Below are 57,671 nucleotides of genomic sequence, written 5' to 3' on the forward strand. Positions count from 1 at the left end.
GACTGCCGGATCCGATCGCACTACTCGTCCTGCACACCGAACTCGCGGTCTGCCACGGCGAACTCGGCGACAAGGAGGCCGCCGCGAGCGCCGCCGAGGCGGCGCTGTCGCTCGCCGGATCACCCGATCCCGACCATGTCACCGCACTGCACCTGACCGTAGCTCGCACACTGCTGGACGACGGCCAACTCACCGCCGCCGCCATCGCCGCCGAACAGGCCCGACAGGCGATCCGCCAGGCACTGCTCCGGGTCGAGCTGGCCTTCTGTCACCGGGCCCGGGGCCGGGGTCGATGGACAGCCGGCGACCCGGTGGGCGGGGTCGCCGACCTCACCATCGCACACGACATCCTGACTTCGGCCGCCGCCACCGAACTGGCACTGGACACCGGCGTGGAGCTGGCCGAGGCGTACCGGGCGGTGGGCCGGCCGGACCAGGCGACGCCGCTGCTCAACGCGGCACTCACGGCGGGCGGTGACGGCCCACGGGTAGCCCGCGCCGCCCGGGTACTCGGAATGCTCGCCGCCGACGCCGGCGACGCCGACAGCGCGCACCGTCACCTACGGGCCGCGGTGGCCCGCTACCACCGGACCGGGCCACGACACGAACTCGCCGCCACCACCCTGCTTCTAGCCAACCTGCTCGAGAAACGCGGTCGGGCGGACGAGACCCTCGACATACTTCGCACCGCGCTGGCCAGGGTCGAGCAACTCGCCGTGGAGACCGGCACGGGCACCACCACCTCGGCGAGGTAACCGCCCGGGACCGGACATCTCCTGACTTGGCATCCTGCCGAGGAGGCGCAAGCCGCTGTGGCTCGACAGAGCAGGTACCCCGAGGAGTTCCGCCGCCAGGTCGCGGCGTTGGTGCTCGATTCCGGCCCCACGATCCGTGACGTCGGCCGGGAGTTCGGCGTCAACCAGGAGACCCTACGTAACTGGGTTGCTCGGCTACGGCAGGAACGTGACGGCGGCCGGATGTCCCCTGGGCGGCGCGGGCGTCAGCGGGTTGTCCACTGGTGACAGAATTGTCGTCTCTCTCCACGGAAGGTGATCATGGTGACTGGTGTTGAGGTGATCATCGCTGCCCTCGTGGCAGGTGCCACGGCAGGTTCCACGGACGTTGCCAGGACGGTGATCGCTGACACGTACGGCGGGTTGAAGAACCTGTTGCGGGGTCGCCTCGCCGGGCGTCCGCAGGCGCAGGAGGCTCTGGAGGCGCGGGAGGTCGAGCCGGGCCGCTGGCGGGCGGTCCTGGGTGACGATCTGGCCGACAGCGGCGCGGACACCGACGAGCGGATCCTCGCCGCGGCGCGACGCCTGCTGGAACTGGCGGACCCGAACGGGGCGGGGACCGGTAGGTACGAGGTCGATGCGAGTCAGGCCAGAGGTGTCCAGGTCGGTGACCACAACACCCAGACCAACACCTTCAACTGACCCCTGAGACGTGCTGGTGAACACCGAGGGTGACAGCCGCGCCGGTGACCGGGTCGACGCCTCGCACGTCCGAGGGTTGCAGGTGGGTGGGGGCAACACCCAGCACAACCACTTCTACAGCCGCCGCCAGGTGTCCTGGCCGTACCGGGTCGGCGTGGTACCGGCGCTCGCGGACCGCCGCCAGCGCCGCCCGGCCGACGAGGCGCTCGCGACGGCAGGCGCCGGTGGGACGGTGGTGGTGTGCCAGGTCCTGGCCGGGCTCGGCGGGGTCGGCAAGACCCAACTCGCGGCGAACCTCGCCGAACAACTGTGGCGCGATCGGCAGGTCGACCTGCTGGTGTGGGTCACCGCAACCTCCCGGTCCAGCATCCTGACCGGCTACGCCCAGACGGCCGCCGACGTCACCGGTGTCGAGGACAGCGACCCCGACCAGGGCGCCGCCCGACTGTTGGCCTGGCTGGCCGGCACCGACCGGCGGTGGCTGATCGTCCTGGACGACCTCGCCGACCCCGCCGACCTGCGCGGCCTGTGGCCACCGACCACGACCACCGGCCGCACGATCGTCACCCTCCGCCGCCGAGACGCCGCACTCCTACAGGGACGCACCCTGATCGACGTGGACCTGTTCACCCCCGGCGAGGCCGCCGCCTACCTGGCCGGGAAGCTCGACGGCGCCGCGGACCGGCTGGACGAGGCCGACCAACTGGCCGCAGATCTCGGGTATCTGCCGCTGGCGCTGGCGCAGGCCGCCACCTACATCCTGGACCAGGACCTGACCTGCGCCGCATACCGGAAACGGCTGGCCCGCCGCCGGCTCGCCACCCTGTCCCCGTACCTGCTCCCCGACGACCAGGCGACACCGGTGGCCGACACGTGGGCGCTGTCGGTCGACCTGGCCGACGCCGCCACCGGCGGCATCGCCCGGATCCTGCTGCAAATCGCCGCCCTGCTCGACCCCAACGGCATCCCGCCCGACCTGTTCGCCACCCGAGCCGTCACCGACTACTGCCAGAAGCGTCTCGGCCAGCCGGTCGACGCCGACGACACCCACGACGCGATCCGTGCCCTGCACCGGCTCAGCCTGGCCGACATCGCCGCCATCCCTGGCACCGCACTGCGCGTCCACGCCCTGGTCCAGCGCGCCACCCGGGAAGCCACCCCCGACGAACACCGACGCCCGCTCGCCGTCACCGCCGCCGACGCCTTGACCGAGTTGTGGCCAGAGACCGAACGCGACGCCACCCACGCCCAACACCTACGCGCCAACACCACCCACCTACACGGCATCACCGGCGCCCTGCTGTGGAACCACGACGACGGCGGCCACCCCGTGCTGTTCAAAGCCGGAAACAGCCTCGGCAACACCGGCCTCGTCACCGCCGCCGCGAACTACTTCGACAACCTGCACACCACCGCCAACCAGCACCTCGGCCCCGACCATCCCGTCACCCTGGCCACCCGCCACAACCTCGCCCGCTGGCGGGGAAAGACCGGGGACACGGCCGGAGCCGCCATCGCCTTCGAACAACTGCTCACCGATTCTCTGCGGGTCCTCGGGCCGGACCATCTCCACACCCTGAGCACCCGCAACAACCTCGCCCACTGGCGTGGGGAGGCGGGGGATGCGGCCGGCGCCGCCACCGCGTACGAACAACTCCTCACCGACCGCCTGCGAGTCCTCGGCCCCGACCACCCCCACACCCTGGGCACCCGCGGCAACCTCGCCTACTGGCGCGATCGCTCTGCCAAGGATGGCAACCATCCGTAACCGTCAAGGGCTTGGCTCTGTAGGTAAGGTCGGGTCCGACTTGTCAGGGTCTACCAAGTCCACCTCTCTCCGGCTTGACTGAGGGGAATCTGATTGTCGGGTTGAGGACTGGCACATAGCGTGCCCGGGGTGACCACAGAGGTGCCGTTCCGCCCGCTCGTCGTTGACCAGACGGACGTTCGCTACGCCCATGGGCCTGACTCTTCTCGCCAGGCGGGGGTGCCGGTGGGTCAGACGGCAGAGTTCAGCTGGGACGGCAGCGCTGTCTACCCGGGTACGTCGCGCAAGTTCTGGGTTCACGTGCCGGCTCAGTACGACCGTTCGCAGCCCGCGTCGCTGATCGTCTTCCTGGACGGACAGTGGTATCTCGATCCGGAGGGCGAGGTCCGCGGCGCGGTCGTGCTGGACAATCTGATCCACAGCGGCGACATCCCGGTCACCGTCGGCCTGTTCGTCGACCCCGGTGTCCTCGCGGACACGCAGAATCCGAAGAACCGCAACATCGAGTACGACGCCTTCGACGACCGCCTGGTCACCTTCCTGCTGACCGAGATCATCCCGCAGGTCACGCAGCGCTATTCGATTACTGACGACCCCGACCGATGGGGGATCTGTGGTGGCAGCAGCGGCGGGAACGGCGCCTTCACCGCCGCGTGGCAACGCCCGGACAAGTTCCGGCGAGCCATCTGCTTCTTGTCCAGCTTCGTGCAGATGCCCGCTGGCACCCCCTACCCGGACTTGATCCCCAGCATCCCCCGCAAGCCGCTGCGAATCTTCATGCAGGCTGGCCACCGAGACCTGCATTGGAACGAGCCCGAACGGAACTGGCTCGCCAGCAACCTGCGCGTCGCCGCTGCTCTGGCCGAAGCCGGCTACGACTTCCGGCTTGTCCTCGGCGACGGAGGCCACAGCCCCAACCATGCTGGCGTCCTTCTCCCGGACGCACTGCGCTGGCTGTTTGCGCCGCCCAAGAGGTGAGCGACGACGTCGGTATTCACCTTCATCGTGCGCTGCGCGATGCGGTCGCTGCCGTGAGCTGAGCCGGCATCAGAGTCACGCTGACTGCTTCTTCTCGTTCGCCGAGGGCTAGTCAGAGATCTCGGGCGAACAGGCGCACCAACACTGGCAGGCAGCACCGGCCGTCGGGCCGGCGCTGCACGAGTTCGGCGTCGCGGAGCAACCCGAGCAGACGCGCCGCCTGGGCAACCGGCACCCCGGCCAACTCCGCGACATCGGGCAGATCGAACGCCGCCGGTCCTACCACGCCCAGTAGCCGAAACAGCCGGGCGGCTGCCTGGCCGCCCGGCTGTTTCCGCAGCTGTTCGTAGCTCGCCCGCAGACGGCTACGTAGGTCGAGGTCGTCCTGATGGAGGACGTCCAGCCGGTGCCGTTCGTCGGCAAGCTGCTCGGCCAGGTCGTCAAGCGACTCGTCCGGCCGTGCGGCCAAGCGGGCGGCGGCCGCCCGGATGGCAAGCGGCAGGTAGCCGCAGCAGGCGACGATCCGCCCGGCGGTGCTCGGCGCGCCTACGGCACGCTCCTTGCCGACGAGCCGGATCAGCAGCTCAATGGCCTCGCCCTCGTCGAGCCGGTCGAGCCGCATCCGTACGGTGTCCAGGGTGCACATCGATTGGCGGCTGGTGATCACAACGGCTGTAGGCGAACGGGCCGGGATGAGTGGGCGGACCTGGTCGACGTCGTTCGCGTTGTCCAGCACCACCAGCAGCCGGCGTCCGGCCACGAGCGACCGGAAGTAGGCGGCGGCCTCGTACCGGTCGGCGAACATTCTCGATGGGCGCGGATCGAGCGCGCCGATCCACCGGTTGAGCACATCGAGCGGTCGCTGTGGCGCGTGATTCGCCTCCGTACCGCGCAGGTCGACGTAGAGCTGACCGTCGGGGAAGAGGGTGGCGAGTTCGTGCGCCACGTGCACGGCGAGCGTCGATTTGCCCGTGCCGGCTGGTCCGTGGAGGGCCGTTAGCCCGACGTGTTGCGCGTGGGTCCGACCCAATTCGGCGGCGAGCAGCCGGGCCTGCTCGGCCCGCCCGGTGAAGGCTGCGCTGTCCATTGGCAGCTCTGCCGGTATCGGCAGGCGGCGCAACCGGGCCACCGCCCGGTTGCGGTCGCCACGTCGCGGGCCGTCCGGTGGTTCGCCGGTCAAGATCCGACCGTGCAGCTGCTGGAGATTTGCGCTGGGCTCGATACCGAGGTCCGCCGCGACCCGCTGGCGGAAGTCCTGATACGCCGCCTGCGCCTCGACGATGCGACCGGCCGCGTGAAGGGCATGCATGAGCTGGCCCCGCAACCGCTCACGCCAGGGGTGTTCGGACACCAGGAGCCGCAGCTCACTGATGGCCGCGGCGTATCTGCCGATGTCGAGCCGGACCTGGATGCGCTCCTCGATAGCCGAGAGCCGCTGTTCCTCCAGCGCAGGCACGATCTCCCGCAGGCCGGGCGCCTGTACGTCCGCCAGCGGCGCGCCACGCCACAGCGCGATCGCTTGATCGAACAGGTCGAGAGCCTGTTCGGGCTCCTCGGATGCGCGGCTACGCGCAGTGGCTAGTAGCGTCTCGAAGCGGCTGAGGTCGAGCGCCTCGGGCTCGGTCTGCAGCACGTACCCCGGCGTCTGTGTGACGATCGGCTGCGCCTGTACGGCGGGTAGCTGCGACCGTGTCTCGGCAGGACAGTCGCGCAACACCCGGCGGAGTCGGCGCACATGATTGTGCAATGTGACCCGAGCCGAAGCCGGTGGGGCATTTCCCCAAAGCTGATCGATCAGCCGCTCGACTGACACCACCTGATTCGCCTGCAACAAAAGGGCCGCCAAAAGTGCCCGTTGCCGCGGGGCGGTAATTGGTATGGCGTGGCCATTTGCGCGAACCAGCAACGGCCCCAGAATCGCGAAGTCCAATATGCGGCCATCACCCCTCTCGTGTGGCATGGACTGGGTGGTTCATCATGCGGCCACCATCGCCAGACTAAGCGCCACCAACGAAATCAGCGAGATCTTTCTATGATCGGGCAGATCTGTGTCAAACCTGCGCCCGACAGTTGACTAATCGAGCAATGACAGAAATAGGCGTTGAGCTGGGACGATTGAGATTCGGTCACCCAGTGGTCATATCACAAGTATTACTATGCCACGTCTCCACATAGATTGGTAGCTATCAGATCGAGTTCACCGACGCCGCCTGCGGCCGTTGACCCCGGCCAGGCGTCAGACGGCGAGAGGAGAAAAATCAGCAAGTCGACAAGATCGGATAAATACTGCATTAGGGATTAGGTCAAATAAAAGACCATAACAGCTCTGACGGTCTCCTTATAGCCGAGGCAGGCGGGCGGCTCTGCTCATCGCTCCGCTAGCCGGCTACCTCATAGTCCCCCTCTTGCCCTGCCAATCGGCGCCGAACCACCGACACGGCGGCAGATGTCGGCTTTCACCTGCGTGGCTAGCGTTCCGCTATCCAGTTGCTAGCGGACGCCTGGATCATCCCGGGCAGGCCCGCCTCGGCCAGTCGGCGGCGGTGGCCGGCGAGTCCGTATGGCACCCGGAACCTTCCGGACAGGGGAGCACAATGTCGATGAACGACTTCGTCCACATCAGCAACAACCACGAAGACGTCCATTGGGACACCATTTTCGATTTTGTGTTGCCGGAATTGTTCGAACGACAAGTCGCCACCCGACCACACGCACCCGCCATCACCTACAACAACCAAACCCTCACCTACACCCAACTCAACACCCGCGCCAACGCCATCGCCGAAACCCTCCACGAACACGGCATCCAACCAGAGGAACCAATCGGCGTCTGCCTCCCCCGCGGCATCGAACTCATCACCACCCTGCTCGCCATCACCAAAACCGGCGCCGCCTACCTCCCACTCGACCCCACACACCCACCCGCCCGCATAAACCAACTCACCCAACACGCCAACGTCAAAACCATCATCACCACCAGACACAACACCACCCCACTACCCCCACACACCACCACCATCCACACCGAAGACCTCCCCACCACACCCACCAAACCACCCCAACCCTGCCCCGCCACCCCACAAAACCTCGCCTACATCCTCTACACCTCCGGCTCCACCGGCCAACCCAAAGCCGTCGCCGTACCCCACCGCGCCATCACCCGACTCGTCACCCACCAAACCCACATCACCATGGGACCCCACCAGAACTACCTACTCCACTCACCCACCACCTTCGACGCCTCCACCTTCGAAATCTGGGCCCCCCTACTCAACGGCGGCCAACTCACCATCGCACCACCCGGACAACTCACCACCCCCGAACTCCACCACCTCATCACCACCCACCACATCAACACCCTCTGGCTCACCGCCGGCCTGTTCCACCTCATCATCGACGACGACCCCACCATCCTCACCCCCATCCAACAACTCCTCACCGGCGGCGAACCCGTATCACCAACCCACGCCGAAAAAGCCCGCCAACACCTACCCAACACCCAAATAATCGACGGCTACGGACCCACCGAAACCACCACCTTCGCCACCTGCCACCCCCTCCCACCACACCAACCCATCACCGGCCCCATCCCCATCGGCACCCCACTCAACGGCACCGAAACCCACATCCTCGACCACCACTGGCAACCCACCCCACCCGGCACCACCGGCGAACTCTTCATCGGCGGCCCCGCCCTCGCCCGCGGATACCACAACCAACCCCACCTCACCGCCGAAAAATTCATCCCCCACCCCACCAAACCCGGCCAACGCCTCTACCACACCGGCGACCTCGTCCGCCAAACACCCGACGGCACCATCCACTACATCGGCCGCACCGACCACCAAATCAAAATCCGCGGCCACCGCATCGAACCCGCCGAAACCCAAACCACCCTCCAAACCCACCCCGACATCACCACCACCCACATCACCACCCACCACCACCCCCACCGCGGCCCCCAACTAACCGCATACGTGATTCCCCGCGATCTCAAACGCATCCCCGGTGCGAACGAACTACGCGACTTCCTGCGCCAGACGCTGCCCGACTACCTCGTGCCGACCCAGTACGTCGTACTCGATGCGCTGCCGCTCACGCCCAACGGAAAAGTCGACCGCGACGCCCTGCCCGCGCCGGACGCGCTACGTACACGGCGCCCGTACGCCCCGCCGGCCACCGAGACCCAGGACGGGATCGCCCGGATCTATGCGGAGATCCTGCAGCTGGAGCGGGTCGGGGTGAACGAGAACTTCTCCGAACTGGGCGGCCATTCGTTGTTCGCGATGCAGGTCGCCAGCCGGGTGCGGAAGGTCTTCGGGGTGGCGCTGACCCCGGCCCAGGTCTTCGGCAACCCGTCGGTGTCGGCCCTGGCCGACCAGGTGGAGCAGGAACGCGCGAAGCAGTCCGTCCCGGCGATGCCGGTGCTGACCACGCGCTCACGCCGACCCCACGAACCCCTTTCCTGGCAGCAGGAGCAGGTGTGGTTCCTCGCCAGCCTGGCGCAGGAGCATGGCGCGTACCGGGCACAGGCGTCGGTGCGAATCCACGGCACGCTCGATGCCGACCTGCTGGACCGGGCGCTCACCGCGGTGGCGGTCCGGCACGAGATCGTCCGCACGGTGTTCGCGGAGACCGACGGTCAGCCGTATCAGATCGTTCAGGACCCGGGACCGGTGCGGGCCACCCGGTACGACCTCACCGACATACCGCCGCAGGACCGACCGGCGCGGGCACACGAGGTGATCGCCCACGAACTGAAACGGCCGTTCGTCCTGTCCCGGCTACCGCTTATGCACTGGACGCTGATCCGCCACGACGAGCAGGAGTACGAGCTGGTGCTGGTCGAGCACCACCTCGTCCACGACGGTTGGTCATTCACCATCCTGATGCGCGACCTGGAGTCGGCGTACCTGGCGTTCCGACTCGGCAAGCCCACGCCGCTGCCCGCGTCAGCCATCCAGTACGCCGACTACTGCCGGTGGCAGCGGGAGACGATCGACGCGCCCGCCATGCGCGCACAGCTGGACTTCTGGCGCACACGCCTCGCCGACCCGCCGGCACCGGCCACTCTGCCGCCGGATCGGCCCCGCGCGAACACGCAGTCCTTCCGTGGCGATCTGCTCCGGGCAGAGTTGCCCGCCGCGCTCGCCTCGAAGGTGCGCAAGTTCGCCCGCGACAACGGCGCGACGTTGTTCATGACGCTGCTCGCCGGCTTCGTGACGCTGCTGCACCGGCACACCGGGGAACGGGACATCTGCCTGGGTTCGGGATTCGCCAACCGTCGCCTACGGGAAACCGAAGACCTGGTCGGCATGTTCGTCAACACGGTCGTGCTCCGGGTCGGGGTCGCTGGCGACCCGTCGTTCCAGGAACTGCTGCAGCGGGTGCGCGACGTCGCGCTGGAAGCCTCGGCGAACCAGGAGTACCCGTTCGTGCGGCTGGTCCAGCTACTGAATCCGAGCCGTGACAGGACCGGCAACCCGTACATCCGGACGTTGTTCAGCTTCAACGACTCGCCACTGACCGAGATCAACCTCGCCGGGACCCCGGGCACGGTCTTCGAGCGACACAACGGGTCGGCCAAGATGGACCTGAACGTGATCGTGGTGCCCCGCGCTGAACGGCAGCTGGGCGAGACCGGCCACGTGGACAACCGGATCACGCTGCTGTGGGAGTACAACGCCGACATCTTCGACAAGACCACGATGCGTCAGGCCGTCCGGAGCTACCTGCGGTTGCTGGAGTCTGCCGTCGCCGCCGCAGCCACGCCGGTTTCGCGGCTGGACTGGCTCGACGACGAGCAGCGGCTGCTGCTGGCCAGTTGGTCGTCGCGGTCGCCGGTGCCGGACGACGCCTTTGATTTTGTGTTGCCGGAATTGTTCGAACGACAAGTCGCCACCCGACCACACGCACCCGCCATCACCTACAACAACCAAACCCTCACCTACACCCAACTCAACACCCGCGCCAACGCCATCGCCGAAACCCTCCACGAACACGGCATCCAACCAGAGGAACCAATCGGCGTCTGCCTCCCCCGCGGCATCGAACTCATCACCACCCTGCTCGCCATCACCAAAACCGGCGCCGCCTACCTCCCACTCGACCCCACACACCCACCCGCCCGCATAAACCAACTCACCCAACACGCCAACGTCAAAACCATCATCACCACCAGACACAACACCACCCCACTACCCCCACACACCACCACCATCCACACCGAAGACCTCCCCACCACACCCACCAAACCACCCCAACCCTGCCCCGCCACCCCACAAAACCTCGCCTACATCCTCTACACCTCCGGCTCCACCGGCCAACCCAAAGCCGTCGCCGTACCCCACCGCGCCATCACCCGACTCGTCACCCACCAAACCCACATCACCATGGGACCCCACCAGAACTACCTACTCCACTCACCCACCACCTTCGACGCCTCCACCTTCGAAATCTGGGCCCCCCTACTCAACGGCGGCCAACTCACCATCGCACCACCCGGACAACTCACCACCCCCGAACTCCACCACCTCATCACCACCCACCACATCAACACCCTCTGGCTCACCGCCGGCCTGTTCCACCTCATCATCGACGACGACCCCACCATCCTCACCCCCATCCAACAACTCCTCACCGGCGGCGAACCCGTATCACCAACCCACGCCGAAAAAGCCCGCCAACACCACCCCAACACCCAAATAATCGACGGCTACGGACCCACCGAAACCACCACCTTAGCCACCTGCCACCCCCTCCCACCACACCAACCCATCACCGGCCCCATCCCCATCGGCACCCCACTCAACGGCACCGAAACCCACATCCTCGACCACCACTGGCAACCCACCCCACCCGGCACCACCGGCGAACTCTTCATCGGCGGCCCCGCCCTCGCCCGCGGATACCACAACCAACCCCACCTCACCGCCGAAAAATTCATCCCCCACCCCACCAAACCCGGCCAACGCCTCTACCACACCGGCGACCTCGTCCGCCAAACACCCGACGGCACCATCCACTACATCGGCCGCACCGACCACCAAATCAAAATCCGCGGCCACCGCATCGAACCCGCCGAAACCCAAACCACCCTCCAAACCCACCCCGACATCACCACCACCCACATCACCACCCACCACCACCCCCACCGCGGCCCCCAACTAACCGCATACGTGACCAGTCCCGAGCCGGACCGGGCCGGACTCGTGGCGGAACTGCGCCAGTACGTGGCCCAACTGCTGCCGGAGCACCTGCGTCCCACCGACTACGTCGTGCTCGACGAACTACCGCTCACGCCCAACGGGAAAGTCGACAAGGCCCGGCTGCCAGACCCGGCGCCGCCGGTCACCCCCGAGGCCGCCGTACCACCCACCACGTCCATGGAACACCTGGTCAGTGAGGTGTGGGCGGACGTGCTCGGCTTTCCCGACTTCGGCGTCACCGACAACTTCTTCGACATCGGCGGGCACTCCCTGCTCATCGGCCGCGTGCGCAGCCGGCTCAGCGCCCGGCTGGAGCGCAGCGTCCCGATCGTCGCGCTGTACGAACACCCGACCGTCCACGCCATCGCCCGGTACCTGTCATCCGGCGACACGTCACGCGGCGCGGATCACGACAGCCACCAGGAACGGGACAGCCAACGGGATCGGGCCGTCCGGCGCCAGCAGCACCTCGCGGAACTCCGCGGCCGCCGCATCACCGGCTGAGCATCGCACCCCACAACCCGGACCGGAGGAGATCCGCCGTGTACGACGACGAGGACGACGACCGCACGTTCGTGGTGGTCCGCAACGACGAGGAGCAGTACTCGATCTGGCCGCAGGGACGGGATCTGCCGCCGGGCTGGGTGGACGTCGGGGTCGCCGGCCCCAAGACGGTCTGTCTGGGGCACATCCGCGAGGTCTGGACAGACCTGCGCCCGAAGAGCGTACGCCGGTTGGCTGCACCGGCCGGGAGGGAACCGCATGTCGAGTGACGCCGATTCCACCGGGCTGGATGTGGCGGTCGTCGGCATGGCGATCCGCGCACCGGGCGCCGGCAACATCGCCAAATTCTGGGACAATGTACGTCAGGGCGTGGTGACGATCTCCCGCTTCACGCCCGCCGAGTTGGCCGAGGCCGGAGTGCCGGCTCATGTGTACGAGCGGCCGGACTACGTGCCCGCGGCAGGTGTGCTGGCCGGTGCGGACCTCTTCGACGCCGCGTACTTCGGCTATTCTCCACGCGACGCGCGCCTGCTCGACCCGCAGCAGCGCGTGTTCCTGGAGTGCGCCGGTGCGGCATTGGAGGACGCCGGGTACGGCGCCCGTCAGCACCGGGGCCCAATCGGCGTGTACGCCGGCTCGAGTGCCAGCACGTACCTGCTGCGTTACCTGGTGCCCCGCGCGGATCTGCTGGAGCAGGTCGGGCTGTACGACATGCTGCTCGGCAACGACAAGGACTACCTGGCCAGCCGTACCGCGTACCACCTAAACCTGGACGGGCCGAGCGTGACCGTGCAGACGTCCTGTTCGACGTCGCTGGTCGCGGTGCATCTGGCGATCCAGGCCCTGCTCGGGCACGAGTGCGACCTGGCGCTGGCGGGCGGAGTCAGCGTGTCGTTCCCGCAGCGGCGGGGCTACCTGCACCGGGCTGGCGACATCTTCTCCGTCGACGGCCGCTGCCGGCCGTTCGACGCCGAGGCGAGTGGAACCGTCCGGGCCGACGGCGTCGGCCTGGTCGTACTCAAACGGCTGACCGAGGCGATTGCGGACGGTGACACCGTGCACGCGGTCCTCAAGGGATCGGCGGTGACCAACGACGGCTCGGCCCGGGCCGGCTTCACCGCGCCCGGTGTCGCCGGCCAGGTCGCCGCCATCCGGGCGGCACAGCAGGTCGCGGGCGTAGCGCCGGAAACCATCGGGTACGTCGAGGCGCACGGCACGGCCACCGCGACCGGCGACCCCATCGAGTTGACCGCGTTGACCCGCGCTTTTGCCACCGCTACGCAGCCCGGTACCTGCGCGCTCGGCTCGCTGAAGGCACTGGTGGGGCATATGGACGCGGCCGCCGGCGTCGGCGGTCTGATCAAGGCGGTGCTGGCAGTGCGGCACGGCGTGTTACCACCGAGCCCGTATTTCATCCGCCCCAACCCGGCCGCGGAGCTGACCGGCAGCCCGTTCTACGTCAACCCCGAACCGCTGCCCTGGCCGGGTGCGGGGCATCCGCGGCGGGCCGGGGTGAGCTCGTTCGGCCTCGGCGGCACCAACGCCCACGTCGTGGTGGAGCAGGCGCCTGAGCCGGCACCCAGCGGGCCGAGCCGGCCCGAGCAGGTGCTGGTGTTGTCGGCGCGGACCGCCGAGGCGCTCGCCGCCGCCCGGGCCGAGTTGGCGACGCATCTGCGTGCCCACACCGAGACCGCCCTACCGGACGCCGCGCACACGCTTCAGGTGGGGCGCCGCGCCCTGCCGCACCGGCTGGCGCTTGTCTGCCGTGACACCACCGAGGCGGTCGACCTGCTCACCGACGGCGGCGCCGGTTTGGTTGGGTGTGCGGAGGCGACCGAGCGGTCCGTGGTGCTGATGTTTCCTGGACAAGGGGCCCAGTACCCCGGGATGGGCGGCGAGCTGTACCGTGCCGAGCCGGCTTTCCGGTCTGCCGTGGATGAGTGCGCGGACCTGCTGGCGGTCCGGCACGATCTGGACATCCGGCGGGTGCTGTACCCCGGCGGGCAGGACGATCCGGAGCTGCTCGACCGCACCGTGTATACCCAGCCGGGCCTGTTCGTGGTCGAGTACGCCCTGGCCCGACTCTGGTTGTCCTGGGGTGTTCGGCCGTACGCGTTGGTCGGCCACAGCATCGGCGAGTACGTGGCCGCCTGCCTGGCCGGTGTGCTGAGCCTGGCGGACGCGCTGGACCTGGTCGTCGCCCGTGGGCGATTGCTGGAGGCGACGCCGCCGGGACGGATGCTCGCGATCAACCTGGCCGCGCGCGACGTCGAGGCGCGCCTCGAGCCGGATCTGGGGATCGCGGCGAGCAACGCGCCCCGCTGGTGCACGGTCTCCGGGCCGGCGGAGGCGGTGGCACGGCTACGGGACCGGCTGGGCGCCGAGGGCGTGACGTGCCGGCAGCTGCGCACCGCCCGGGCGTTCCACTCACCGATGGTGGAGCCGGCCCTCGCCGGATTCGCCGAGGCGCTCCGACGGGTCACGCTGCGACCGCCCCAGGTGCCGGTGATCTCGAACGTGACCGGCGGCTGGCTCGGCGCCGCCGAGGCGACCAGCGTGGACTACTGGGTGCGTCAACTGCGCCAGCGAGTCCATTTCACCGAGGGTATCGGGCTGCTGCTGCAACAGGACCGGCAGTTGCTGCTCGAGGTCGGTCCCGGCGACACGCTGCGGACCCTCTGCGCGGGTCACGATCTCGCCGCTGGCGGCCACCTGGCGCTCACCTCGTTGCCGCACCGCCGCGACCGAACACCGGAGACCACCTTCACGCACACCACGCTGGGCCGGCTCTGGCTGGCCGGCGCGGCGCTGAACTGGTCGGGCTACCGGGAAGGCGAACGGCGGGGCCGGATTCCACTGCCTACCTACCCGTACGCGCGGGAGCGCCACTTCATCACCGGGATGGAGCAACCGGCTGCTACCCGGGACGGGCAAGCCGGGCAGTTGGTTGCCGCCGTTCCGGCGGCGCACCCGGCCGCCCTCGCAGCGGACCGCGGCGCCGGTACGGCGGGCCAGCCGGCACTGGACGCGGACGTGCGGCAGGTGATCCGGGCGGTCTGGCAGGAGGCGCTGGGAATACCGGAGATCGGCTTGCACGACGACTTCTTCGCGCTCGGTGGCCATTCGCTGCTGGCCACCCGGGTGGTCGCCCAGATCCGCGACTTGTTCCGCGTCGACCTGGGCCCGGACGCGGTGTTCGATGCGCCGACGGTGGCCCGGCTGTCGATCGTGGTGGAGAAGCTGACCGACCGGGTCGAGCCGCTCGTTCCCGAACTGGCTGCCGAACTGGATGGGCTGACGGCCGAGCAGATCCGGGCCGAGTTGGCCAGTGAGTGGGTGAAGGAGTGATGAGGTTGACGATCCGACCGACCGGGATGGCCGCGTTCAGTACGTTGTGGACCGGGCAGCTGCTCTCCGGCATGGGCACCCGGATGACCCAGTTCGCGCTGTCGATCTGGGTCTGGAAGCAGACCGGCAGTACGACCGCGCTCGCCGTGATGACGTTCCTCGCGTACGGCGCGACGGTAGCGGCGAGCCCGTTCGCCGGTGCGCTGATCGACCGCTGGCGGCGCCGGGTGAGCCTGGCCGCCAGCGACGCGGCCTCGCTCGTGGTCACGGTCGGAGTCCTGCTGCTGTTCTGGAGCGGCTCCGTCGAGGTCTGGCATCTGTTCCTGGCGAACGCGGTGACCGGCGCGTTCCTGGCGTTCCAGGGGCCCGCGTACACCTCGACGATCACTTTGCTGGTGCCGAAGCAGGGCTTCCCCAGGGCGAACGCGATGATGGCCCTGTCGCGTTCGGTGCCGGGTGTCTTCGCCCCCGTGGTGGCGGCCGCACTGATGGCCCTGGTCGACATCGAGACGGTACTGCTGATCGACGTCGTCTCGTACGGGTTTGCACTGGTGGCTGTGATGCTGGTGATGTTGCCGGCGCCAGCGGCCGCCGGGGACGGCAAGAAACGGCGCAGCATCTGGCGCGATGCCGGGTACGGCTTCGGCTTCATCCGCCGGCACCCGGGGCTGCTCGCGTTGCAGGGGGCCGGGCTGTCGATCGGCGTACTCGCCGCGATGGGGTGGATCGTGCTCACTCCCCTGATCATGATCAGTTCCGGCGACGACGAGGTGCAGGTCGGCATCGTCAACTCCGTCGGCGCGATCGGCGGCATCCTCGGCGGCATCGTGGTGACCGCGATAAAGCCACCGGCGCGGAAGATCCCGGTGATGTTCGCGGCCATCATCAGCTTCGCCGTCTTCGGGCGCATCCTGCTGGGACTGGGCGATTCGCTGGTGATGTGGTCGATCGGCTGGTTCTGCGCCTGGCTCTGCATCCCGATGATCGAGGCGTACAGCCAGTCCATCTGGCAGGAACGGGTGTCGCAGGAGGTGCAGGGTCGGGTCTTCGCCGCCCGTCAGGCGATCTCACAGCTCGCGCTGCCGGTCGCGATGGTGATCACAGGCCCCCTGGTTGACGACGTGTTCGAGCCGTCGATGATGCCGGACGGTGCACTGGCCGGGATCTTCGGTTCCCTGGTCGGCACCGGTCCCGGCGCCGGCATGTCGCTCATCATGCTGCTCTCCGGGGTGGTCGGGGTACTGGTGGGACTCTCCGGTTTCGTATTCCGCCGGCTCCGCGCGCTGGACGATTCCCCATCGGCATCCGACGATCCAGGAGGTGAGTCAGGCGGGCCAACGGCCGACCCTGCTGGCGGACCGGACGAACCGGCACGCGAACCGGGCAAGCCAGCCGTCGGCCGGGCAGGGCGGTCGGGATGACCGCGCACCAGACGCCCGCACCCCGGGTCGCCGAAGACCTCAACCGGGCGCTACATGACGCGATGTCCCGTGACGAACGGGTCGTCCTGCTCGGACAAGACATCCTCGACCCGTACGGCGGAGCGTTCAAGATCACCAAGGGACTCTCCAGCCGGTTCCCGGATCGGGTCATCGGCATGCCGATCAGCGAGCAGGCCACCGTCGGCATCGCCGGCGGGCTGGCCCTGTGCGGCAACCGGCCGATCGTCGAGATCATGTTCGCCGACTTCGTCACCCTCGCCTACGACCAGATCCTCAACTTCCTCACCAAGTCGGTCTCGATGTACGGCCGGCGGGTGCCGATGCCGGTGCTGATCCGCTGCCCGGTCGGCGGCGACCGGGGCTACGGTCCCACCCACAGCCAGTACCTGCACAAGCAACTGCTCGGAATCCCGCACCTGACGCTCTTCGAACTCTCCCCGTTCCACCCGTGCGGACCGCTGCTGGAGGAGATCCTGTCGGGCGACGAGCCGGCAATGCTGTTCGAGAACAAGCTCCTGTACGGGCGCCGGGTACACACCGGCGGCGTCGTCGACGACCTGTTCCAGTACGACCACCTCGACCCACGCGGGCGGGTCGCGCGAATCAGCATCGGCGCCCCGGCCGACGGCGATGTCGTGGTGATCGCGCCTGGCGGGCTCTGCGAGCGGGTGCTGTCCGCAGCGCGGCGGCTCTTCCTCACCCGGGAGATCCGGTGCCAGATCCTGGTTCCGGTCCAGCTCTATCCGCTGGACCTGACTGCGCTGCTACCCACCCTCGCGGGTGCCGCACGGGTGTGCGTGGTCGAGGAGGACGTGGCTGGCGCCACCTGGGGCGCCGACGTCGCCCGAGCCGTGTACGAGCGGCTATGGCGCACGTTGCGCCACCCGGTGACCGTGGTCAGCTCCCGCCACGGGGTGATCCCGGCCGCCAGGGTCCTGGAGAAGCAGGTCGTGGTGCAGGCGGACGACGTTTACCGGGCCATCGCGGAGGATATCGATGCGTGACATCACCGTGCCGAAGCTCAACAGCAACGATGACAGCTACATACTGCTGGAATGGCTGCTCCCCGACGGGGACACCGTGCCGGAGGGGACGCCGGTCGCGGTCGTGGAGACGGCCAAGGCCGCCGAGGATCTGCCCAGCCCGCACAGCGGGATCCTGCACCGGTTGGTCAAGGAGGGGACCGAATGCCGGCCCGGCGAGGTGATCGGACGCCTTTTCACCGACGAGGACGAACGGCTGCGCTACCTGTCGGCTCCCCCGGCGGCGCGCGCCGGCGACCAGGACGTCGAGATCGTACTCACCGAACCAGCCCGCGATCTGGTCGCCCGGCACAACCTGTCGATGGACATGGTGCGCCGGCTCGGCAAGACGATCGTCTCCCGTGCCGATCTCGAACCGCTACTGGCCGGGGGCGGCACGCCGCCGGCAGATAGCGCGACCATCGCCCGGCACACTCCGTCGCGGCACCAGCAGGCGGTCGCGGACGTGGTCACCCGATCACACCGGGAGATCCCCGCCGGGTACGCCGTCTGCAAGGTCATCGTCGACGCGGCCCTGGCTGCCGCTCGACAGGCCACCGAGCAGGACGGGTACGTCGTGGGGCTGACGGAGTTACTCGTCCGCGCGGTAGCCGGACAGCACAGCGAGTTCCCGGTGCACTTCGCCACCTGGACCGACGGCGGCGACGTCATGCTCTCGGATGCGCCCAGTATCGGAGTGACCATCGACGTCGGCACCGGATTGTTCGTACCCGTGCTCCGCGACGCCAACCAACTCTCGCTGCGCGCGGTCGCCGAGCAGCTCCTGGCGGCCAGGATGGCCGCGATGCGGGGCGAGTTCCGCGCCGAGGACCTGCGTGGTGCGAACATCGGCGTCGCCCTGGCCGAGGACCCGATCGTCCTGGCCCAGCCGATGATCCTGCCCCCGATGGTCGCGATGGTCTCGCTCGGGGCGCGCCAGCAGGAGCCCTGCCTCGGCCCGGACGGCGGGCTGACCGCCCGCAGCTTCGTCTACGTCGGACTGTGCTATGACCACCGGCTGCTCAACGGCAGGCAGGCCGGCCTGTTCCTGGCCGCGTTACGGGACGCGCTGCAGACACCGGAAGGGCTACGGCGACTAACGACATGAGACCAGAGCCGGACGCCGGAAAGGAGCCAGTTGTGCCCGACGAAGTCCGCCAGGAACTGGCTGGGCTCAGCCCCGCCCAGCAGCGGCGACTGGCGCTGCGCCTACGCCAGCGGCGGTCCTCGCAAGCCCCAGCCGCCGCGGCCGCCCCACCGGGTGCCGACACCGATCCAGCACCGTTGTCCTTCGCTCAGGAACGGCTGTGGTTCCTGGACCGGATCAACCCCGGTGACCCGGCATACAACGTACCTATCGTCCTGCGCGTCACCGGGCCGTTGGACAGCGTCGCTCTCGGCCGGGCGTTGGCCGCGGTGCTGCGCCGGCAGCCCGCGCTACGGACCTCGTTCGTCGAGGTGAACGGCGAGCCGCGGCAGGTGGTACGAGACCAGACCGCGGCGCCGCTGCGCGCTGTCGACCTGCGCGGCCTGCCACCAGAGGAGCGGCGGGCCGCCGCCGCGAGCCAGGCCATCGCGCACGCCCATCATGCGTTCGACCTGGCCGTAGGGCCACCGATCGCGGCGCTTCTGCTGGTCCTTGCCGAGGCGGAACACCTGCTGCTGATCACCGTGCACCACATCGCGTTCGACGGCTGGTCCGGCGGCGTGCTGCTCTCGGACCTGGTGGCCAGCTACGGCGGGTTCGCCGGCGGCGTCCCGGCGGCGCTGCCACCGCTGACCGTCCAGTTCGTCGATCATGCCAGTGCAGAACGGGCAGCGGGTGAGGCTGGCCTCGCCGGGCATCTGGCCTATTGGCAGGATCGGCTGGCCGGCGCGCCCGCGCTGTCCACGCTGCCACCGGACCGTCCCCGGCCGCCCGCCCAGACGCATCGCGCGCGCCACCGCGCCTTCGACGTGTCCGCCGAGACCACCGAAGGGCTGGTTGGGCTCGCCCGCGCGCACGGGGTCACGTTGAACGCGGTGGTGCTGGCCGGCTTCGCCGCGCTGCTGAGTCGAACGGCCGGCCAGTCCGACGTGCTGCTCGGAGTGCCGGTCGCCGGGCGGACCGCTGCCGGCACCGAGCACCTGGTCGGTTGCTTCGCCAACACGATCGTGCTCCGCGTCGACATGGCGGACGATCCGACCGGCGACGGGTTGGTCCGGCAGGTGCACCGGGCGCTTGCCGCAGGCCAGGCGCATCAGGCAGCCCCGTTCGCCCGAGTGGTCGAAGATGTCGCACCGGCCCGCGACCCCCGATACAACGCCCTGTTCCAGATCATGATCAGCGTCACCGAGGGAACCCAGCCGCAGCGCTCGGCGGCTGGCGTCGACTTCGTGGTCGACCAGGTCGAAGGCGTCAGCACCGACTTCGACGCGTTCGTCACGATCGCCCACGCCGACGGCGTCCTACGTGGTGTCTTCCGTTACAACGCCGACCTCTACCTCGATGAGACCATCGACCAGGTGCTGGACCGGTTCGCCGCGGTCCTCGCCGATCTGGCAGTCCAGCCTGGCCACCGCTTGTCGGAGTTGGCGAGCCTGCGGCGGCGGGAGATCCTGGTGGCGGCGTCGTTCACCGCCGACCCGATCCGCACGACCATCGCGTTCTGGTCTGGGTTCCTGCGGGTGCCCGTCGCCGTGCGCCTGGCGCCGTACGGGCAGGTGGTGCAGCACCTTCTGAACCCGGCCGACACCGACACCGACAGCATGGTGGTGCTCGTCCGCTGGGCGGACTGGCTGCGGCACACCGGCACAGCGGTCGACGGGGACGTGGACACCGATCGCCGTGGACGGCTGCTCGACCAGGTGGTCGACGATCTCGTCGACGCAGTCCGCCGGGCCGGCCACGGTCCGCTGCTGATGCTGGTCTGCCCCAGCCCACCCGGGCACGAGGCGCTCTGCCGGCGAGCGGACGAGCGACTGGCCCGTGGGCTGGCCGCCGCACCCGACGTGGCTCTGGTCTGGGTGTCACCGCAGCGGTACGCGGTCACCGAGACGCACGACCCGACCGCCGACGAGATCGGCAACGTACCGTACACACCGGACTTCTTCGCCGCGATCGGCACCGCCGTGATGGACCACCTCACCGTCGGCTGGGGGGTCGACCCGGGACCGCAGCGGGCCGCCTACATGCGCACCCAGTTGGCCACCGCCGAGGCGGTCGCGGACCGGGCACGGGTGAGCGGACCACCGGTGTACGACCCGCAACGGTCGGTCGAGCCCCGTACGCAGACCGAACGCCGACTCGTCGACCTGTGGCGCGGCCTGCTACCGACGCACCCGTTCGACGTGGTGACCAGTTTCTTCGCCGCTGGCGGGCATTCGCTGCTCGCCACCCAACTGCTGTCGCGGGTACGGTCCGGGTTCGGCTGCGCGGTGCCGCTGCACGAGTTCTTCCGCGAGCCCACCATCGAGTGGCTCGGCTCGGCCATCGACACGGCGCGGGAACCGACCGGACCGGACGCGCCGCTGGTCCGCGTCGCCCGGGACCGGGAACTGCCCGCCTCCTTCACCCAACTGCGCCTGTGGGCGCTGTCCCAACTGGATGGTGATGCCGCCAGGCACAACACCACGTTCGCGGCGCGGATCAGCGGCCCGCTGGACCGGACCGCGCTGCGGCACGCGGTGGCCGGGATCGTGCATCGGCACGAGATTCTGCGGACCGGGTTCGTGAACCGGGGCGGCCGGCCGGTGCTCGCCATCGCTGCGGACGCCGACCCGTGGCTGCCCGATCTCGACCTGCGGGAGCTGCCTGAGGTGCGGCGGGAGACAGCCGTACGCGAACGGATCGCCGAGCACGGGCAGGCGGTGTACGACCTGGCCCACGGCCCGCTGCTGCGGCTGCGGCTGCTGCGCACCGGCCCGGCGGCGCACCACCTGCTGATCAGCATGCACCACGCGATCTGCGACAACGCCTCGTGGGGCCGGTTCTTCGCCGAGCTGGCCGAACTCTACGGTGCCGCCGTCAGCGGGCGCGCGGCGGAGCTGGCACCGCTCCCCGTCCAGTACGCCGACCACGCGCACTGGCAGCGGGAGTGGCTGACCGGTGACGATGCGGCGGGGCAGGTGCGGTACTGGCACGAACGGCTGGCCGGGGCGCCCGCCCAACTCGAGCTACCCACCGACCATCCGCGCCCGGCGCGGCCGACGTACCGGTCGGCACGGGTCGCCCGGACACTCCCTGCTGATCTTGGTGTACGCCTGCGGGAGTTGAGCCGTGGCGAGGGCGTACCGCTCTTCCCCGCACTGCTGGCCGGCCTCGGCATCGTCCTGCACCGGGCGAGCGGCCAGGACGACATCGTGCTCGGCGTCGTCACCGCCGGTCGCGAGCGGGCCGAGGTGACCGACCTGATCGGCTACTTCGCGGACCTGCTCCCTTTCCGGCTGGACCTGGCCGGGCTCCCCACCTACCGGCGGCTTCTGCGCCGGGTGCAGGCCACCGCGGTGGCCGCGTACCAGCGCCAGGCGGTGCCACTGGCGAGGATCGTCGAGGCGGTCCGGCCACCCCGACGGCCCGGCGTCCACCCGCTGTTCCAGTGCGCGGTCAGCTTCATCGACGAGAAACCGGTCGCGCTGGAGCTGCCCGGCCTGGACGTGGAGCGTGTCGCCAGTCCGGCCACCGGCACCGACTTCGACCTGTTCGTCACGCTGCAATGGCGCGACGAACGACTGGTGGTGGTCGCCGAGTACCCGACCGCGCTGTTCACCGAGACGACCGTCACCGGCTGGCTCGCCGACTTCGAGGAGGTGCTGGCGGCGGCGGTGGACGCGCCGGACGAGCCGATCGGAGAGCCGGGGGCGGATCCGACCGCCGGCGTCGCACCGGTGGCGGCGTCCTTCGACGCGGCAGGGCTGGAGGGTCCCGTCGGGTACTGGTCGGCGCAGAGCGGGGTGCCGATCCGGATCGCTCCGCAGCCGGCCGGCCGGGTCTTCACCGCGCTGCTGGACACCGCGGACGGCGCGGACGGCGCGGCCCGGGTGTTCCTGCTGCGCTGGACGGACTGGCTGGAACCGGCCGGGGAGCCGTCCCAGGTCCGGCTCGCCGACGGCGTACGCATGCTGGACGAGCTCGTCGATGATCTGGTGGCTGCCGTACGGCGGCGAGGGCCGCGCCCACTGCTCGTGGTGACCTGCCCGGCCGCACCGGCCTGGGCCGGATGGGCCGGGGCATTCGGTCGGCTGGACGAGCGGCTGGCCGCCGAACTCTCCACGGTCACCGGCGTCGAGGTGGACGCGGCGGCGCGGTGGGCGCACCGCTACGGCGTGGCGACGGCCTACCGACCGACCGGTGACAGCTACACCGAGGAGTTGCTCGCCGCGCTCGGCGCGCAGATCGTCCGCCGCCTGCTCGCCGCCGGTCGGCAACCGGGGTGGTTACTGCTGCCGGAGTCCGGCTGGCGCCGCTGCGACGTCGCGCGGATTCGACTCGAACAACACCGGTACGGCCGCCAGGTGCTCGCCTGGCCGCCGGAGAGTGGTCCGGTCGACACCCTGGCCCGACTGGTCGACGCCGGCACGTGCACGCCGGCCGACTGCGTCGTGCTCGACACCAACCCGGTCACGGTCGCTTCCGTGCTGGATCGCTTCCCCGACACGGTCGCCCTGACCGCCCCGGCCGGCGGTGCCGAGCTGTGGCAGTTCCTCGGGCACGTCTGGCCGCTCGATCCGCCTGGCCCGGGGGCGGTGGAGGTCTCGGCCATGCCCGCCGCGCAAGTCGCCCGGATAGCCGAGTACTCCACCGGAATTCTCGCCAGCGCCGAAGACCCGGCCGAGAACCCTGCTCCGGTGGAGCCTTCGTCGCCGGCCCGCCCGCTCGACCCTGGGCGGATCCACGGTCGCGACACCGTCGGGCAGGCCGGGCCGTGGTCGGATCCCCGTGCCGGCACTCTCGCCGAGATCTGGGCCGACCTGCTGCACGTCGAACAGGTCGGGATCCACGACGACTTTTTCGAGCTCGGCGGGGATTCGATGCTGGCGGTACAGGCCGTCTACCGGGCTGCGACCGCCGGAATCTTCTTGGCCCCGCAGGACCTCGTCGACCACCGTACGATCGCGGCCTTCTGCGCGGCCCGGCCCGCCGTCGACCCGACCGGCGGCCCCGACCAGCCGGGCCAGGCCGACCCGGCGGCAGCGCCGGCCCAGGCCGGCGAACCGACGCCGGCCGACGAATCCGCGCCGCTGACCGGTGCGCAACGCTGGTACCTCGACCTGGTCGGACCGAAGATGCCCAGGCCGGCGCACTTCAACCACCCGTACTATCTCGACCTACGCGAGCCGATGCCACCCGAACAGGTCGAGCGGGCGATCCGGCTCCTCGCCGCCCGCCACGGTGCGCTGCGGATCCGGCTACCCGGTGGGGACGCCGCCGGTGGGCAGACCATCGGCCCGCCGGCGGAGGTCCCGTTCACCAGCCACGATGTCTCCGCGTTGGCGGACACCGAGTACGAGCAGCGGATTGTCGAGTTGGCGGCGCAGGCGCAGCGCGGCCTCGACCTGGGCGGCCCGCTGTTCCGCGCCGAACACTTCCGGCTCGGCCGGCACGGACCGGACCGGCTGCTGCTGATCTGCCACCACCTGGTCACCGACGGCGTCTCCCGAGGCATCCTGCTGGCCGACCTGCAGGCGCTCTGCCGGGGGCTGCTGCGCGGTAAGCCGGCCGCACCGCCGGCCGGCACGACACCGTACCTGGCATGGGCCCGGCGGCTGGCCGGGTATGCGGATTCCGACGAGATCACCGCCGAACTGCCGTTCTGGCTGGCGCAGGCGGGCGGCGCCACCGCGGCGATGCCGCCCGACATCGCCGGCGGGCGGACCCGGTTCGCCACCTTGACCTCGGTACGGGCGATGCTGTCGGAGCCCGAGACGACCGCGTTGCGCGAGTCGACCCGACGCTTGCGCACCCACCTGCCGGCTGCGCTGACCTGGGCTGTGGCCGCGGCGATGGCAGAGCGGACAGGCCACACCGACCGTACGTTCGCGCTGACCGGGCACGGGCGGGAGGCGTTGTTCGACGGTGTCGACACGTCCCGTACGGTCGGCTGGTTTCAGGTCTTCTACCCACTGCGGCTGCGGCTACCGGAGGCGTACGACGAGCCGGCGGCGGTCGCTGACCTCGCCGCCCAACTCGCCGGCACGCCGCACGGCGGTGTGGGGTACGGCCTGCTGCGATTCCTGCGCGACGACCCGGCGGTGCGGGACCAGTTGGCGCAGGTTCCGTGGCCGCAGGTGAGTATCAACTACACCGGCCATTTCCGGTTCGACGACGCCGAGGAGGGCGGAGAACTGTTCCGGGTCCGCCCGCCAGCGTTCGGCCGGGCCCAGGACGGCCGCGGCGAGTGGGCGTACCACCTCGACATCGCCGGCACGACGGTCGGTCGCCAGTTCCGGGTCGAGGTGGTCTACAGCACCGATTTCTACCGCCGGGACACCGTCGAACAGCTCGTTGAAGAGATATACCGCCGGTTGCGGGCCTTGGCGGGCCGACCGGCCGAGATGGAGGTGGGTACCAGTGCCTGAGCCGGCCACGACCGAATCACTGACCGACATCGTCGCCGCGGTCCTGGGAGTGGATCCGACCGACGTGCACGACCGGTCCGGCCCGGCGACGCTGTCGGGCTGGACCAGCCTCAAACACGTCGAGCTGGTGGTGCGGCTCGAACAGAGCTACCAGGTGCGCTTCTCCCATCAGGAGATCGTCGCCTTCACCACGGTCGAGGCGGTCCGCGAGGCCCTGCGCCTCAAGGGCGTCGCCGTCTGACCGCACGTTCGGCCCACCGACCACCGAAGGAGCGAGCATCGTGCACCTGATGACGACACCGCCACGGCCGGGCCAGCCGGCGCAACCAGACAGGCAGGAGCCGCCGGGCCGACTGGACGAGGCCGATCTCGCGATGCTGCTGCTGATCCGGCACTTCGAGCAGGCGTTGCTGCGCCTCTTCGCCGACGGCGAGATCGACGGGACCACCCACACCTGTCTCGGCCAGGAGTACATCCCGGTGGCGCTACGACCGTTGCTGGGCAGTGACGACTACGTGTTCAGCAACCATCGGGGGCACGGCCACTACCTGGCCCGTTTCGACGACCCGGACGGGCTACTCGCCGAGATCATGGGACGCCGAGGGGCGGTCTGCGGTGGCTTCGGCGGCAGCCAGCACATCCTGCGCGACCGGTACCTCTCCACGGGGGTGCAGGGCGAAAGCCTGCCGGTGGCGGTCGGCGTCGCCCGGCATCTGAAAGCGGCCGAACCGGGCCGGCTGGCGGCCGTCCACATCGGCGACGGCACCTGGGGGCAGGGCGTCGTGTACGAAGCGTTGAACATCGCCGCGCTCTGGGGCGTACCGCTGCTGGTCGTGGTCGAGCACAACGACATCGCCCAGTCGACGCCGACCCGGACGCAGCTGGCCGGCACGATCGCCGGGCGGGCCGCCGCGTTCGGGATCGAGCACCACGCGACACAGGCGCGCGACGTCGCCGGGATCCGGGCCTGGCTGGCGCCGGTCGTCGAGCGCGTCCGCAGCACCCCGCGGCCGGTCGTGGTCGAGTTCCACACCGACCGGCTCGGTCCGCACAGCAAGGGCGACGACACCCGCAGTCCGGAGGAACTCGACCGGCTGCGGCGGCGGGACTGGTACGAGACGTACGCGGCCGCGTACCCCCAGCAGTTCGCCGCAGCCGACGAGCGGCAACGTGATCTGGTCGCCGAGGTTGTCCACGAGGTGTCGGCGCGACCGCCGGTCGCCCGGGAGGACCGGTGACCACCATCCAGCAACGGTGGCAGGGCCTTCCGGCCGCGGCCGGCCCCGGGGCGCTGCGGGTCGGTCTGCTTGCCAGCTACACGATCGACCCGCTGGTGCCGCACCTCGGGGTAGCGCTGCACGACGCCGGGCTGCCCGCCCAACTGCGGGTCGGACCGTACCACCAGATCGTGCAGCAGCTGCTGGACGACGCCGCCGCGATGTTTCGCCTGAACCCGGACGTGGTCGTGGTCGCGCCGCGGTTCGAGGAGCTGCCGGAACAGGCCGACCTGCTGCGCTGCGCCGCGGCCGGGCTGGAGGCAACGAGGCGGCGCGGCTGCCGGCTGCTCTTCGTGCTGCCCCCCATTCCCGAGCGGCGACCGTACGGCGTCGGCGAGGCAGCCAGCCCGACGGGTGCGGTAGCTGGCTACACGACCGTCCGCGAGCTGCTGCGGGAACGGCTGGGCGGGCTGGCGGGGGTCGATGTCGCCGACGCGGAGGAGGCGATACGGCAGGTCGGCGCCGTCCGGGCGCACCACCCGTCGCTGTTCGCGTTCGCCCGCGTGCCGTACACCGACGAGTTCTTCGCCGCGCTCGGCTGCCAGCTCGGCGCCGCGCTGCGGGTGCGGTACCGGGGTGCCTGCCGCGCGGTCGTGCTGGACGCGGACACTCTGCTCCGGGACCCCGACGGCGCGCCTCGACCCGGCGCGAGTTGGCTGGCCGAGCCGTTGCGTGACCTGCGCGCGGCCGGCGTACGACTCGCCGTACGGGGCGGGCGCGATCCCGACGAGACGTGGGACGCCTTGGCCAGGGCCCTACCCCGGCTCGTCGAATCCGATCTGGATGGTTGGGCCGTGGACGGTCGGCCGGTCGACGCGCAGGTACGCGACCTGGCCGCCGGACTCGGCGTCGACGAGTCCGCCACGGTGCTCATTGCAGCCGGCGGGCCGGGTCCGGCGCGGGTGAGCCTCGGCGACCGGCCCGAGGAATGGCCGGCACAGCTGATGGCCGCCGGCCTGTTCGACCGGCTTCCGCCGCGATCGGCCGGCACCGCACCGCGCGCAGCGCCGAGGCCGGCGGAAGGACTTGTCGACGGCTCCATGTCCGGCCCCCCGCACGGGTCCGCCCAGGCGTACATCGACAGCCTTCGGGTCAACATCGCGGTGAGCGAGGTCGACGGACCGCCGTCGGACGACATGCGCAAGGTGGTCGCGCGGGCAAAGGACTTCACCCTCGGGCTCGACGATGCCGTGACAGCCGCCGGATCCGGGCGGCGAACACTGATCGCCCGGGTCAGTGACCGACTCGGCGACTACGGGGTGAGCGCGGTGATCGGAGTACGCGAGGAGGACCCGCACGCCGTCGTCGACCTGTTCTCGATCTCCTGTGCGGTGCTCGGCAAGGACGTCGAACGGGCCGTGCTGCAGGAGGTCGTGGAACAGGTGGCGGCCACCGGGCACAGCGAGGTCCGGTTGCGGTATCGCAAGACCGGACGCAACCAGCCTCTGGTCGACTTCGTGTCGGCGGCGACCAGCCATGCCTGGCCCACCCGGACCGGCCGGGAGTTGACGGTGCGGGCCGAACCGGTGGAACTGGGCGACGGGGACGAGTGCGGAGATGGCACATGTCTGACCTGATCGTCGACGCAGCCCCGCGTAGCGGAACGCACCTGGTGCCGCTCGGCAACACCGGCTGGTTGCTCTGGCGGGAATCAGTACTACGCAGCGCGGGCTTTCCAGCCACCGCCGTACTCCGCCTCGGAGACCCGGCGCTCGCCGCGGCGGCCGACCGCGACGCCGCCGACTTCGACCAGGTGTACGCGGCCGCGGCCGGGCGCCTGTCCGCCAGCATCCAGGCCATTGCCCAGGACGCCCGCTTCCGTGAGGCCGTGGTCTGGCAGAATCGGCGGTTACTCAACGACTGCCTGGACAAGGCGGCCCGAGGCGAGCCGAGAAACGTGCGCGGGCGCAACCACGAACTGGCGATCGCAGGCTACCTGCAACGCTACTGCGTCAAGAACGACACCATCGGCTTCTTCGGCCCGGTCGGCTGGGCCCGATGGAGCGGCGGCCCACAACGGATCACGGCCCGGCCGGGCCCACGACTGCTGGCCCGGCGGCGGGTCTACTTCGAGGTGTGGGCCGTCGACGCGGTCGCCGACGCGCTGCTGTGCGACCCCGCGCTGCGTCCGTGGGTGGAGCCCCGCCCGGTGACCGCCAACCATCGCCGGGGCACGCTGGTCAACCTGCCCGACCGTGGCCTGTTGGTGCTCACCCCGGCAGAGGCGGATCTGCTGGACCTCTGTGACGGCCGGCTTTCCGTACACGAAATCGCGGCCCGGATCGGTGCCGGCACGGATGAGACATGGACGGCGCTCGCCTCGCTGCGCGACCGCAGCCTGATCCACCTCGACCTGCGTTCCCCCGTCGAGGCACGTCCCGAGGCGACCCTGCGGGACCGGCTGACCCGAATCAGTGATCCGGCGGTACGCGAGCGTGCGCTCCGGATGGTCGACCGGCTGATCGGCGCCCGCGACGCGGTGGCGGACGCTGCCGGCGACGCGGCGGCGGTGGCGGCGGCGATGGACGAGATGAACGCGATCTTCGTCGACACGAGCGGTGTGGCGGCGCAGCGGCGGCACGGTCGCACGTACGCCGGCCGGAGCCTCGTCTACGAGGACGCCGTACGGGATGTGCGGGTCGACCTCGGCGCGGACGCAATGGCCGAACTCGCTGGGCCGCTGGGCCTGGTGCTGGACAGCGCCCGCTGGTATGTCGGCCACGCCGCCGAACGCTACCGGGCCCTGTTCGACAAGATCTACGACCAGTACGTGAGCCGTACCGGCGACCGCGGCATGCCCCTCGGTGCCCTCGTCGGCCGGGCCACGCCGAACCTGTTCTTCTCACTGCGGGAGACGCCGCCGCCGGTCGCCGCGGCCGCGGCCGAGCTGCAGCACCGGTGGGCCCGGGTGCTGCGGGTGCCGCCCGGGGTACGCCGGCACGCGGTACGCATCGAGGACATCACCGCCGCCGGGGCAGCGGAGTTTCCCGGCGGACCGCCACCATGGCCGGCGGCGCGGCACCACACCCCGGACGTCATGCTCGCCGCGGATCCGGACGCACTGGAACGCGGCGACTACCACTGGGTGCTCGGCGAGTTGCACGCGGCGACGAACACCGTGGAGAGCCGCCTGTTCGTTGAGCAGCATGCCGACCCGGCGCAACTGCTCGCCGCCGCCGAGTCCGACTATGGTGGACAGCGGATGTATCCACTCCCCTCCAAGGAGTCGGACTTCGTCACCTCACGTACCTTCCCGCCGTCGGCGCTGCTCTCACCGCGGTACACGTACTGGGCACTGCGCCCCGACGCCGACCCGGCTCCCGGGGAGGTACTGCCGGTGGCGGCGATGTCGGTCTCCCGCACCGAACGCGGGCTCGTCGTGCGCTGCCGGGGACGGGCGGGCGAGTACGACCTGCTACACGTCCTCGGCGAGATGCTCTCCTCGGCCGTACTCAACGGCTTCAAACCGATGGCCCCGGCCCCGCACCAGCCGAGAGTCACCGTCGGCCGGCTCGTGCTGGCCCGCGAAACGTGGCGCTTCCCCGCCACCGAGCTGGACTGGGCACACGTCACCAGCGAGCCGGACCGCTACCGCCGGGCTCGTGCCTGGCGGGCCGACCATGACCTGCCGGAACATGCCTTCTACCGGGTGGCGGTCGAGGACAAGCCGTGCTTCGTGGACTTCACCAGCCTGCCCCTGCTCAACCTGTTCGCGAAGGCCATCCGGCGCAGCGCCGAGGAGACCCCGTCGGCGGCGGTCGTGGTCAGCGAAATGCTGCCGGACACGACCCAGAACTGGTTACGGGACGCCGAGGGCGACGGCTATGCGGCCGAACTACGGATCGTCGCGCTCGACCCGTCGGCCCCCGCCGCCCCACCGGCATTCGACGGCTGATCGCGGCTTCAACCGGTACCCCAGAAAGTCGAACGACACCCGCTCGTGGCGGCCGTGCCGGCTGCTGGTCTCGCCGGCTCCCGACCGTCCTGTTCGGGGAGTGTCGATCAACGGCTGGTCGCGGTAGGTCCATCACCAGGCAGAAGAGTCCCTCACCAGGCCACAAGCCTGGTGAGGGACCGACTGCTGGTCTACAGGAGACGTTGCCTGGTCAGAAGCCCAGGGCGTCCTTACCCCCGACCACCGGAAGCACCAGGGTGCTACCGTTGAGGTACACGGTGATCTGGCTGCCGACAGCGCCCGCGTCGCGTGCCGGCCGGTTCGACGTCGGGTTCGCGTTGTAGTTGCCGGTGATGACGAGGCCGATCCGGTGCCCGGCCGGGATGACGTGCTCGGAGGGGAGCGTCGTCCACCGTACGTTGTAGTTCTTGCCGGGCGTCAGCGCCTCGCTCCGGCGAAGGTCCGAGGACTTCTTGGCGTCGATGTGGCCCCAGGCCAGGACCCGCTCGGGCGTGATCGCGACGCTCGCCTCCATCGGCGCGGCGCAGCCGGTCCGGCTGGCCAGGTCCTCGGGCTCGCAGGACTCATGGATCACCTCCAGCGGTTCCTTGCCCGCCACGGTGACGGTCGGGCCCGCGCCGTAGTCGACGAGTAGGGCCGAGAGCAACGCGGTCTCGCCGGTCGTCGACATCCGGACCTCCACCTTGGGCGTACCCGAGATGCGCAGGTCATTCTCGAGCGGTGGGGTCACGAAGGCGAGCCGGCCGGACTTGGCCTGCTCGGCGTTGCCGACCTTGACGGCCTGCGACTCGATCTGGTCGACGAAGCTCTGCGTGGGGTTGCCACCGGCGTTGTCGAACGACAGCGTTCCCGCCGCGCCCGCCGTGGCCGGGCCGAAGCGCAGGTTGACATCCTTGGCGCCGGCGTCGGGCCAGGTCGAGTGGGTCTCCCAGGTGCCGTCGGGCCGCTGGATGTCCGCCATCGGCTCATCCATGATCCCGTTCGGGATGTCGTGCAGCCAGTGGTCCATCCACCGGTGCATGACCGACTGCCACTCGGTGAGCCGGAAGCTGGTCGGGTTGACGTGTGCGCCGCGGTGAATCCAGATCTTGCGCGGCATCTGGCGCTTCTCGACCTCGTGCCACAGGTCGGCGAAGTGCATGGTCTTGACGTTGTAGTCGGTGAGGCCGTGCACCATGAACACGGACGTGTTGGCCGTCTTGATCTTGTTTGCATCCGGCAGGTAGTTCCGCTCCTGCCAGAACGGCGTGAAGGCGGAGGCGCTGGCCACCTCGGCGTCACCGACCGCGGTGATGACCGACTCACAGGCCGGTGCCGATACCGCGCCCGGCAGCACCCGGCCGACGGAGACGTAGTCCGCGAGCCACTCGGTGTACCGGTGGTTGACGTTCTCGCTCCAGGTCGACCAGGCGATCCCCTGGTCGTTCACGTACTTGTACCAGCTGGAGATCGCGGCGATCGGCACCACCGTCCGCAGGCCCGGGACGCCTTCTGTGGCGACCGCGTTGGGCAGCGTGCCGACGTACGAGACACCCTGCATGCCCACGTTGCCGGTGCTCCAGTCGGCGACCGCCGGGCTTCCGTCGTGGTAGAAGGCCGGGGCGCGGCCGTTGAGCCAGTCGACCGCCGCCTTGATGCTGATCGTGTCCTCGACGCCGCCGGTGGTCGGGCAGCCGAACGACCGCGAGGTGCCCTGCATCTCGACCTGGACGACCGCATAGCCGCGGGGGACGAAGTACTCGTCCCACCAGCCGGCGAAGCCGCGCGTCTTGTCCGGTGGGGGGTTCGTCAAGGCGCGGCCGAAGTACGGGCTGGCCTCCATGATGGTCGGCACCCGCAGGCCGGCCTCGGTCTCCGCCGGCCGGATCACATCGACTGCGATCAGGTCCCGACGGCCGTCGCCGTCGCTGTCCATCGGCGCCTCTACGTAGACGACCTCCTGGATCGCGTCGCCGTACGAGAAGACCGGTTGGGTCACACCGTTCTCGATCACGATCCCGGGTGCGTCCGCCGTGGCGCCTGCCACCGCGGGCACCCCCATGACCGTCACCCCGATGACCGTTCCAACGGCGACCATTCGCCGTACAAGATTCATATCTCCACCTCCGTCTAACCGACTATGGGCAAGTCAACAAGGGCCCAGGCCGCCGAGCGGTCAAACTTGAGGGAGTTCAGAGCTTTGCGTCAGACCGCGACTACCCACAGCAACCAACACAGCGCCGGCCCGCACGACCCGGACAACGGAGGGTGATCACGCCCAGGATCTCGGGCCCACCGAGACCGTCGACGCGTACGACTGTCGCCGCAACCGCAATATGTCCATATGCCCATATGTCCATCGAGGGACAGTCGGCTGCCAGTTCCTTACCTCTCGGCGTGCGCGAGGGCGTGGCGAGTACGTCCTGAGCGATGGACGCGGTTGCCTGCTGGGCAATGCCGGCGGACAGCCGGCGTCCTGCGACTGGTCAACGAACACCTCCTGCCGGCGCGACAAGCCGAGCCGCTTTCGCGGAGGCGGCTCAGGCAACCTCGGAGGGCAGGACCGGAAGCGTCAGCCGGTAGCCCACGCCGCGGACGGTCTCGATGAGACCGGGCACGGCGAGTTTCTGCCGCAGCGACGCGACGTGTACCTCCAGTGTGCGTCCCGCGCCTCCCCAGGCGGTGCCCCACACCCCACTCATGATCTGCTCCCGGCGGAACACCACGCCCGGACGGCGGGCAAGCAACGCCAACAGGTCGAACTCCTTGGCAGTCAAGTGGATCCTTCGTCCATCCACCATGACGACGCGCGACTCGGTGTTCAGGCTCACCGGTCCGAACACACGCGGGGCAGCACCGGCCGCCGATGTCGGGGTAACCCCACCGGCGTACGTCGCCGTGCCCGCGCGCCGGGTGACCGCATGGATCCGGGCCACCAGTTCGGCAACGTTGTACGGCTTGACGATGCAGTCGTCGGCACCAAGATTCAGCCCGTGCACACGCGAACGCCAGTCCGCCCAAGGGGTGACGACGATGATCGGCACATTCGACATTTTCCGGATCTGCGTGCACACCTTGAAACCATCGCAGCCCGGTAGGCCCAGATCGAGCAGAACAGCGTCGGGGCCGTCAGCGACGAGCTCCAACGCCTGTTCACCGGTGCGGGCGCAGGCGACCTCCAGGCCATGCTGGACCAGAACGGTACGCAGGGCGCCCATCACCCTGCTGTCGTCCTCAACAACCAGCAGCTTCATCGGAACTCTTCACCGACAGGCGATAGCCCGTCCGCACGGTTGCGTCTCGCCGGTGCCGCCGCCGCGGCTCGCACCAACGGTCCCTGATGCGGGGGCGTGACTGTCGTTGAACACCGGTTCGCTGGCGTTGTGCCGGTCTCGCCACCCCGGGGTAGCCACGGAAAAGCAGCGGTCCCCGATCGGGTTCGCGTTGAGACTGCTTCCACACGTGCCCGACGAAGACGCCCGAGTCGACGATGCTTCACAGTCGACACCTCATTCTTCGTCAAGATCATTAGAACGCCGATGTCTTTATACTGGAGCGCACTGCCGGTGTCCAGGGCCGGCGCGAGCTGCGCACCCGCCACGGCAGCGGGCTTCACGGATTTACGACCTTGCGCACGGTAGGGCGCTGGGCGTCGGCCGATCGGCGTGGTCGATGATCCGCGGGTGTCGGTCCGCCGGGCGCGTCGTGTCTTCAGCCATCACGCATTTACCGGGTTTCCGACCTGCTGCGGTCGGACTCGCATCCGTTGTGGATCGCCGGGCATGAGGGCCGGCCGCACGCCCGACGCGGTGGGCGCCGGCAGCGGGAGGCACGTGCCGGGCCGACCGGCGGTGCTGGGCTTCGTCGACCGGCTGGTGATGACGCTGGCCAACCTGCGGCCCGGCGATCAAAGGCGACCGTCGTCTCCGACGCCGGCGGCCGACGCTGTGGTGCGGCGGCTACCGGCCTGGACGCATGCACGACGCCACCGCAGCGCGGACCGAGGGAATCGAAACCCTGCTCCACGCCTACCCACAGGCGAAGGCCCTGGTCGACACCGGCTACCAGGCCTGACCAAACCTGCCCGGCACAGGCCATCGCACCACCGCTGAAACCACGACCCCGAGCGACCCAAGCGCGCCATGCCGCCTGGGAAGCCGACCGCAAACGCCGGTCCTCGCGACGGATCCGGTCGAGCACGCCATCGCCGAACTGAAGTGGCGGCGCCTACCGCAGCGCTTCACCGGCCGCCGCGAGCTCCTGTCCGAGACCATGAACACCGTCGCGGGCCCCGTCTCCGACCGCATGATCACCTGGTAACGCTACAGCCTCCCTGGCTGGCTACAGCCCTCGCGATTACGCACCAGGTCGCCGTAGGTCGGGCTCGTTGAGCAGGGTTGGCAGCCCGACCGGAGACAGATCCACTACTCGACCGGTCGGGCCGGGTAGCGCGGCCCGCGACGCAACGTGGAAGGCGAACCAACGATCACGTGCTCTCGCGGCCGGCCGCCCGGGCAGCCACCCCGTACGTCGATCCGCCGCACCTGACCGTGCACCGCCGGGCTGGCCGGTCACGGCTTCCGGCTCAGACCGGCTGGGACAGACGCACGGCGAAACGGTCCGTGCTGCGGATCAACTGATCCGTCGTGCCGGGTTCCAGCGAGGAGTGGCCCGCGTCAGGAACGATGTGCAGGGTGGCTTCGGGCCAGCGGCGGGCCAGGTCGAAGGCGGTCACCGGGGGACAACACAAGTCGTAACGGCCCTGAATGATGACCGCGGGCAGGTGACGGATGCGGTCCACGCCGTCCAGCAGTTGGGTTTCCGATTCGAAGAACCCGCCGTTGACGACGTAGTGGGCGAGGATCTGCGCGGCGGGCAGCGCCGTGTCGTCGTCGGTCAGCGCGGCGATGAAGGAGGGGTCGGGCGTCAGAGACGAATTGACGGCTTCCCAGCGCATCCACGCACCGGCCCAGCGTCGTGCCACCTCACGGTCGTCTCCGACGAGACGGCGGTGGTACGCCGCGAGAATGTCGTCGCGTTCGTCGCGAGGAACCGGTGCGACGAATCGTTCCCACTCCTCCGGCTGCAGGTTGTGCAGGCCGTTCTGATAGATCCACGTCCGCTCGCTGCGGCGTACGAGATAGATTCCGCGCAGAATCAAGCCGGTCACCCGCGTCGGATGCGACTGGGCATAGGCCAGTGCGAGCGTCGACCCCCACGAGCCGCCGAACACCAACCACGCGTCCACGCCGAGGTGTTCTCGAAGCACCTCCAGATCGTCGACGAGGTGCCAGGTGGTGTTGTCCCGCAGTTCGCCGAGTGGGGTGCTGCGGCCGGCACCACGCTGATCGGGAAGAACGACCCGGTAGCGATTCGGGTCGAAGAACCGCCGCATGACCGGAGCGATACCGCCTCCCGGGCCGCCGTGTAGAAACACCACGGGAATTCCCGCCGGATTGCCGGCTTCTTCCACGTGGAGTTGATGGCCGCTGCCCACATCCACGCGGTGAATCGCATACGGCTCGATCGGCGGGTAAAGGCTGCGCAGTGCTTGGCTCCGGCGAGTCACCACAAGATCGTATCAATGCGTTGCCGTTGCGTAAGGCCCTGAGAACGCCACGTCGGGCGGCCAACTGACCCACCCGGCCGTCGATCCGCTCCCGGATCAGATCGGCATGGCCGCAGTGCCGGGCGTACTGCTCGACCATGTGGACCATCTTGTGACGAATGGTCGACGCTTCGAGGTCACGAGCCCCGTACCGACGGTCGGGGCGTCAACGGGTGGATCCGACGATCCAGGCCCTGGTGTCGGCGATCAGGTTCGCCGCGTGCGCGCCGGCGGCGTAGCGGGCCGCGTCGACGGCGTCGGCGACCGCCGCGACCGGATCCGGGTTCGTCGCCCCGTGCAGCGCGAGCCAGATCCACCGGTGCGCGCTGCGGGCGCTCTGGGACCGTCCGGCACGCCGACGCGCCTGTTCGGTCAGGGCGCGGGCGGTGAGGCTGGCGACGACGTCCGGGTCTTCGCCGAGCCCTCCGTGGTGGGCTGCCTGCGCGGCGACCCACCAGGCCAGGTCCCGCAGCTGTGGTTCGGGGATCTCGGCCAGCGCCTCGGCGACGGTGTCGAGCGGGTCGCCGGGCTGCGGCCGGCGCGGGCGCAGCGCGGGCAGGGCCGGCACGATCCGGAAGCCGACGTCGGCGGCCTCGATCCGGGCCACGTCGTCGGCGCTGATGCCGTGGCCGGTGAACCGCTGCACCGCGAGCAGACCCATCAGCCGCTTGTCGCGCCGGTGGTCGGCGAAGTCGAGGTCGTCGACCGCCGGGGCGACCGGTGGTGGCGCGTCGATGGCGTCGAACGGCTCCACCGATAGCAGCACCACGCCGTGCTCGGCGAACGACAGCCGGGTCTCCGCCTCGACGTTCCAGAACATGCTGGCGACCCGCCCACCCGCCGACGCCTCGGTCAGTACGGGCGCGGTCGAACCCTCCCAGCCGTTGTATTCGACGGCGATCACGGCCTCACCGACGTCCAGTACCGCTACCCACGGGTCGATCGACTGCCTGCGCACCAGGTCCTCGCCGATCGCCCGCATCGACTCCGGCCGGGCCGGGTCCGCGCCGAATGCGCGCAGCACGGCGCCGACGCCGGCCCCGCTCACGACCGTGACGGTCGCCGCCATGCCCAGGGTGCTGTTGGACAGCCACCGGTACGCGATCTCGGGCCGTTCGGGCCGCGCCGGATCCGCCTCGCCGCGTAGCCGGTAGCCGAGCCGGTCGGCGCGGGCGTACACGATGTCGGGCGCGGCGGGTGCCTGCCAGACCAGCAGCTGGTAGGACTCGCTGCCGCGCAGGTCGGTGTCGTCCCTGCCACGGGCGTGCACTCGAAGCCGGTAGTCGCCCGGCCACGGCGGGGTAACCCGGTGCGGGTTTCCCGCAACAGCAGGACCGCCGCGCCGATCGCGACGCCGAGTACGGCTGGTGGTGTCGTGGCCCATGGTGGGATACCCACCTTGTGCGTGACGGCGGCAGCGGTGGCCACGGCCAGCGCCAACTGCGCGCCACCGTGCGCCGCGGCGATTTCCTGCTCTTCGGTGGTTTCTGGCGCCACCGTCAGCAGGACGGCCACCCGCGGGTCGGTGGCCAGCCGGCGGGCGAGTGCAGTGACCAGGGTGAACACGCCGGGCCGGATCTGCTGCAGCACGGTCGCGCCGGTGACCGCCTCGCTCTGGCCGCTCCCCGTCGCAGTCAGGAAAGCGCCGGGTGTCGGCTCGTTCAGAAGACTGGTCAGGTCCGGGGTGTCAGCGAGGTCCAGCTCCGGCACCGTCAGCTCCAGCGCGCCGAGCAGGCGTTCGACAAGCAACGGCGGCAGCGAACCCAGCGCGTCCTGCACCGGCGAAGAGCCCGACGCGGGCCGGGCCCCGAACACCGGCCCGGCCCGGAACGCTGCCTCCCGGATCGGCCAGGCGTCGCCGTCGACGACTGCCCGCAAGCGACCGAGTTCGGCCGCTGGCGCCTTCGGTATGCGGGCGATGATGAGCGGCATCGCCGCGATGACCGGACGCACCATCTCTGCGAGCACCGAATCAGGAACCTCGACCACGACACTCCCGTCGATCAATCCACATCGGGCGGTGCATTTTAGCCGAGTGCCGTACCGCTCAGTCGGCCCGAGTTAGAGCACCACCGGCCCGAGGCGGCGGCATGGGATGTCGCCGTCCAGTCACGCCAGAGACGCCAGCGCAGAGCGCACCATCTCCGGGATGAAGCGGTCCCACGGCTCCTCAATAACCGTTGTAGCCGTCTAGTGGGGTTACTGTTGATATCACCCGTCAGCAAGTCGAGAGGAATGCGCTGTGAAGCACGTAGCCAAGACCAGGCATCGGTACCGGGATGTGGAGGGCCTGCGGGTGCGCTACCGCGAAGCGGGGACCCCTTCATCGACTGCCGTCGTTCTGCTACATGGAGCCCCGAGCTCGTCCTACTCCTTCCGCGAGGTGCTCCCGCCCCTGGGTGAACATGCCTACGTGGTCGCGCCTGACATCCCAGGCTTCGGATTCTCCGACACCCCGCCGGTCGAAGAGTACGAGTACACCTACGAGGGCCTGTCCCACGTGATAGAAGCGCTGCTCGACGACCTTGGTGTGGAGCGGTACATCGTGTTCGTGACGGACTACAGCACACCGGTGGGCTACTTCCTGGCCACCCGGCACCCGGAGCGGGTGCTGGGCCTGGTGGTGCAGAACGGCAACGCGCACGAAGCCGGCCTGGGTGAGGCATGGGACTCGGGTCGCCGGTACTGGGCCGAGCCGACCGAGGAGAACAAGGCCGCCCTGCCGGACTGGTTGACCTTCGAGGGCACGAGGGACACCTACTTGGGCGGCTTGCCCGCGGAGGTCGCAGAGCTGCATCCGCCGGAATCGTGGCATCTGGACTGGGAGCGCTTGTCGCGGCCTGGCAACACCGACGTGTACTTCCAGTTCTTCTACGACTACCGCAAGCACGTGGCACGCTTCGGCGAGATCGCCGAGTACCACTCCGCCTACCAGCCGCCCTGCATGCTGCTGTGGGGCCGGCACGACCCGGCCTTCGACATCGCCGAGGTACTCGCCTACCACCAGGCGTTGACCACGTTCGAGGCGCACATCTTCGACGCCGGACACTTCCTGTTAGAGACCCACGCCGCCGAGGTCGCCGACCTGCTCGTCACCTTCACCCGCAACGTCCTCGACCGCGCGGGGGCGGCCGCATGAACGCGCCGACTCTGACAGTCAAGCCGCTCAGACCGGCAACGTGGGCGACTTCGAGACGGTCATGCCACGCGTGCGCTGGCAAGGGGCGGGAGGTCGCCGGCTCCTGGTCGTGGGGTACCTCGACCAGGAGCCGGTCGCGTGGTGCGGCTTCGGCGACCGCACCGACTCTCCCCGCATGCAACGCTCGACCCTGCTCAAACCGATCGACGACGAACCGGTCGTCTCACTGCCCTGTCTGCTGATGGAGAGTAGCCACCGCGGCGCAGGGCGGTTTGCCCGCGTGGATCACCGAGTCTGTGACTACCTCGCCAGGACTTCGCCGACCCGGATGGCCGAGGCATATCCCGTCGAACCCTCTCGGGGGCGGAAGGCAGGGGTTCCGTTTCCTTCCCGGTCTGAAGGCCGGAGTATCCACGGAAGGATTCCGATGACCGCCACCACTGAATGGGTCGAGGACCACTTCATCGCCGGCAACCTCGCACTCGACTTCGCCAACACCGTCTACCGCCGCTGGCCCGACCCAGGCCCAGACCTGTTCACCGACGCCGACGCACTGGCCAACTGGCTCACCCGGACACGGCTGCTCGCAGACGGCGAATCCGGCGTGACCGAGGCGGCGCTAGAGGATGCTCGCGCGTTACGAGCGCTGCTGTGGACGGTCTTCGATGCGCAAAAAGACGGTCACGCCATCCCCGCAGATGCCTTTGCAGCTCTGCTGGACACGGCCCGTCGCTCCATCGCAGACCTGGCCATTCACCCTGACGGGTCAACTACTTCGCGCGACGCACACGGTGCGTTGGCAGTTGTGGCGCTGAGGACTATCACGCTCGCGCTCGATCCACCACCGCAGGGCGTGCGCGCCTGCGACCGGTGCGGCTGGTTCTTCATCGACTCATCCCGCGGCCGCAGGCGCCGCTGGTGCAGCATGAAGACCTGCGGCAACCAGGCCAAAGCCGCCCGCTACCGCTCCACCCGTCCGTGATGAGCACGCGCCTTACCCGTCACCCACTGCCACGCCCGTTTGGTCTATTGCTGCTGGCGAGGGGGCGGTTCATCTTGACCGCATTCCGGCCATCTGAGCGCCTACGCCAGGACCTGTTGCAGGAAGGTCCGGTGTTCGGCCGTCCAACGGTGGACCGCCCGAACCTCGTCGACCGCACCCGACGCGCGCAGCCGTACCATCGCCGGCTCACCCGCGTCCGCCGCGGCCGCGATTCCCCGCCAGCAGCGGTCCTGCCACCACAGGATCGTCTCGACCAGAGCCGCCCTGTCCAGCAGTCCGTACGCGTCGGCGATCAGCCGCACCCGCCCGGCCGCGTCGGCGAAATTCGCAGGCCCCTGCTACTCCGGCACCATGACGCACGCCTCCGCGGTCGCCGGGGCGGGCATGATCAACGGGTCGATCCGCTCATTGCGGAGGTGGCTCGGCTGAGGCGGCTGGTGGGTTCGCCGCGTGGCGCTGGTAGTGCCGGGACACGCGGGCGCGGTTGCCGCAGGACGGCTTGCACCACGCCTGGCGCGGATGTTCCTTGACGAAGTAACGCACGCAGCGTGGCGCCGGGCAGGCGAGCAGTTGGGTCCGGGCCGGGCCGGCGAGGAACTCGATCGCGGCCCGGGCTAGCCCCGCCGTGAGTCGCAGTCGGGCATCGGCCGGCGCGCAGCGCCAGGCGACTGTCGGCGTCGACTCGTCCGGCCAGCCCAGCACGGGCCGGACCGGCAGCCGGCCGGCGGCCTCATTGAGTTGATCGATGGCGTCCGGCACGGGAAGCAGTGGCGCGGACTCGGCCCGGCTCGGTGCCCCGGGGCGGACCGCATGCGCGAACAGGGTACGCACGGCGCGTCGCAGCGCGACCACGTCGAGGCGGAGTTGCTCGTCGGGCGTGCCGGCGTACGGCTCGGGCTCGGCGGCGTACTCCCGCAGCGGTTCGGCGTGCTCCCGGAGCCAGGTTGTCAGTCCGGCGACGTCGGCGAGGTCGTCGGCGACGCCGCCGTTGCCGTCGTGCCGGATGGTGCTGGCCAGGGCGAGCGCGAGCTGCTGTGACATCGGGTCTCCTCTGGTACCTGCCTGACTTGCCCGGCTTGATCGAGTGTAGCCTCCCTAATGTTTGAGACGGAGACAACCATTAGGGGACGTCTTGCTCGTCATCGCGCACCTCAGTGACACGCACCTCGACAGCCATCCCCGCTCGGCCGAACGGACCGCCCGGGTGATGGACTACCTGCACGCCCTGCCACGACCGGTTGACGCGATCCTGATCAGCGGAGACATCGCCGATCACGGCGAGGTGACCGAGTACCGGACCGCCGCGAAGCTCTTCGCGTCTCCACTGCCGGTCATGGTCTGTCCCGGTAACCACGATGTCCGCGACGCGTACCGCAAGGGCCTACTCGGTGACGAGGGCGGCGGCAGCGGCCCGATCAACACCCGGTACGACGTCGCCGGCGCGGTCTTCCTGCTCGCAGACTCGTCGATTCCCGGCGAGAACGACGGTCACCTCGACGCGGAGACCATGGACTGGCTCGCCGATCAACTCGGCTCGGTGCCGGCCGGCAGACCGGTCTTCGTCTCCTTCCACCACCCGCCGGTCGAACTGCACCACCCCGTCGTCGATTCGATGCGGCTGTTTCCCACCGAGCCGCTGGCCGAACTGCTGGCCGCCCATCCGCAGGTCGTCGCGGTACTGACCGGGCACTTTCACACCGCCGCCGCGAGCACCTTCGCCGGCCGACCACTGCGGATCGCGCCCGGTGTCATCTCCACGCTCCGGCTGCCCTGGGAGGCTGACGGGCCGCTGGTCGACCTGCGACAGCCGCCCGGGGTGGCGTTCCACGTCTACGACGACGCGGGGCTGCCGACCACCCACTACCGGGTGGTGGTCTGAGGATGAAGGGGATCTCCGTACTCGGCTTCCTGGTCGCCCTCGCGCCGATCACCATGACGCCGGGGACCAGCCTGACCCCTGGTCGTATCACGGGTCGCCGCCGGTGGGCACCGGCAGGGTTGGTGGGTGATCCTCGGTACGGTCACCGGGATCTACGTGCACGCGACTCTCGCAGCCGTCGGCCTCGCCGCGCTGGTGCTGCGCTCGTCGCAGGCGTTCTGGATCGTGAAGCTGGTCGGCGCGGGCTATCTGGTCGGGCTCGGCCTGTGGCTGCTCTGGTCGGCGACCCGCCGCCGGCACCCGACCGACTCGGCCACGCTGGACGACCTGTCCACCCGCCGGCCTCGGCGGTTGCCGTGGCGCGGGCACCACCCGTACCTCCAAGGGCTGCTCGGCAATGTGCTCAACCCCAAGGCTGCCGCCGTGTATCTGACCCTTGCCCCGCAGTTCCTTGACTCTCGACCTGCAGGCGCTGGGCGTTTATCAGGCCGCGCGCACGATCGGGCTGCGTATCCCGGCGGACCTGAGCGTGGTCGGCTTCGACGACCTGCCCATCGCCGCCCTGGTCGATCCGCCGATGACCACCATCCACCAGCCGCTGACCGAGATGGCGGTGGCCGCGGCCGAGTTGGCGCTTGCTCTCGGCCGTGGAGGGGAGGTCCGGCAGGCCGGCGTCGAACTGGCGACCACGCTCACGGTTCGCCAGAGCACCGCCCCTCCCGCTGGCTGACGCCACAGGCGGCGGTGCTGGCCAGGGCGCGGAGCGGGCCAGCTGCGCCACTCCGCACCGCACAGGCCGCGGCCAGCACGGCGATGGCATCCAGCACCCGAGCCGTCGCCGACGTGCGCGAACTGCCCCTTGGCGGCGCAGGGTTGCAAGAGAGTGAAAGGTTTGGATGGGCTTGCGGGCCACAGGAGAGGCTCTGGCGGCCACCGCCACGCGTACCTCCCTTGAACGACGGCCCGGCCCGGCAGGCCCGCACCGCCCAAGCCAGTGCGGGGTGTGGACGCAATCGCTTTGCGAGTTGGGCAGTTGTCGCAGGTCGGGCCGGGAATGTCGGGGCGCCGCCTCGGAGCGGCGCCGGCCACAGGGCAGGGCTCGGCCGTGACCACACGCTGGCATCCGTCTGGCGCGGCGGGCTGCCATCTCGATGTGAGACCGCGCTCGTCTCACATCGTGGCCACCGCAGGCGGGTGAGGGCCAGTTTGCGAGCACGTTTCTGAAATGTTGCCGCAAGCTCTTGCATATCTTGCAAGGCATAGAGCATCCTCGTCGTCAATCGGATGGCCATCCACCCCCGCACCCACCCTCTCCCCCGAAGGTAGGTCCATCCATGCACGCCCCGAAATCGTCGGTGCGCGGCCGTATCGGTCGCCTGCTGCTTGCCGCCGCGCTCGTCGCGACCGGTGGAACAGTTGCGGCTGCCACCACCGCCACGCCCGCCGGTGCCGCCGTCCCCCTCAACGACAGCGAGGTGACGGCCAACCTGTGGCAATGGAACTGGCCGTCGGTCGCGACCGCCTGCACCAACCATCTCGGTCCTGCTGGATACGGCGCGGTCCAGGTGGCCCCGCCGCAGGAGTCGGTCAGCCTTCCGAACAGCGCCGACGGCGTACACCCCTGGTACGAGGTGTACCAGCCGGTGTCGTACCGGCTGGAGAGCCGGTTCGGTAACCGCCAGCAGTTCGCCGCCATGGTCACCGCCTGCCACAACGCCGGGGTACGGGTCTACGTCGACGCGGTGGTCAACCACATGGCCGGGACGAACAACCCGGGCGGAACGCGCGGGTACGCCGGCACCCAGTTCTCCGGCTACAGCTACCCGGCGGTGCCCTACGGCAACGACGACTTCCACCGGCCGGGCGACAACTGCCCGACCAACGGCACGATCAACGACTGGAACAACGAGGCGCAGGTAACGAGCTGCGAACTACTGTCGCTGGCCGACCTCTACACCGAGAAGGACAGCGTCCGTACCAAGATCGCCGCCTACCTGAACGACCTGATCGGTCTCGGCGTCGACGGGTTCCGGGTGGACGCGGTCAAGCACATCAGGAAGGACGACTTCGCCGCCATCCTGGGCAAGCTCGACAACACTGTCGCCGAGGGCAAGCGCCCGTACGTCGCCCAAGAGATCTTCGACGGCGCCAGCAACGACGCTCTCAAGGCACGGGCCTTCATCGGCAACGGCGACGTCCTCGACTTCGCCTACGCCAAGGGCATCAGGTCCGCGTTCCAGGGCTCCATCTCCGCCCTGGCGAACATCCCGAACTGGAACCTCGACGCGCCCGGCGCCAACGTCTTCTCCATGGTCACCAACCACGATCTCGAACGCGACGGCGTCGTCCTGTCCTACAAGAACGGCACCGACTACGTCCTGGCCAACTACTTCGCGCTGGCCTACCCGCACGGCAAACCCTCCGTGTTCGACAGCTTCTCCTGGAACGACCGCAACCAGTCCCCGCCGCACAACGGCAGCGGATACGTCACCGACACCGTCTGCGGCGGCACCTGGAACTGCCTGAGCCAGAGCACCGGCATCAAGGGCATGGTCGGCTGGGCCAACGCCGCCAGGTCCGTCAAGACCGTCTCCAACTTCACCACCGTCAACAGCAACGTCATCGGCTTCCACCGCGGCGACCGGGCCTGGATCGGCATCAACGACTCCGGAAGCCCGGTCACCCACACCTTCGTCACCGGCCTCGCCGACGGCGACTACTGCGATGTCATCTCCGGTGGTGCCGGCGGGTCCGGCTGCACCGGTACCCGGATCACCGTCGCCGGCGGCCGGGCCACCGTGACCATCCCGGCCAACAACGCGGTCGCCGCCCACGTCAACGCCCGGCCCGCCCCCGGCGTCACCGTCAGCACCACGTTCACCGCCACCGCCTCCCTCCAGGCCGGCCAGACCCTGCACCTGGTCGGCAACACCGCCGCCCTCGGCGGCGGCAACACCGCCAACTCCGTTCCACTGACCGGCAACGGCAGCACGTGGACCGCCACCGCCAACCTGCCGGCCAACACCACGGTCTCCTACCGCTACCTGGTCAAGAACGGCTCGACCGTGACCGGGCAGGAAGCAACCGACCGGACCTTCACCACCCCGGCCAGCGGCACCGCGACCCGAAACGACACGTACGTGCCGGGCCCCGTCACCGACGCCATCGCCACCACCTTCACCGTCGCCGCCGCCAGTGGCCAGGACGTCTACGTGGTCGGCAACATCCCCGCCCTCGGCTCCTGGAACCCGGCCGACGCGGTCGAGCTGCCCCGGGACGGCAGCGTCTTCCGGGGCGTCGTCGACCTGCCGAAGTCCACGACGCTGGAGTACAAGTTCATCAAGAAGACCACCGCAGGCGTCGTGACCTGGGAGTCCGGAGCCAATCGGACCCTCACCACCCCGGCGGGCGGCACCCACGCCGTCACCGAGACCTTCCGGGGCGACACCGTCGCCTCGTCGGTCGCCGTCTCCTTCAACGCCAACGCCACCACCCAGTACGGCCAGAACGTCTACGTGGTCGGCAACATCGCCGCCCTCGGCTCCTGGAACCCGGCCAACGCCGTCCCGCTCTCGTCGGCCAGCTACCCCGTGTGGCGGGCGACCGTGAACCTTCCGCCCAACACCGCGGTCGAGTACAAGTACCTCAAGAAGAACCCCGACGGGTCGGTCACCTGGGAGAGCGGCGGTAACCGCCAGCTCACCACCCCGCCCACCGGCACCCACACCAACAACGACACCTGGAAGTAGATCCCCAAGCGTCATGGTGGTTGGCCCCCGCGCCGCGGAGGCCAACCACCATGCCATTTCCGCTCCACGCCCCTGCGGGCGTTGCACACGGCGATACCACGGGCGGTGAGTCTCGGCCCGCAGCGCGCGGACGTCATACGCTCCGCGACTCTTCCGGCGATCGGGTGACCACGGATCAGTTGCCGGGCCGCGCCGCCAGCACCTCGCGCAGCCGGGCCAGCGCCCAGCCGATCTCGTCGTCGGTGGCGACCAGGGGCGGGGCCAGCCGGATGGTGCTGCCGTGGGTGTCCTTGACCAGGACACCCCGCTCGGCGAGCGCCTCGCAGACCTGGCGGCCGGTGCCGACGGCCGGGTCGATGTCGACACCCGCCCAGGCGCCGACCCCGCGTACGGCGGTAACGCCCCGGCCGAGCAGCGCCCGCAGCCCGTCGTGCAGCACCGCGCCGATCCGGCGGGCGGCGGCCTGGTACTCGCCGGTGGCGAGCAGGTCGACGACGGCGGTGCCGACGGCGGCGGCCAGCGGGTTGCCGCCGAATGTGCTGCCGTGCTCGCCCGGTCCGATCAGCCCGAGCACCTCCCGGTTGGAGACCACCGCGGACACCGGCACCACGCCGCCGCCGAGCGCCTTGCCGAGCAGGTAGACGTCGGGGCGTACGCCGGCGAGTTCGCAGGCGAACGTGGCGCCGGTCCGGCCCAGCCCGGACTGGATCTCGTCGGCGACGAACAGGGCGCGGCGGTCGTCGCAGATCCGCCGTACGCCGGCGAGGTAGCCGGCGGACGGCACGACGACGCCGGCCTCGCCCTGGATCGGCTCGACGAGTACTGCGGCGGTCCGCTCCCCCACCGCGGCGTCGAGCGCGTCGAGGTCGTCGTACGGCACGACGGTGAAGCCGGGGGTGAACGGGCCGAAGCCGGCACGGGCCTGCTCGTCGGTGGAGAAGCTGACCACGGTCGTGGTGCGGCCGTGGAAGTTCCCGGCCGCGACCACGATCTCGGCGGTGTCGGCGGGTACGCCCTTGACCTCGTACGCCCACCGGCGGGCGACCTTGACACCGGTCTCGACCGCCTCGGCGCCGGTGTTCATCGGCAGCACCATCTGCATGCCGCACAGGTCGGCGAGTTTGGCGGCGAACGGGCCGAGCCGGTCGTTGTGGAAGGCCCGGCTGGTCAGGGTGGCCCGGTCCAGTTGCGCGCGGGCGGCGGCGAGCAGGGCGGGGTGGCCGTGGCCGAAGTTCAGCGCGGAATAGCCGGCGAGGCAGTCCAGGTAGCGTTTCCCGTCGACGTCGACGACCCAGGCGCCGCGCGCGCTTTCGATGACGACCGGCAGCGGGTGGTAGTTGTGCGCGAGCACGTCGTTTTCGACCTTGATCGCGGCGAGGGTGCGGTTCATCGGCGGATCTCCTGGGTGCAGCACTTGGCGCCGCCGCCGGCCTTGGCCAGTTCCGACAGGTCGACCGGCACCGGCCGGTAGCCGCGGGCGGCGAGCTGGGCGATGAGGTCGGTGGCGGCCTGCGCGACGACCACGTTCTTCCCGTCGGAGACCGAGTTGAGGCCGAAGACGAGGGCGTCGGCCTCGGTGGCGAGGACCGCGTCGGGGAACAGCCGGGCCAGTGTCCGGCGGCTGCCGGTGGAGAACGCCGGCGGGTAGTAGGCGACGTTGTCGTCGTCGAGCACGAACAGCGCGGTGTCGAGGTGGTAGAAGCGCGGGTCGGTGAGCCGCAACGAGACGACCGGCCGGCCGAGGAACTCCTGTGCCTCGCCGTGCGCGGCCGGGTCGGTGCGGAAGCCGGAGCCGGCCAGGATCAGGTCCGCGACGACCGCGAAGTCGCCCTCGCCCTCGTTGGCGTAGCCGGGCAGGAACACCTCGCCGAAGCCGGCGGCGGCGAACCAGGCCCGGTAGGCGGGCGCCTCGGGTTCGCGTACCGGTTCACGGAACCGGGCGCCGTAGACCTGCGAGTCGGCGACCAGGGCGCAGTTGGCGGCGAAGACCATGTCGACCAGCCCCGGTTGCGGTTCGACGAGGTGCACGGTGTGTCCGAGCCGGAGGTAGGTGTCGCGCAGGTCCGCCCATTGCCGGCGGGCCAGGTCCCGGTCGACCGGTACGGACGGGTCCATCCACGGGTTGATCGCGTAGACGACGTCGAAGTGGGTCGGCGGGCACATCAGGTATTCGCGCCGGGTGGCGGTCCGCGCCGCCTGGACGGTGGTCGTGCCCGGTGCGGTGGTCGGGGTCTTCGCGGTCAGGCTCATCCGGCCTCGGTCCCATCGGTGCTGGCCCCGCCGTCGGCGAGGATGGTGTCGATAGCTTCTTCCAGGGCCGTCTCGGCGGCGGTGGTCCGCTGGCGCAGTTCGTCGATCCGGGTCCGGTCGGCGGCCAGCCGGGCGGCGAATTCGGCGTTCTCGCGGCGTACGGCGTCCGGTGCCGGGCCGCCGTAGAGGGTGCGCCGGGCGACGAACCCGCGGGCGTCCATGGCTGCGCCGAACTGCTCCGGGGTCAGGCCGCTGGCCCGGCCGATCACCTGGGTCGCCGCCTCGTCGAGCACGGCGAGCGGGGCGGCGGGCGCGGCCAGTCCGCGTTCGACGCCGAGCCGGACGAAGACGCCGACGATCTGGTGGGCGTGCCGCCAGTCCAGGCCGGTGTGCCGGACGAGGGCGGACGCGACGTCGGTGACCTGGGCCCAGTGCGCGCCGGCCTGCGCGGCCATCCGTGCGGTGTCGACACGCAGGTCGGCGAGGATCTGCGCGGCGTCGCCGACCTTGGCGGTGATCGCGGCGCACATCGACCAGATCGCCTGCTGCGAGTAGCGCCGTTCCATGATCGGGAAACCGGTCGGGCCACGCTCGGCGGTGATCACGCCGACCAGGGCGGCGAGCGCCTGGGTGGCCACCGATTTGACGTCCTCCAGCGCGTCGGGGTTCTTCTTCTGCGGCATGATGCTGCTGGTGCCGCAGAACCGGTCGGGCAGTTCGACGTACGCGAACTCGGACGTCGACCACAGGTAGAGGTCGTCGGCGAGCCGGGCCAGGGTGGCGCCGACGGTGGCGAGCAGGGCCGCCGCCTCCATCTCCAGGTCGTGGCTGAGGATGGCGTCCATCGTGTGCGGCAGCGGGGCGTCGAAGCCGAGCAGGTCGGCGACCCGGTGCCGGTCGAGCGGCAGGTCGCTGCCGGTCAGGATGGCGGCGCCGGCCGGTGACAGGTTGAGCCGGCCGTGGAAGCCGAGCAGCCGTTCGGTGTCGCGGGCGAAGGCGCGTTCGAACATGGTCGCCCAGTGGGCGAACGTCGTCGGCTGGGCGTGCTGGCCGTGGGTGTAGCCGGGCATCACCGTGTCGGCGTGGGTGTCGGCGAGGTCGAGCAGCACGGCGCGCAGGTCGGCCAGCGCCGGCAGCATCGAGTGCAGGTACCAGCGGATCGTCATCCGGCGGGCCACCTCGATCAGGTCGCCGGAACTGCGGCCGAGGTGCAGCCGCCCACCGAGGTCGGCGCCGATCGTGCGGATCAGGTACTGCTCACCGGAGTGCATGCCGCCGCCGGCCTCGATGCGGGCGGCGGCGACGCCGCCGGCCTCCATGCCGCGCAACGCGGCGAGGATGGCCCGGCCCGCGGCCGGGTCGAGCAGCCCCCGCTCGGTGAGCATGACGGCGTGGGCCTTGTCGAAGGCGTGGATCGCGGGCAGCGAGTCGCCGAGCAGTTCGGTGCGGTGCGCCTGGAGGTGCGGCAACTGCTCCTCGGTCAGCCGTACCCCGGTGCCGCGAAAGCCCTGGTATTCGCCGCTCATCGCCGGTCCGCGCCGGAGCCGAAGACCGCGAAGTGGAAGAGCAGGTACGCGGCGAGGGTGGCGGTCGTCGAGGTGTTGTCGTCGGTGAGCGGGTTGACCTCGGTGACCGCGAGCGCGTCACAGTGCGGGGCCAGCAGCCGCACCGCTTCCAGGGCCTCGCCGGAGGTGAGGCCACCGGGTTCGTGGGCGCCGGCGCCGGGCGCGAAGGCCGGGTCGATCGCGTCGATGTCGAACGACAGGAAGACGTGGTCGGCGCCGGACACCCGGTCGAGGATCTGCTCGACGGCGGAGACCGGGCCGAGCGCCTGGAACTCGCGGGCGGTGATGTGGGTCAGGCCGCTCTTGCGCTTGAACTCCGCCGACGACGGGAAGTTGAAGTGCCGTACGGCGACCTGAATGCAGTCCTCGGCGTTGATCCGGTCGAGTTCGAGGCTGCGCCGCATGCCGCTGGACTGGCTGACCCGGCCCTGGAAACGGTTGTGGTCGAGCAGGTCCAGGTGCGCGTCGAAGTGGATCACCGCCACGCGGCCGGGCAGGGCGTCGTGCACGCCCCGGGCGACCGGGAACAGCACCGAGTCGTCGCCGCCGATCATGATCGGCGTACGGCCGGCGCGCAGCGACTCGGCGACGGAGGTGGAGCAGGCGTCGAGGGTGGCGTCGATGTCGTGCCCGACCACGTCGACGTCGCCGCGGTCGCGCAGCAGGTCGTCGCCGACCTCGTGGACCGAGTCGGTCTCCAGCGAGTAGATGGCGCCGTCCTCGATCCGCTGGGTGATCCAGCGCAGGGCGTCGCGGATCCGGCCGGGCGCGTAGCGCGAGCCCGGCCAGCCCAGGGTGGAGCCCCCGTCGAAGGGGACCCCCCACAGGTCGAACTTGCGCGGTTGCTGACGACGTGGCATTGCTGACCTCTCGCGGGTGGTGTGGGGTGTGCTCTCAGCCGAGGACGCGGGAGAGAAATTCCTTGGTCCGGGGGTGCTGGGGGGCGCTGACGACGTCGCGCGGCGGGCCGGACTCGACCACGATGCCGTCGTCCATGAAGACGAGGGTGTCGCCCACCTCGCGGGCGAAGCCGACCTCGTGGGTGACGACGATCATGGTCATGCCGTCGCCGGCGAGCGCCTTCATCACGTCCAGGACCTCGCCGACCAGTTCCGGGTCCAGGGCCGAGGTCGGCTCGTCGAAGAGCATCAGGTACGGCTCCATGGCCAGCGCCCGGGCGATGGCGACCCGCTGCTGCTGGCCACCGCTGAGCTGGCCGGGGTACGCGTCGTACTTGTCGGACAGGCCGACCCGGTCGAGCAGCCGGCGGGCGGCGGCGTGGGCGTCGGAGCGGTTGCGTTTCAGGGCCCGCATCGGCCCCTCGACGACGTTGCCGACGGCGGTCATGTGCGGGAAGAGGTTGAACCGCTGGAAGACCATGCCGATGCCGCGCCGCTGCCGGGCGATCTCGCGTTCGCGCAGCTCGTACAGCTTGCCGTCGCGCAGCTTGTGGCCGACGAGTTCGTCTCGTACCCACAGCTCACCGCCGTCGACCCGCTCCAGCTGGTTGATGCAGCGCAGGAACGTCGACTTGCCGGAGCCCGACGGACCCATGACGCACAACACCTCGCCGGTGCGTACCTGCAGGGACACGCCGCGCAGGACGTGGACCGGACCGAACGACTTGTGGAGGTCGATGGCGCGCACGACCGGCGTCGCACCCCGCTCCGTCTGCGGCTGGCTCACTGCTCCGGGGCTCCCTTCAACCGGCGCCCGATCGACCGGGCCTTGCGGGTCGGTGTGGACTGGAAGCCCCGGCCGAACCGGCGCTCGACGAAGTGCTGGATGACGCTGAGCACGGAGACCACCGCCAGGTACCAGATGGCCGCGACGATCAGCAGTTCGATCACCCGGTTGTTGGAGTAGTAGATGAACTCGGCCGTTTCCAGCATTTCGCCGTACGTGATGACGGCGGCGAGCGACGACATCTTCAGCGTGCTGATGAACTCGTTGCCCAGCGGCGGCAGGATGACCCGCATCGCCTGCGGCAGCACGATCCGGCGGCGGATCTGGTTGGGGGTGAGGCTGATCGCCTGGGCGGCCTCGATCTGGCCCTTGTCGACCGAGAGGATGCCGGCCCGGACCAGTTCTGCGGTGTAGGCGCTCATGTTGATGCCGAGGCCGAGCAGGGCGGCCATGAACGGCGTCATCACGTCGATCATGCGGGCCTCGAACGGGCCGAAGCCAACGGTCGGGAAGACCAGCGCTAGGTTGTACCAGATCAGCAGCTGGAGCAGGACCGGGATGCCGCGGAAGAGCCAGATGTAGCCGAAGGCGACCGTACGGGTCACCGGGTTCGCCGACATCCGCATCACCGCGACGAGTACGCCGAGGACGATGGCCAGGGCCATCGAGCAGAGCGTGATGATGATCGTGTTCTGCAGGCCGTGCAGGATCGCCGAGGCGGTCAGGTAGCGACCGACGACCGACCATTCGATGCCGCCCTGGGCGAAGGCCCGGACGAGCAGCGCGACCAACACGATCACGACCGCCGCCGAGACCCACCGGCCGTAGTGCCGCAGCGGCACCCTGGGCAGCCCGGCCAGTTGCCCCGGCCCGGGTGGTGGCGCGGCGGTGGTGGTGCCACCGCGTCCAGTGCTCGTCATCGCGTCTCCTGTCTGTGCTTTCGCCGAGTCTCACCGGGCCGGCGGGGCGCCGGTACCTGACACCGGGTCCAGTCACCGGACCGGGGGCGCTACTTCCTGTCCTGCCCCCGCCCACCGGATCGGTCCGGTGCCGGTCCGGCGAAGTCGTCGGTGTCGGCCGCGCTGTCGGCCAGCAGTGCGAGCCAGAGCTCCATGCGGCCGTACGCCGAACCGAGGTCGCGGCCGGTGACCTGCTCGATCCGGTCGATCCGGGCGCGCAGGGTGTGCCGGTGGATGCCGAGTTCGGCGGCGGTCTCGTTCCAGTGGCCGTTGTGCGCCAGGAAGGAGCGCAGGCTGGCCAGCAGGGCACCCTCGCGCCCCCGGTCGTGCTGCTGCAGCGGTCCGAGCACCCTGCGGACGAACCCGGCCAGCGCCTGCGGCGACTGGGCCCGGAAGAGCATGTGCAGCGCCTCCAGGTCGTCGAACCGGGTCACGGCGCGCCGTTCGGCCCGGCCGACCTCGGCGGCGTGGGTGGCCGCCCGGTACGACAGCCCGACCTGCTCGACCGGCACCACGTCACCGAGGCCGAGCGGCACCATCGGGCGTACCGAGGCCAGTTCGGCCAGGGCCGCGGTGGCCCGGTCGGAGGCGTCGGTGAGCACCGCCACCCGGGCCTGGCGGCCGGCGTCCTGGGCGACGACCGCGCCGGGCAGGCCGGCCTCGGACATCAGTTCGTTGACGTCGTCGCAGACCCGGCCGGCCCGGTCGGCGGCACACAGGTAGACGGCGACCCGCACCGCCGTCGGGTCGAGTTCCCAGGCGGTGGCGTGCTGGCCGGCCACCTGGTCGGTGACGGCGCCGCGCAGGATCTGGGCCAGCGGGTCGGCGCGCAGCCGCCGGACCTGCCGGGTGGCGGCCTGCGAGCGTTCCATCTCCAGCGACAGCAGGGCCACGGCGCCGGCCAGCACCATCCGGCTGTAGTCGCTGGACCGGCCGGGTACGCCGGCGACCAGGAAGCCGCGCATCCGGCCCCGGGCGCCGAGCGTGTGGATCGCCACCGACTCGGTCGGGCCGACCACCGAACCGCTGGAGCGGATGCCCCGTTCCCGGGCCCGCATCACGTCGGGCAGTAGCGCCGGCAGGCGGTCGGCGGCCTGCGGCGGGAAGGCCCGTACGACGTTGGCGGCCAGGTCGGTCAGGACCGCCCAGCCGCCGACGGCACGGGCGGTCGCGGCGACGATCCCGCCCCGGCCGGACTCCACCGCGGCGGCGGTCAGCGCCTGCTGGGCGTCGAACGCGCGGGCGATGGTGTCGTAGCGTTCCGCGGCGAGCAGGTTCGACACGCCCTCGGAGATCGCCACGTACGGGGCGTCGACCGGCACTTCGAGCACTGGCAGCCCGCGTTGTGCGGCGGCCCGGATCAGCGGCTCGGGCACCTGGGCGTGGCCGAGCCCGATGCCGAAGCCGAGCCCGGCCAGGCCGGCGTCGGCCAGCCGGTGGACGTACGGCTCGAACTGCTCCGGTTGTTCGATCTTGAGTCCGGTGGTGAGCAGCAGTTCGCCGCCGCGCAGCCACGGAGTCGGGTCGACGGTTTCGCTGACATGCACCCAGCGCACCTCGTTGCCGAGCCCGGCATCGCCGGCAACCACCCGCAGATTCAGGTCCGGCAACGCCAGGACCTGCGCAATCGTCACGGTCACGGGAACATCCCACCCCCTTCACCGTTGACCACTATTGCGCGAGTGTGACATCGCCGTGAAGTACAGTCCGGGCAGCGGCGACTGGACAAGCGGTCCCCTTCCGGTGCTTGCGTCGCTGCTTGAAAACTGGGGCCACGTTGCCGAGGGGACCGGTGGCGGATGTGCGGCGTGGGTGCCAACGACCACCCGCCGACCCGGAGGAGAAACTGTGAAGAAGCGAGCCATATGGGTGGGCGCGGTCGTGGCCGCGACACTGCTCGCCGGATGTGGCGGCGGCAGCGACGCCGACGCCCCGGCGACCGACCAGTCCGACAATCCGCTGAACGCGATGCTGCCGAAGTCGATCCGCGACGCCGGTGAACTCCGGGTGGGCAACAGCCCGGTCTATCCCCCCATGTCCTACCTGCCGGAGGGCACCGAGGACAAGGAGAAACGACAGGGCTTCGACGTCGACCTGGCCCGGGCCATCGGCGAGAAACTCGGCCTCAAGGTGACCTTCGTGACGCAGGAGTACGAGCAGTACATCCCGTCGCTGGCCACCGGCCGCATCGACGTGGTCGAGTCGGCGATGCAGGACCTCGAGTCGCGCCGGGAGACCGTCGACTTCGTCGACTACTACACCACCGGGCCGCAACTGTTCACGCTGGCCGCCAACGCGGCGCGGTTCCCGACCGAGGCCGACGTGTGCGGCGCGAAGGTCGCCGTCGACAGCGGCGACACCGGCTACCGCAACGCGCTGACCACCTTCAGCCAGCAGGTGTGCGCACCGGCCGGTAAGCCGCCGGTGCAGGAACTGACCACCAACGGCACCGCCGACGCGCTCCTCCAGTTGCAGCAGGGCCGGGCCGATGTCGGCATCCGGGGCGCCGAGTCGATCCGTTACGTCACCAACGAGCAGGAACCGGGCAAGTACGCCCTGATCGGCAAGCCGATCGCGGAGATCCCGGTCGGGATCGCGGTCAGCAAGCGGCAGAACGAACTGCGGGACGCCGTGGCCGCAGCCCTGAAGGCCCTGATGGATGACGGCACCTACGCCCAGATCGGCGAGAAGTGGGGTCTGTCGGACATCCTCCGGCCGGCCGTGACCATCAACGGGCAGCCGGCGAGCTGACGTGGGCCGCACCATCCTGCGCGGGGGAACCGTGCTGACCCCGCGCCCGGCCGGCACCGGTGACGTCGTGATCACCGGACGCGACATCCTGGAGGTCGGGCCGACCGGTCCGGCCTCCGGGCCGGCCCCGCTGCCCGGGGCGACCGTGGTCGACTGCGCCGGACTGCTCGTCGTGCCCGGCGTCGTCGACGGCCACCTGCACGTCCTCGGCGGGGGCGGCGGCTCCGGCTACCACACGCGAATCCCCGAACTGCCCGCCGACGTGATCGTCGAGGCCGGCACCACCACCTGCGTCGGCATGCCGGGCGTCGACCCGATCACCCGCAACCCCGAGGCGCTGCTCGCCCGCACGTACGCGCTGCCGGTCACCGGCCCGCGCGCCCGGGCGATGGCCGGCGGCTTCCACTGGCCGCCGCCGACCGCCACCGGGTCGGTGCTGCGCGACCTGCACCTGCTCCCGCACCTCGTCGGCGTCAAGATCGCCCTGTACGAGCACCGGGCCACCGCCCCCGGACCGGCCGAACTCGCCCGGCTGCTGCGCGAACTCGAATGGGCCGCCGGGGCGACCGGCAAGGGCTGCCTGCTGCACGTGCACCTCGGCACCGGCGCCGGCGACCCGGACCTGCTCCCCCGGGCACTCGACGAATCCGGAGCGGATCCGCGCCGGCTCCAGGTCACCCACGCCAACTACACCACCGGCACCCTCGCCCTGGCCACCCGCCTGGGCGGCCTCGGCTGCTGGGTCGACGTCAACCCGCTGATCAACCCGGACCGGATCGCCGGCGCGGTCGCCCCGGTCGACGCCGTCGCGGCGCTGCTGGCCGGGGGCATACCCGCCGACCGGCTCACGCTCAGCAGCGACGGCAACGCCTCGGTGCCGCCTACGCTGCCGGACGGCACCACCGAACCGTTCGCGTACCGGGTCGAACTGCTGCCCACCGTACGGGCACTGACCGCCGCCGGTGTGCTCGACCTGCCCGACGCGCTGGCCCTGGTGACCGCCAACCCGGCCGCCGCGCTACGCCTCGACGGCGACGGCCCGGCCGGCCCCGGCGGCCTCGGCACACTACGTGCGGGCGGCCCCGCCGACATCGCCGTGCTCGACCCCGACCTGCGGGTCCGGCACGTGTTCCGCGACGGTGAGCACCTGGTCCGCGACGGCCGGGCCGTCGCCCCGGACCCGTTCCGCCCGCCGCACCGGCCGGACCCGGCGCCGTGACCGGGCAGCCGATGCGGCAGGTGCTGTTCACGCCCGACGGAGCCGACGCACCGACCGGCCCGACCGGCAGCCAGCCGGCGCCGCGACCGGTCTGGCACGAGGCACCGGTCCCGGCCCCGGCCGGCGGGCAGGTGCTCGTCGCGGTGCACGCGGCCGGACTCAACCGCGCCGACCTGCTGCAACGCGACGCCGACTACACCCCGCCGCCCGGCGAGTCGGCCGTACCCGGGCTGGAGTGCGCCGGCACCGTCGCCGCGGTCGGCCCGGACGTCACCGGCTGGCGGGTCGGGGACCGGGTCTGCGCGCTGCTCGGCAGCGGCGCGTACGCCACCCACGCGCTCGTGCCCCAGGGGCAACTGCTGCCCGTGCCCGCCGGGTGGACGACCACCGACGCGGCCATGCTGCCGGAGGCGCTGGCGACCGCCTGGTGGAACCTGCGGATGGTCGCCGGCGTACGCCCCGGCGACCGGGTACTCGTCCACGCCGCCAACTCCGGCGTCGGCACCACCGCCGTCAAGGTCGCCCAGGCGCTCGGCGCCACCGTCGCCGGCACCGTACGCGGCCAGGTGCTCGCCGACGCCGTACGCGGGCTCGGCGCCGACCCGGTCGTGGACTCCACCGCCCCGGACGCCGCCGACGAACTGCGCCGACTGGCACCGGACGGCTTCGACGTCGTACTCGACCTCGTCGGCGCCGCGGTCGCCGGACTGACCCTCGCCGGCCTGCGTACCGGCGGCCGGTGGCTCAGCGTCGGTGTCCTCGGTGGCGACGAGGTGCCGCTGAGCCTGCGTACGGTGATCCGCCGCCGGCTGGTCGTCACCGGCGGCTCGCTGCGCAGCCTGCCCCCGGCCGAGAAGGCCGCCATCATCGCCGACCTGCGCCGGGCCGCCCCGTGGGCCGGGCCGGTCGACCTGCGGCCGGTCGTCGCCGCCCGCTACCCCGCCGCCCGCGTCGCCGCCGCCCTGGAACATCTGGAACGCGGCGGACTGCTCGGCAAGATCGTGCTGACCGACTTCGAGGAGATCGCGTGACCCCGTCCCCCAACCCCGTCGGCCTGGCGCTCGGCTACGACCCGACGGTCACCGTACGGCAGATGGCCGACTCGGCCGCCGCCGCCGAACGGGCCGGCTTCGACACCGCCTTCTTCTCCGAGACGCTGTTCACCAACCGCGACTCGGTCTCGGCCCTGGCCGCGTTCGGGCTGGCCACGCATCGGGTCGCGCTCGGCGCGACGCAGGTCGTCCGGCTACGCAGCCCGCTGGTGATGGCGCAGTCCGCCGCCACCCTCGACGAACTCAGCGGCGGCCGGCTGGTCCTGGTCCTGGGCGCCTTCACCGCCAAGCACGCGGCCCGCAACGGCCGGCCGCTGACCGATCCGGTGACCACGCTGCGCGAGTACGTCGAGTCGATCCGCGCCCTGCTCACCGG

General features: G+C 70.3%; 40 protein-coding genes and 2 pseudogenes (1 of these 42 running past the window's edge). 26 read left to right on the forward strand and 16 right to left on the reverse strand.

Going from position 1 to position 57,671, the window contains the following annotated elements; translation table 11 throughout:
• The 5 genes from AB0M79_RS30405 to AB0M79_RS30425 form a co-directional block, all read left to right on the forward strand.
• On the forward strand, positions 1 to 755 hold a 755-nt coding region (locus AB0M79_RS30405), incomplete at its 5' end, for a tetratricopeptide repeat protein (RefSeq protein WP_364220321.1).
• A gap of 57 nt (positions 756 to 812) precedes the next feature.
• Positions 813 to 1,022 carry a transposase gene (locus tag AB0M79_RS30410; RefSeq protein WP_364220324.1) on the forward strand — a complete coding sequence of 70 codons (210 nt, stop codon included), beginning with the start codon at positions 813 to 815 and terminating at the stop codon, positions 1,020 to 1,022.
• A gap of 111 nt (positions 1,023 to 1,133) precedes the next feature.
• A complete protein-coding gene (locus tag AB0M79_RS30415; RefSeq protein ID WP_364220327.1) occupies positions 1,134 to 1,436 on the forward strand; it encodes a hypothetical protein in 303 nt (100 codons plus the stop codon).
• 10 nt (positions 1,437 to 1,446) lie between these two features.
• Positions 1,447 to 3,204: a tetratricopeptide repeat protein gene (locus tag AB0M79_RS30420; protein WP_364220329.1), complete on the forward strand. Its 1,758-nt coding sequence runs from the start codon at positions 1,447 to 1,449 to the stop codon at positions 3,202 to 3,204.
• Positions 3,205 to 3,333: 129 nt separating this feature from the next.
• Complete coding sequence (locus AB0M79_RS30425) at positions 3,334 to 4,182, forward strand: alpha/beta hydrolase-fold protein (protein WP_364220332.1); 849 nt, start codon at positions 3,334 to 3,336, stop codon at positions 4,180 to 4,182.
• Positions 4,183 to 4,294: 112 nt separating this feature from the next.
• Here AB0M79_RS30425 and AB0M79_RS30430 read toward each other — a convergent pair whose 3' ends face one another.
• A complete protein-coding gene (locus tag AB0M79_RS30430) occupies positions 4,295 to 6,112 on the reverse strand; it encodes a BTAD domain-containing putative transcriptional regulator (RefSeq protein WP_364220335.1) in 1,818 nt (605 codons plus the stop codon).
• A gap of 670 nt (positions 6,113 to 6,782) precedes the next feature.
• Here AB0M79_RS30430 and AB0M79_RS30435 point away from each other — a divergent pair.
• The 11 genes from AB0M79_RS30435 to AB0M79_RS30485 are packed head-to-tail and all read left to right on the forward strand — an operon-like array spanning position 6,783 to position 30,435.
• Positions 6,783 to 11,894, forward strand: a complete 5,112-nt coding sequence (locus AB0M79_RS30435; protein WP_364220338.1) for an amino acid adenylation domain-containing protein — start codon at positions 6,783 to 6,785, stop codon at positions 11,892 to 11,894.
• Positions 11,895 to 11,932: 38 nt separating this feature from the next.
• A complete protein-coding gene (locus AB0M79_RS30440) occupies positions 11,933 to 12,163 on the forward strand; it encodes an MbtH family protein (protein WP_364220340.1) in 231 nt (76 codons plus the stop codon).
• Complete coding sequence (locus tag AB0M79_RS30445; protein ID WP_364220343.1) at positions 12,153 to 15,242, forward strand: beta-ketoacyl synthase N-terminal-like domain-containing protein; 3,090 nt, start codon at positions 12,153 to 12,155, stop codon at positions 15,240 to 15,242. Before AB0M79_RS30440 ends, AB0M79_RS30445 begins: the two co-directional genes overlap by 11 nt.
• Positions 15,243 to 15,268: 26 nt before the next feature.
• Positions 15,269 to 16,663 carry an MFS transporter gene (locus AB0M79_RS30450; RefSeq protein ID WP_364220525.1) on the forward strand — a complete coding sequence of 465 codons (1,395 nt, stop codon included), beginning with the start codon at positions 15,269 to 15,271 and terminating at the stop codon, positions 16,661 to 16,663.
• Positions 16,660 to 17,688 (forward strand): transketolase C-terminal domain-containing protein, encoded by a 1,029-nt coding sequence (locus tag AB0M79_RS30455; RefSeq protein WP_364220346.1) that lies wholly within the window; start codon positions 16,660 to 16,662, stop codon positions 17,686 to 17,688. Before AB0M79_RS30450 ends, AB0M79_RS30455 begins: the two co-directional genes overlap by 4 nt.
• Positions 17,681 to 18,814: a 2-oxo acid dehydrogenase subunit E2 gene (locus AB0M79_RS30460; protein WP_364220349.1), complete on the forward strand. Its 1,134-nt coding sequence runs from the start codon at positions 17,681 to 17,683 to the stop codon at positions 18,812 to 18,814. The genes AB0M79_RS30455 and AB0M79_RS30460 overlap by 8 nt, the downstream gene beginning before the upstream one ends.
• Before the next feature lie 32 nt (positions 18,815 to 18,846).
• Positions 18,847 to 25,263 (forward strand): condensation domain-containing protein, encoded by a 6,417-nt coding sequence (locus AB0M79_RS30465; RefSeq protein ID WP_364220352.1) that lies wholly within the window; start codon positions 18,847 to 18,849, stop codon positions 25,261 to 25,263.
• Positions 25,256 to 25,504 carry an acyl carrier protein gene (locus AB0M79_RS30470; RefSeq protein ID WP_364220355.1) on the forward strand — a complete coding sequence of 83 codons (249 nt, stop codon included), beginning with the start codon at positions 25,256 to 25,258 and terminating at the stop codon, positions 25,502 to 25,504. Before AB0M79_RS30465 ends, AB0M79_RS30470 begins: the two co-directional genes overlap by 8 nt.
• Positions 25,505 to 25,553: 49 nt before the next feature.
• Entirely contained in the window at positions 25,554 to 26,501 is a 948-nt protein-coding gene (locus AB0M79_RS30475) for a thiamine pyrophosphate-dependent dehydrogenase E1 component subunit alpha (RefSeq protein WP_364220358.1), read from the forward strand.
• Positions 26,498 to 28,117, forward strand: coding sequence for a hypothetical protein (locus tag AB0M79_RS30480; RefSeq protein WP_364220361.1), 1,620 nt, complete (start codon positions 26,498 to 26,500; stop codon positions 28,115 to 28,117). Before AB0M79_RS30475 ends, AB0M79_RS30480 begins: the two co-directional genes overlap by 4 nt.
• Positions 28,105 to 30,435: a lantibiotic dehydratase gene (locus AB0M79_RS30485; RefSeq protein WP_364220364.1), complete on the forward strand. Its 2,331-nt coding sequence runs from the start codon at positions 28,105 to 28,107 to the stop codon at positions 30,433 to 30,435. The genes AB0M79_RS30480 and AB0M79_RS30485 overlap by 13 nt, the downstream gene beginning before the upstream one ends.
• Before the next feature lie 211 nt (positions 30,436 to 30,646).
• Here the strand turns inward: AB0M79_RS30485 and AB0M79_RS30490 are convergent, their stop codons facing one another.
• The 6 genes and pseudogenes from AB0M79_RS30490 to AB0M79_RS30515 all read right to left on the reverse strand — a co-directional run bounded on the left by AB0M79_RS30490 (position 30,647) and on the right by AB0M79_RS30515 (position 38,032).
• A complete protein-coding gene (locus tag AB0M79_RS30490) occupies positions 30,647 to 32,533 on the reverse strand; it encodes a CocE/NonD family hydrolase (protein ID WP_364220367.1) in 1,887 nt (628 codons plus the stop codon).
• Between the two features lie 442 nt (positions 32,534 to 32,975).
• Positions 32,976 to 33,689, reverse strand: coding sequence for a response regulator transcription factor (locus AB0M79_RS30495; RefSeq protein ID WP_364220370.1), 714 nt, complete (start codon positions 33,687 to 33,689; stop codon positions 32,976 to 32,978).
• A gap of 1,331 nt (positions 33,690 to 35,020) precedes the next feature.
• The gene (gene pip, locus AB0M79_RS30500; protein ID WP_364220373.1) at positions 35,021 to 36,004 is read right to left on the reverse strand and encodes a prolyl aminopeptidase; all 984 of its coding nucleotides are present in this window, start codon (positions 36,002 to 36,004) and stop codon (positions 35,021 to 35,023) included.
• Positions 36,005 to 36,068: 64 nt separating this feature from the next.
• A pseudogene (locus AB0M79_RS30505) lies at positions 36,069 to 36,182 on the reverse strand (DUF664 domain-containing protein); the annotation flags it as partial.
• 27 nt (positions 36,183 to 36,209) lie between these two features.
• A complete protein-coding gene (locus tag AB0M79_RS30510; protein WP_364220528.1) occupies positions 36,210 to 37,112 on the reverse strand; it encodes a DUF6461 domain-containing protein in 903 nt (300 codons plus the stop codon).
• A complete protein-coding gene (locus tag AB0M79_RS30515) occupies positions 37,088 to 38,032 on the reverse strand; it encodes a hypothetical protein (protein WP_364220376.1) in 945 nt (314 codons plus the stop codon). The genes AB0M79_RS30510 and AB0M79_RS30515 overlap by 25 nt, the downstream gene beginning before the upstream one ends.
• A gap of 307 nt (positions 38,033 to 38,339) precedes the next feature.
• On the opposite strand from AB0M79_RS30515, the gene AB0M79_RS30520 reads away from it, so the two are divergent.
• Both AB0M79_RS30520 and AB0M79_RS30525 read left to right on the forward strand, forming a co-directional pair.
• On the forward strand, positions 38,340 to 39,182 hold the full coding sequence (locus AB0M79_RS30520) for an alpha/beta hydrolase (RefSeq protein WP_364220531.1): 843 nt from the start codon (positions 38,340 to 38,342) through the stop codon (positions 39,180 to 39,182).
• Between the two features lie 427 nt (positions 39,183 to 39,609).
• Positions 39,610 to 40,164, forward strand: coding sequence for an ABATE domain-containing protein (locus tag AB0M79_RS30525; protein ID WP_364220379.1), 555 nt, complete (start codon positions 39,610 to 39,612; stop codon positions 40,162 to 40,164).
• 101 nt (positions 40,165 to 40,265) lie between these two features.
• Here AB0M79_RS30525 and AB0M79_RS30530 read toward each other — a convergent pair whose 3' ends face one another.
• Both AB0M79_RS30530 and AB0M79_RS30535 read right to left on the reverse strand, forming a co-directional pair.
• Positions 40,266 to 40,487, reverse strand: a complete 222-nt coding sequence (locus AB0M79_RS30530) for a hypothetical protein (RefSeq protein ID WP_364220382.1) — start codon at positions 40,485 to 40,487, stop codon at positions 40,266 to 40,268.
• A 103-nt stretch (positions 40,488 to 40,590) separates the two neighbouring features.
• Entirely contained in the window at positions 40,591 to 41,226 is a 636-nt protein-coding gene (locus AB0M79_RS30535; RefSeq protein ID WP_364220385.1) for an ABATE domain-containing protein, read from the reverse strand.
• Between the two features lie 91 nt (positions 41,227 to 41,317).
• Between AB0M79_RS30535 and AB0M79_RS30540 the strand changes: the two genes are divergently transcribed.
• The 4 genes and pseudogenes from AB0M79_RS30540 (at position 41,318) to AB0M79_RS30555 (ending at position 45,813) form a co-directional block, all read left to right on the forward strand.
• Entirely contained in the window at positions 41,318 to 42,064 is a 747-nt protein-coding gene (locus tag AB0M79_RS30540; RefSeq protein WP_364220388.1) for a metallophosphoesterase, read from the forward strand.
• A gap of 126 nt (positions 42,065 to 42,190) precedes the next feature.
• Positions 42,191 to 42,463 (forward strand): annotated as a pseudogene (locus AB0M79_RS30545) (LysE family transporter); the annotation flags it as partial.
• A 52-nt stretch (positions 42,464 to 42,515) separates the two neighbouring features.
• A complete protein-coding gene (locus AB0M79_RS30550; RefSeq protein ID WP_364220391.1) occupies positions 42,516 to 42,794 on the forward strand; it encodes a substrate-binding domain-containing protein in 279 nt (92 codons plus the stop codon).
• A gap of 604 nt (positions 42,795 to 43,398) precedes the next feature.
• Complete coding sequence (locus AB0M79_RS30555) at positions 43,399 to 45,813, forward strand: carbohydrate-binding module family 20 domain-containing protein (RefSeq protein WP_364220394.1); 2,415 nt, start codon at positions 43,399 to 43,401, stop codon at positions 45,811 to 45,813.
• 175 nt (positions 45,814 to 45,988) lie between these two features.
• Here AB0M79_RS30555 and rocD read toward each other — a convergent pair whose 3' ends face one another.
• The 7 genes from rocD to AB0M79_RS30590 all read right to left on the reverse strand — a co-directional run bounded on the left by rocD (position 45,989) and on the right by AB0M79_RS30590 (position 53,913).
• Positions 45,989 to 47,203, reverse strand: a complete 1,215-nt coding sequence (gene rocD, locus AB0M79_RS30560; RefSeq protein WP_364220397.1) for an ornithine--oxo-acid transaminase — start codon at positions 47,201 to 47,203, stop codon at positions 45,989 to 45,991.
• Complete coding sequence (gene ddaH / locus AB0M79_RS30565) at positions 47,200 to 48,063, reverse strand: dimethylargininase (protein ID WP_364220400.1); 864 nt, start codon at positions 48,061 to 48,063, stop codon at positions 47,200 to 47,202. Before ddaH ends, rocD begins: the two co-directional genes overlap by 4 nt.
• Complete coding sequence (gene argH / locus AB0M79_RS30570; protein ID WP_364220403.1) at positions 48,060 to 49,589, reverse strand: argininosuccinate lyase; 1,530 nt, start codon at positions 49,587 to 49,589, stop codon at positions 48,060 to 48,062. The genes ddaH and argH overlap by 4 nt, the downstream gene beginning before the upstream one ends.
• Positions 49,586 to 50,488, reverse strand: a complete 903-nt coding sequence (locus AB0M79_RS30575) for an arginase family protein (RefSeq protein WP_357534491.1) — start codon at positions 50,486 to 50,488, stop codon at positions 49,586 to 49,588. Before AB0M79_RS30575 ends, argH begins: the two co-directional genes overlap by 4 nt.
• A 34-nt stretch (positions 50,489 to 50,522) precedes the next feature.
• A complete protein-coding gene (locus tag AB0M79_RS30580) occupies positions 50,523 to 51,314 on the reverse strand; it encodes an amino acid ABC transporter ATP-binding protein (RefSeq protein WP_364220406.1) in 792 nt (263 codons plus the stop codon).
• A complete protein-coding gene (locus AB0M79_RS30585) occupies positions 51,311 to 52,234 on the reverse strand; it encodes an amino acid ABC transporter permease (protein ID WP_364220409.1) in 924 nt (307 codons plus the stop codon). Before AB0M79_RS30585 ends, AB0M79_RS30580 begins: the two co-directional genes overlap by 4 nt.
• An 89-nt stretch (positions 52,235 to 52,323) precedes the next feature.
• Positions 52,324 to 53,913 (reverse strand): PucR family transcriptional regulator ligand-binding domain-containing protein, encoded by a 1,590-nt coding sequence (locus tag AB0M79_RS30590; protein ID WP_364220412.1) that lies wholly within the window; start codon positions 53,911 to 53,913, stop codon positions 52,324 to 52,326.
• Positions 53,914 to 54,121: 208 nt separating this feature from the next.
• On the opposite strand from AB0M79_RS30590, the gene AB0M79_RS30595 reads away from it, so the two are divergent.
• The 4 genes in view from AB0M79_RS30595 to AB0M79_RS30610 are tightly spaced (at most 1 nt apart) and all read left to right on the forward strand, a layout consistent with a single transcriptional unit that may run on beyond the window.
• Positions 54,122 to 55,024, forward strand: coding sequence for an ABC transporter substrate-binding protein (locus tag AB0M79_RS30595; RefSeq protein ID WP_364220415.1), 903 nt, complete (start codon positions 54,122 to 54,124; stop codon positions 55,022 to 55,024).
• A 1-nt stretch (position 55,025) separates the two neighbouring features.
• Positions 55,026 to 56,243, forward strand: coding sequence for an amidohydrolase family protein (locus AB0M79_RS30600; RefSeq protein WP_364220417.1), 1,218 nt, complete (start codon positions 55,026 to 55,028; stop codon positions 56,241 to 56,243).
• A complete protein-coding gene (locus AB0M79_RS30605; RefSeq protein WP_364220420.1) occupies positions 56,240 to 57,274 on the forward strand; it encodes an NAD(P)H-quinone oxidoreductase in 1,035 nt (344 codons plus the stop codon). Before AB0M79_RS30600 ends, AB0M79_RS30605 begins: the two co-directional genes overlap by 4 nt.
• Positions 57,271 to 57,671 carry the 5' end (the start) of an LLM class flavin-dependent oxidoreductase gene (locus AB0M79_RS30610; protein ID WP_364220423.1) on the forward strand. The gene runs 607 nt beyond the window's last position, so 401 of the gene's 1,008 nt are visible here — the first part of the coding sequence; the start codon lies at positions 57,271 to 57,273; the stop codon falls past the right edge of the window. Before AB0M79_RS30605 ends, AB0M79_RS30610 begins: the two co-directional genes overlap by 4 nt.

This window comes from Polymorphospora sp. NPDC051019 (assembly GCF_040683055.1).
Taxonomy (GTDB): domain Bacteria; phylum Actinomycetota; class Actinomycetes; order Mycobacteriales; family Micromonosporaceae; genus Polymorphospora; species Polymorphospora lycopeni.

What these genes read in the sequence shown, in the direction of transcription:
- AB0M79_RS30435 (WP_364220338.1), top strand. Translation starts at nt 6,783, where the DNA reads ATGAACGACTTCGTCCACATCAGCAACAACCACGAAGACGTCCATTGG.
- AB0M79_RS30445 (WP_364220343.1), top strand. Translation starts at nt 12,153, where the DNA reads ATGTCGAGTGACGCCGATTCCACCGGGCTGGATGTGGCGGTCGTCGGC.
- AB0M79_RS30450 (WP_364220525.1), top strand. Translation starts at nt 15,269, where the DNA reads ATGGCCGCGTTCAGTACGTTGTGGACCGGGCAGCTGCTCTCCGGCATG.
- AB0M79_RS30455 (WP_364220346.1), top strand. Translation starts at nt 16,660, where the DNA reads ATGACCGCGCACCAGACGCCCGCACCCCGGGTCGCCGAAGACCTCAAC.
- AB0M79_RS30460 (WP_364220349.1), top strand. Translation starts at nt 17,681, where the DNA reads ATGCGTGACATCACCGTGCCGAAGCTCAACAGCAACGATGACAGCTAC.
- AB0M79_RS30475 (WP_364220358.1), top strand. Translation starts at nt 25,554, where the DNA reads ATGACGACACCGCCACGGCCGGGCCAGCCGGCGCAACCAGACAGGCAG.
- AB0M79_RS30485 (WP_364220364.1), top strand. Translation starts at nt 28,105, where the DNA reads ATGTCTGACCTGATCGTCGACGCAGCCCCGCGTAGCGGAACGCACCTG.
- AB0M79_RS30490 (WP_364220367.1), bottom strand. Translation starts at nt 32,533, where the DNA reads ATGGTCGCCGTTGGAACGGTCATCGGGGTGACGGTCATGGGGGTGCCC.
- AB0M79_RS30495 (WP_364220370.1), bottom strand. Translation starts at nt 33,689, where the DNA reads ATGAAGCTGCTGGTTGTTGAGGACGACAGCAGGGTGATGGGCGCCCTG.
- AB0M79_RS30510 (WP_364220528.1), bottom strand. Translation starts at nt 37,112, where the DNA reads ATGGCGGCGACCGTCACGGTCGTGAGCGGGGCCGGCGTCGGCGCCGTG.
- AB0M79_RS30525 (WP_364220379.1), top strand. Translation starts at nt 39,610, where the DNA reads ATGACCGCCACCACTGAATGGGTCGAGGACCACTTCATCGCCGGCAAC.
- AB0M79_RS30535 (WP_364220385.1), bottom strand. Translation starts at nt 41,226, where the DNA reads ATGTCACAGCAGCTCGCGCTCGCCCTGGCCAGCACCATCCGGCACGAC.
- AB0M79_RS30555 (WP_364220394.1), top strand. Translation starts at nt 43,399, where the DNA reads ATGCACGCCCCGAAATCGTCGGTGCGCGGCCGTATCGGTCGCCTGCTG.
- rocD (WP_364220397.1), bottom strand. Translation starts at nt 47,203, where the DNA reads ATGAACCGCACCCTCGCCGCGATCAAGGTCGAAAACGACGTGCTCGCG.
- ddaH (WP_364220400.1), bottom strand. Translation starts at nt 48,063, where the DNA reads ATGAGCCTGACCGCGAAGACCCCGACCACCGCACCGGGCACGACCACC.
- argH (WP_364220403.1), bottom strand. Translation starts at nt 49,589, where the DNA reads ATGAGCGGCGAATACCAGGGCTTTCGCGGCACCGGGGTACGGCTGACC.
- AB0M79_RS30575 (WP_357534491.1), bottom strand. Translation starts at nt 50,488, where the DNA reads ATGCCACGTCGTCAGCAACCGCGCAAGTTCGACCTGTGGGGGGTCCCC.
- AB0M79_RS30585 (WP_364220409.1), bottom strand. Translation starts at nt 52,234, where the DNA reads ATGACGAGCACTGGACGCGGTGGCACCACCACCGCCGCGCCACCACCC.